Annotated in this window: 57 protein-coding genes, 1 pseudogene and 1 riboswitch; of the genes and pseudogenes, 24 read left to right on the forward strand and 34 right to left on the reverse strand. The window is 32.0% G+C overall.

Translation table 11 applies throughout. The features are described 5' to 3' along the window. The coding region (locus J2T59_RS08005; RefSeq protein WP_259135415.1) for a hypothetical protein at positions 1 to 271 on the forward strand (271 nt) is incomplete at its 5' end. Between the two features lie 53 nt (positions 272 to 324). Here the strand turns inward: J2T59_RS08005 and J2T59_RS08010 are convergent. The 5 genes from J2T59_RS08010 to J2T59_RS08030 all read right to left on the reverse strand — a co-directional run bounded on the left by J2T59_RS08010 (position 325) and on the right by J2T59_RS08030 (position 4,246). Next, positions 325 to 1,113, reverse strand: a complete 789-nt coding sequence (locus J2T59_RS08010; protein ID WP_310572669.1) for a DNA-directed RNA polymerase subunit D — start codon at positions 1,111 to 1,113, stop codon at positions 325 to 327. 39 nt (positions 1,114 to 1,152) lie between these two features. Further along, positions 1,153 to 1,536: a 30S ribosomal protein S11 gene (locus J2T59_RS08015; RefSeq protein ID WP_259135416.1), complete on the reverse strand. Its 384-nt coding sequence runs from the start codon at positions 1,534 to 1,536 to the stop codon at positions 1,153 to 1,155. 13 nt (positions 1,537 to 1,549) lie between these two features. After that, on the reverse strand, positions 1,550 to 2,104 hold the full coding sequence (locus J2T59_RS08020; protein WP_259135417.1) for a 30S ribosomal protein S4: 555 nt from the start codon (positions 2,102 to 2,104) through the stop codon (positions 1,550 to 1,552). A 12-nt stretch (positions 2,105 to 2,116) separates the two neighbouring features. Continuing rightward, complete coding sequence (locus tag J2T59_RS08025) at positions 2,117 to 2,563, reverse strand: 30S ribosomal protein S13 (RefSeq protein ID WP_374761086.1); 447 nt, start codon at positions 2,561 to 2,563, stop codon at positions 2,117 to 2,119. 315 nt (positions 2,564 to 2,878) lie between these two features. After that, complete coding sequence (locus tag J2T59_RS08030) at positions 2,879 to 4,246, reverse strand: NAD-dependent succinate-semialdehyde dehydrogenase (RefSeq protein ID WP_259135418.1); 1,368 nt, start codon at positions 4,244 to 4,246, stop codon at positions 2,879 to 2,881. An 81-nt stretch (positions 4,247 to 4,327) separates the two neighbouring features. Here J2T59_RS08030 and J2T59_RS08035 point away from each other — a divergent pair, with 81 nt between their 5' ends. Together J2T59_RS08035 and J2T59_RS08040 are read left to right on the forward strand one after the other, a co-directional pair. Beyond that, positions 4,328 to 4,564, forward strand: a complete 237-nt coding sequence (locus J2T59_RS08035) for a hypothetical protein (protein WP_259135419.1) — start codon at positions 4,328 to 4,330, stop codon at positions 4,562 to 4,564. Between the two features lie 388 nt (positions 4,565 to 4,952). After that, positions 4,953 to 5,657, forward strand: a complete 705-nt coding sequence (locus J2T59_RS08040) for a potassium channel family protein (RefSeq protein WP_259135420.1) — start codon at positions 4,953 to 4,955, stop codon at positions 5,655 to 5,657. 147 nt (positions 5,658 to 5,804) lie between these two features. Here the strand turns inward: J2T59_RS08040 and J2T59_RS08045 are convergent, their stop codons facing one another. The 5 genes from J2T59_RS08045 to J2T59_RS08065 all read right to left on the reverse strand — a co-directional run bounded on the left by J2T59_RS08045 (position 5,805) and on the right by J2T59_RS08065 (position 9,433). Continuing rightward, positions 5,805 to 6,143, reverse strand: coding sequence for a ferredoxin-thioredoxin reductase catalytic domain-containing protein (locus J2T59_RS08045; protein ID WP_259135421.1), 339 nt, complete (start codon positions 6,141 to 6,143; stop codon positions 5,805 to 5,807). Further along, the gene (locus J2T59_RS08050) at positions 6,136 to 6,399 is read right to left on the reverse strand and encodes a glutaredoxin family protein (protein WP_259135422.1); all 264 of its coding nucleotides are present in this window, start codon (positions 6,397 to 6,399) and stop codon (positions 6,136 to 6,138) included. Before J2T59_RS08050 ends, J2T59_RS08045 begins: the two co-directional genes overlap by 8 nt. Positions 6,400 to 6,403: 4 nt before the next feature. After that, on the reverse strand, positions 6,404 to 6,745 hold the full coding sequence (locus J2T59_RS08055; RefSeq protein ID WP_259135423.1) for a Rieske (2Fe-2S) protein: 342 nt from the start codon (positions 6,743 to 6,745) through the stop codon (positions 6,404 to 6,406). A 301-nt stretch (positions 6,746 to 7,046) separates the two neighbouring features. Beyond that, a complete protein-coding gene (locus J2T59_RS08060) occupies positions 7,047 to 8,975 on the reverse strand; it encodes a PAS domain S-box protein (protein ID WP_259135424.1) in 1,929 nt (642 codons plus the stop codon). A gap of 143 nt (positions 8,976 to 9,118) precedes the next feature. Beyond that, on the reverse strand, positions 9,119 to 9,433 hold the full coding sequence (locus J2T59_RS08065) for a nucleoside triphosphate pyrophosphohydrolase (protein ID WP_259135425.1): 315 nt from the start codon (positions 9,431 to 9,433) through the stop codon (positions 9,119 to 9,121). Positions 9,434 to 9,781: 348 nt separating this feature from the next. Between J2T59_RS08065 and J2T59_RS08070 the strand changes: the two genes are divergently transcribed. Then, the gene (locus J2T59_RS08070; RefSeq protein ID WP_259135426.1) at positions 9,782 to 10,555 is read left to right on the forward strand and encodes an NYN domain-containing protein; all 774 of its coding nucleotides are present in this window, start codon (positions 9,782 to 9,784) and stop codon (positions 10,553 to 10,555) included. Positions 10,556 to 10,733: 178 nt separating this feature from the next. On the opposite strand, the pseudogene J2T59_RS10230 reads toward J2T59_RS08070, so the two are convergent. Further along, positions 10,734 to 10,877 (reverse strand): annotated as a pseudogene (locus tag J2T59_RS10230) (hypothetical protein); the annotation flags it as partial. A gap of 71 nt (positions 10,878 to 10,948) precedes the next feature. Further along, entirely contained in the window at positions 10,949 to 11,080 is a 132-nt protein-coding gene (locus J2T59_RS08075; RefSeq protein WP_259135427.1) for a hypothetical protein, read from the reverse strand. A 170-nt stretch (positions 11,081 to 11,250) separates the two neighbouring features. On the opposite strand from J2T59_RS08075, the gene J2T59_RS08080 reads away from it, so the two are divergent. From J2T59_RS08080 to J2T59_RS08100, 5 genes are all read left to right on the forward strand, one after another. Then, the gene (locus J2T59_RS08080) at positions 11,251 to 11,469 is read left to right on the forward strand and encodes a hypothetical protein (protein ID WP_259135428.1); all 219 of its coding nucleotides are present in this window, start codon (positions 11,251 to 11,253) and stop codon (positions 11,467 to 11,469) included. Between the two features lie 190 nt (positions 11,470 to 11,659). After that, positions 11,660 to 11,839, forward strand: coding sequence for a hypothetical protein (locus tag J2T59_RS08085; protein ID WP_259135429.1), 180 nt, complete (start codon positions 11,660 to 11,662; stop codon positions 11,837 to 11,839). Then, positions 11,836 to 12,126 carry a type II toxin-antitoxin system RelE family toxin gene (locus tag J2T59_RS08090; protein WP_259135430.1) on the forward strand — a complete coding sequence of 97 codons (291 nt, stop codon included), beginning with the start codon at positions 11,836 to 11,838 and terminating at the stop codon, positions 12,124 to 12,126. The genes J2T59_RS08085 and J2T59_RS08090 overlap by 4 nt, the downstream gene beginning before the upstream one ends. Positions 12,127 to 12,545: 419 nt before the next feature. Next, on the forward strand, positions 12,546 to 12,962 hold the full coding sequence (locus tag J2T59_RS08095; RefSeq protein ID WP_259135431.1) for a helix-turn-helix domain-containing protein: 417 nt from the start codon (positions 12,546 to 12,548) through the stop codon (positions 12,960 to 12,962). A 462-nt stretch (positions 12,963 to 13,424) separates the two neighbouring features. Then, positions 13,425 to 14,345, forward strand: a complete 921-nt coding sequence (locus tag J2T59_RS08100; RefSeq protein ID WP_259135432.1) for a stage II sporulation protein M — start codon at positions 13,425 to 13,427, stop codon at positions 14,343 to 14,345. Between the two features lie 18 nt (positions 14,346 to 14,363). Here the strand turns inward: J2T59_RS08100 and J2T59_RS08105 are convergent, their stop codons facing one another. From J2T59_RS08105 to J2T59_RS08115, 3 genes are all read right to left on the reverse strand, one after another. Then, a complete protein-coding gene (locus J2T59_RS08105) occupies positions 14,364 to 15,440 on the reverse strand; it encodes a sensor histidine kinase (protein WP_259135433.1) in 1,077 nt (358 codons plus the stop codon). A 164-nt stretch (positions 15,441 to 15,604) separates the two neighbouring features. Then, on the reverse strand, positions 15,605 to 16,021 hold the full coding sequence (locus tag J2T59_RS08110) for a hypothetical protein (protein WP_259135434.1): 417 nt from the start codon (positions 16,019 to 16,021) through the stop codon (positions 15,605 to 15,607). 242 nt (positions 16,022 to 16,263) lie between these two features. Continuing rightward, positions 16,264 to 16,617: a hypothetical protein gene (locus J2T59_RS08115; protein ID WP_259135435.1), complete on the reverse strand. Its 354-nt coding sequence runs from the start codon at positions 16,615 to 16,617 to the stop codon at positions 16,264 to 16,266. A 340-nt stretch (positions 16,618 to 16,957) separates the two neighbouring features. Between J2T59_RS08115 and J2T59_RS08120 the strand changes: the two genes are divergently transcribed. From J2T59_RS08120 to J2T59_RS08145, 6 genes are all read left to right on the forward strand, one after another. Then, entirely contained in the window at positions 16,958 to 19,102 is a 2,145-nt protein-coding gene (locus tag J2T59_RS08120) for a methyl-accepting chemotaxis protein (RefSeq protein WP_259135436.1), read from the forward strand. 49 nt (positions 19,103 to 19,151) lie between these two features. Further along, positions 19,152 to 19,670 (forward strand): chemotaxis protein CheW, encoded by a 519-nt coding sequence (locus J2T59_RS08125; RefSeq protein ID WP_259135437.1) that lies wholly within the window; start codon positions 19,152 to 19,154, stop codon positions 19,668 to 19,670. A 32-nt stretch (positions 19,671 to 19,702) separates the two neighbouring features. After that, on the forward strand, positions 19,703 to 20,059 hold the full coding sequence (locus J2T59_RS08130) for a response regulator (protein WP_259135469.1): 357 nt from the start codon (positions 19,703 to 19,705) through the stop codon (positions 20,057 to 20,059). Between the two features lie 26 nt (positions 20,060 to 20,085). Beyond that, the gene (locus tag J2T59_RS08135) at positions 20,086 to 22,089 is read left to right on the forward strand and encodes a chemotaxis protein CheA (RefSeq protein ID WP_259135438.1); all 2,004 of its coding nucleotides are present in this window, start codon (positions 20,086 to 20,088) and stop codon (positions 22,087 to 22,089) included. 10 nt (positions 22,090 to 22,099) lie between these two features. Next, complete coding sequence (locus J2T59_RS08140; RefSeq protein ID WP_259135439.1) at positions 22,100 to 22,717, forward strand: chemotaxis protein CheC; 618 nt, start codon at positions 22,100 to 22,102, stop codon at positions 22,715 to 22,717. A 133-nt stretch (positions 22,718 to 22,850) separates the two neighbouring features. Next, on the forward strand, positions 22,851 to 23,090 hold the full coding sequence (locus tag J2T59_RS08145; RefSeq protein ID WP_259135440.1) for a hypothetical protein: 240 nt from the start codon (positions 22,851 to 22,853) through the stop codon (positions 23,088 to 23,090). Between the two features lie 28 nt (positions 23,091 to 23,118). Here J2T59_RS08145 and J2T59_RS08150 read toward each other — a convergent pair whose 3' ends face one another. From J2T59_RS08150 to J2T59_RS08160, 3 genes are all read right to left on the reverse strand, one after another. Next, entirely contained in the window at positions 23,119 to 23,598 is a 480-nt protein-coding gene (locus J2T59_RS08150; RefSeq protein ID WP_259135441.1) for a hypothetical protein, read from the reverse strand. A 44-nt stretch (positions 23,599 to 23,642) separates the two neighbouring features. Continuing rightward, a complete protein-coding gene (locus tag J2T59_RS08155) occupies positions 23,643 to 24,374 on the reverse strand; it encodes a hypothetical protein (RefSeq protein WP_259135442.1) in 732 nt (243 codons plus the stop codon). Between the two features lie 91 nt (positions 24,375 to 24,465). After that, positions 24,466 to 26,379: an archaea-specific SMC-related protein gene (locus J2T59_RS08160; RefSeq protein ID WP_259135443.1), complete on the reverse strand. Its 1,914-nt coding sequence runs from the start codon at positions 26,377 to 26,379 to the stop codon at positions 24,466 to 24,468. A gap of 256 nt (positions 26,380 to 26,635) precedes the next feature. Between J2T59_RS08160 and J2T59_RS08165 the strand changes: the two genes are divergently transcribed. Beyond that, positions 26,636 to 26,854, forward strand: coding sequence for a hypothetical protein (locus J2T59_RS08165; RefSeq protein WP_259135444.1), 219 nt, complete (start codon positions 26,636 to 26,638; stop codon positions 26,852 to 26,854). Beyond that, entirely contained in the window at positions 26,851 to 27,612 is a 762-nt protein-coding gene (locus J2T59_RS08170; RefSeq protein WP_259135445.1) for an RAD55 family ATPase, read from the forward strand. Before J2T59_RS08165 ends, J2T59_RS08170 begins: the two co-directional genes overlap by 4 nt. An 82-nt stretch (positions 27,613 to 27,694) precedes the next feature. Here J2T59_RS08170 and J2T59_RS08175 read toward each other — a convergent pair whose 3' ends face one another. The 7 genes from J2T59_RS08175 to J2T59_RS08205 all read right to left on the reverse strand — a co-directional run bounded on the left by J2T59_RS08175 (position 27,695) and on the right by J2T59_RS08205 (position 33,739). Next, positions 27,695 to 28,069, reverse strand: coding sequence for a hypothetical protein (locus J2T59_RS08175; protein WP_259135446.1), 375 nt, complete (start codon positions 28,067 to 28,069; stop codon positions 27,695 to 27,697). 155 nt (positions 28,070 to 28,224) lie between these two features. Next, a complete protein-coding gene (locus J2T59_RS08180) occupies positions 28,225 to 29,208 on the reverse strand; it encodes a hypothetical protein (RefSeq protein ID WP_259135447.1) in 984 nt (327 codons plus the stop codon). A 42-nt stretch (positions 29,209 to 29,250) separates the two neighbouring features. Next, on the reverse strand, positions 29,251 to 30,048 hold the full coding sequence (locus J2T59_RS08185) for a hypothetical protein (protein ID WP_259135448.1): 798 nt from the start codon (positions 30,046 to 30,048) through the stop codon (positions 29,251 to 29,253). 49 nt (positions 30,049 to 30,097) lie between these two features. After that, complete coding sequence (locus J2T59_RS08190; RefSeq protein ID WP_259135449.1) at positions 30,098 to 30,877, reverse strand: flagellin; 780 nt, start codon at positions 30,875 to 30,877, stop codon at positions 30,098 to 30,100. 205 nt (positions 30,878 to 31,082) lie between these two features. Next, positions 31,083 to 31,841, reverse strand: a complete 759-nt coding sequence (locus J2T59_RS08195) for a flagellin (protein WP_259135450.1) — start codon at positions 31,839 to 31,841, stop codon at positions 31,083 to 31,085. 115 nt (positions 31,842 to 31,956) lie between these two features. Continuing rightward, complete coding sequence (locus J2T59_RS08200) at positions 31,957 to 32,709, reverse strand: flagellin (protein WP_259135451.1); 753 nt, start codon at positions 32,707 to 32,709, stop codon at positions 31,957 to 31,959. 286 nt (positions 32,710 to 32,995) lie between these two features. Continuing rightward, positions 32,996 to 33,739 (reverse strand): flagellin, encoded by a 744-nt coding sequence (locus J2T59_RS08205; RefSeq protein WP_259135452.1) that lies wholly within the window; start codon positions 33,737 to 33,739, stop codon positions 32,996 to 32,998. Between the two features lie 231 nt (positions 33,740 to 33,970). Between J2T59_RS08205 and J2T59_RS08210 the strand changes: the two genes are divergently transcribed. From J2T59_RS08210 to J2T59_RS08220, 3 genes are all read left to right on the forward strand, one after another. Continuing rightward, complete coding sequence (locus J2T59_RS08210; protein WP_259135453.1) at positions 33,971 to 34,765, forward strand: hypothetical protein; 795 nt, start codon at positions 33,971 to 33,973, stop codon at positions 34,763 to 34,765. After that, positions 34,755 to 35,117: a hypothetical protein gene (locus J2T59_RS08215; protein ID WP_259135454.1), complete on the forward strand. Its 363-nt coding sequence runs from the start codon at positions 34,755 to 34,757 to the stop codon at positions 35,115 to 35,117. Before J2T59_RS08210 ends, J2T59_RS08215 begins: the two co-directional genes overlap by 11 nt. A 75-nt stretch (positions 35,118 to 35,192) precedes the next feature. Continuing rightward, positions 35,193 to 36,107: a ComEC/Rec2 family competence protein gene (locus J2T59_RS08220; RefSeq protein ID WP_259135455.1), complete on the forward strand. Its 915-nt coding sequence runs from the start codon at positions 35,193 to 35,195 to the stop codon at positions 36,105 to 36,107. Between the two features lie 176 nt (positions 36,108 to 36,283). Here the strand turns inward: J2T59_RS08220 and J2T59_RS08225 are convergent, their stop codons facing one another. The 5 genes from J2T59_RS08225 to J2T59_RS08245 all read right to left on the reverse strand — a co-directional run bounded on the left by J2T59_RS08225 (position 36,284) and on the right by J2T59_RS08245 (position 43,865). Further along, the gene (locus tag J2T59_RS08225) at positions 36,284 to 37,531 is read right to left on the reverse strand and encodes a FlaD/FlaE family flagellar protein (protein ID WP_259135456.1); all 1,248 of its coding nucleotides are present in this window, start codon (positions 37,529 to 37,531) and stop codon (positions 36,284 to 36,286) included. A gap of 152 nt (positions 37,532 to 37,683) precedes the next feature. Next, the gene (locus tag J2T59_RS08230; protein WP_259135457.1) at positions 37,684 to 38,019 is read right to left on the reverse strand and encodes a hypothetical protein; all 336 of its coding nucleotides are present in this window, start codon (positions 38,017 to 38,019) and stop codon (positions 37,684 to 37,686) included. Between the two features lie 15 nt (positions 38,020 to 38,034). Next, positions 38,035 to 39,786, reverse strand: coding sequence for a BatD family protein (locus J2T59_RS08235; protein ID WP_259135458.1), 1,752 nt, complete (start codon positions 39,784 to 39,786; stop codon positions 38,035 to 38,037). A gap of 39 nt (positions 39,787 to 39,825) precedes the next feature. After that, positions 39,826 to 42,489, reverse strand: coding sequence for a FlaD/FlaE family flagellar protein (locus J2T59_RS08240; RefSeq protein WP_259135459.1), 2,664 nt, complete (start codon positions 42,487 to 42,489; stop codon positions 39,826 to 39,828). A 113-nt stretch (positions 42,490 to 42,602) separates the two neighbouring features. Continuing rightward, the gene (locus J2T59_RS08245; RefSeq protein WP_259135460.1) at positions 42,603 to 43,865 is read right to left on the reverse strand and encodes a COG1361 family protein; all 1,263 of its coding nucleotides are present in this window, start codon (positions 43,863 to 43,865) and stop codon (positions 42,603 to 42,605) included. A gap of 156 nt (positions 43,866 to 44,021) precedes the next feature. Between J2T59_RS08245 and J2T59_RS08250 the strand changes: the two genes are divergently transcribed. Both J2T59_RS08250 and J2T59_RS08255 read left to right on the forward strand, forming a co-directional pair. Then, the gene (locus tag J2T59_RS08250) at positions 44,022 to 44,615 is read left to right on the forward strand and encodes a hypothetical protein (RefSeq protein WP_259135461.1); all 594 of its coding nucleotides are present in this window, start codon (positions 44,022 to 44,024) and stop codon (positions 44,613 to 44,615) included. A 93-nt stretch (positions 44,616 to 44,708) separates the two neighbouring features. Next, entirely contained in the window at positions 44,709 to 45,068 is a 360-nt protein-coding gene (locus tag J2T59_RS08255) for a hypothetical protein (RefSeq protein WP_259135462.1), read from the forward strand. A gap of 177 nt (positions 45,069 to 45,245) precedes the next feature. Here the strand turns inward: J2T59_RS08255 and J2T59_RS08260 are convergent, their stop codons facing one another. Then, the gene (locus J2T59_RS08260) at positions 45,246 to 46,325 is read right to left on the reverse strand and encodes a flagellin (RefSeq protein ID WP_310572670.1); all 1,080 of its coding nucleotides are present in this window, start codon (positions 46,323 to 46,325) and stop codon (positions 45,246 to 45,248) included. 1,240 nt (positions 46,326 to 47,565) lie between these two features. On the opposite strand from J2T59_RS08260, the gene J2T59_RS08270 reads away from it, so the two are divergent. Together J2T59_RS08270 and J2T59_RS08275 are read left to right on the forward strand one after the other, a co-directional pair. Beyond that, the gene (locus tag J2T59_RS08270; protein WP_259135463.1) at positions 47,566 to 47,796 is read left to right on the forward strand and encodes a hypothetical protein; all 231 of its coding nucleotides are present in this window, start codon (positions 47,566 to 47,568) and stop codon (positions 47,794 to 47,796) included. Between the two features lie 227 nt (positions 47,797 to 48,023). Then, complete coding sequence (locus J2T59_RS08275) at positions 48,024 to 48,752, forward strand: sugar phosphate isomerase/epimerase family protein (protein ID WP_259135464.1); 729 nt, start codon at positions 48,024 to 48,026, stop codon at positions 48,750 to 48,752. A 14-nt stretch (positions 48,753 to 48,766) separates the two neighbouring features. Here the strand turns inward: J2T59_RS08275 and J2T59_RS08280 are convergent, their stop codons facing one another. The 3 genes from J2T59_RS08280 to J2T59_RS08290 all read right to left on the reverse strand — a co-directional run bounded on the left by J2T59_RS08280 (position 48,767) and on the right by J2T59_RS08290 (position 51,743). Beyond that, entirely contained in the window at positions 48,767 to 49,318 is a 552-nt protein-coding gene (locus tag J2T59_RS08280; protein ID WP_259135465.1) for a TMEM165/GDT1 family protein, read from the reverse strand. A gap of 75 nt (positions 49,319 to 49,393) precedes the next feature. After that, a complete protein-coding gene (gene mgtE / locus J2T59_RS08285) occupies positions 49,394 to 50,416 on the reverse strand; it encodes a magnesium transporter (protein ID WP_259135466.1) in 1,023 nt (340 codons plus the stop codon). Positions 50,417 to 50,537: 121 nt separating this feature from the next. After that, a riboswitch (M-box (ykoK) riboswitch) is annotated at positions 50,538 to 50,711 on the reverse strand. An 84-nt stretch (positions 50,712 to 50,795) separates the two neighbouring features. Further along, positions 50,796 to 51,743, reverse strand: coding sequence for a calcium/sodium antiporter (locus J2T59_RS08290; RefSeq protein WP_259135467.1), 948 nt, complete (start codon positions 51,741 to 51,743; stop codon positions 50,796 to 50,798). Positions 51,744 to 52,189: the final 446 nt, after the last annotated feature.

A 52,189-nucleotide genomic window follows, 5' to 3' on the forward strand; every position in this document is an offset into this window, starting at 1 on the left:
CTTTGACCTGGCTGGGCAACCCTCGCACAATTTTGCTACTGACTATTTTATTTTAACATATATAACGAACACTTACGAAGAAGACCCTCAACCTATCGCCTTTGACCTGGCTGGGCAACCCTCGCACAATTTTGCTACTGACTATTTTATTTTAACATATATAACGAACACTTACGAAGAAGACCCTCAACCTAGCGCCTTTGACCTGGCTGGGCAACCCTCGCGCAAATGTGTCGCTAACTATGATATTTTGATATTTAACATTAACTAATTTTTGTTCTTTGAAAAGGTAAAAAAATCTGGTTTTACCAGATTCTTTTCCTCTTAAAAATGTTCAAGTACCTCTAACATCCCATCTGACTTCTTTTTAAGAGCCTTGCTAGCTTGCTGTATCAGTTCTTCAGCACTGTATGACCCATCAGATTCTACATTAAATATAAATGCTCTTTCATCTTGATCAACAGTTATCGCATTGATTCCACAAACATCAGCACATGATCTACAAAGTGTACATTCCAACATATCATTATCCTGTATCTCTGCTCCAGATGGTCCCATTTGGATTATATCTTTAGGACACGCTTCGATACATGAACGACATTTATCACAGTTATGAAATGTCACTACTGGATATGTCTTGTATCCACAGGCTATCCCAGCTTGCCATCTCGAATGATTTTTCCCATGTCCAACATGTGCCAAGGCTTCGAGAAAGAGTTGTTGACCATCTTTCAGCTCAACTATTGGAATGTTTTCATCTGATGGGAATATCTCTGGGTCAGAAGAAACAAAATCACCTGAATATACCATCTTTGGTCCTTCTGCACTTAATGTCATCGATACTTCACAAGCAGGACAATTATCGTCGCACATGCATTCTTCTTTTGGAACAAGTTCATCGGTGTTAGCTTTAATTGGGATTAGAGATAATCTTAGACCTAGTTGTTCATCATAAAGAACAGAAGTGTTATTATATAAATTCACTTCAGTTATCGCAAGGGTTGGAACTTCTGCCAACATTGCTCTTCTTAGTCCATTTGCAAATGCAATCGATGCATCTGAAAGCACGAACTTTGCAAATCTGTCAGACATTTCTAGAACTTCGATTTTCATATTGATAAACCCGATTGTTCATTCTTGGTATTATTTAACTTATACACGCCTTCCGCCTTTTGGCCTTGTACCATCATGTGGAACTGGAGTTACATCTTCAATCCTACCAATTTTGATACCTGCTCTTGCAAAAGACCTTATAGCTGCTTGTGCACCTGGACCTGGACTACGTTGTTTATTTCCACCCGGTGCTCTGACTCTTATATTAACTCCTTCAATACCCTTATCTTTAAGTATATCTGCTAGTTGACTTGCCATCTGCATTGCAGTATACGGTGAGCTCTCGTCTCTTGCAGCTTTCACTAGCATCCCACCTGATGCTTTTGCAATAGTTTCAGCACCAGTCAAATCGGTAACAGTTATAATTGTATTATTGAAAGAACTATTGATGTGAGCTACGCCCCATGTACCTTTTGTTGCCATATTTTAACCCTCCTTATTCGCTTGCAATGGATGATGCAACCTGTGCTGGTCTTTCTGGATGTGAATCGTTATTTAATGGTGATTGCCCATAATAACCGATAGCCATCTCCTCTTCCTTTGATACAAGCTTACTTGGGATAGTGACTCTTTTCCCGTTAATTGCTATATGGCCATGAGTGATGAATTGCCTTGCTTGTTTCATAGTCATAGCAAGTCCTAGCCTATGTACTTGGGTCTGTAGCCTTCTCTCAAGAATAGCATCAGTGTCAAGTGCAAGAATATCATCAATATTAGAATCTGGTTTTAATATAGAATATCTAATCAATCTATTAAGAATTTGATCAGCTTCATTTCTTAAATGGCCTGTTAGTTCAGCTTCAGCTGATTCTGCTAGTAATCTACGTGCATCTGCCCTATACATCCTAAGAATACTTTGTACTTTCCACAGTTCTTTTCTGTTACGTAGCCCATACCTTGTGATAAGTTCAACTTCAGTGGCCATTCTGGCAGCTTGCCATGGGTGTTTTGGTGTATCAAAACTCTTTTTCTTTTTACCTGGATATACCATCTTTGTTCACCTTTATTTCTTCTTACTCACACCAATAGTACTTCCGCCTCTACCTGTAGACTTCGTTCTCTGGCCTCTGACCTTTAGACCACGTTCATGGCGTATACCACGGTACGCTCGGATCTTTTTAAGTGTATTAAGATCCTCTCTTATAGTCAAGATGATATCTTGGCCTAGAAGATGTTTATCATCGCCTGTCAGTGGATCTTTTCTTCTGTTTAGCATCCATGCAGGAACATTCTTTTCAAAATCATTGATGTTCTCGTTCAATTTTTGAACATCTTCGTCTGACAAGTAACCTATCTTTTCAGTAGGGTCAACATCTGCTCTTTCGGTCAAAATCCTTGCAGTACGTCTTCCTATGCCACGAATTCCAGTAAGTGCATACTCTACTGGCTGATCACCTTTAAGATCAGTGTTCATTATACGCACTAAATGTCTCATTTCTTCTTCTGCCATTTATTTTCCTCCTTAAGGACAATCTTAAAGTACTCAAGTACTGATTATCCCGTAGCCCTGATACAAAAACCTCGTATCAGCACAGCCAATTAAGGCTCAAGATAAATGAATTAGTAAATTCAATCTTCTAATCTTAATTGCTCGGCAGTATATAATATAAGTGGTATATAACTTTAATTGTAGTTACAGTATCTCCGAATGAAATACAGCTTTTTGATAGTTTCAACTAAATAAAGCGATTCAAAAAAGTTTTTGTTTCTTTATCTTCCAGGGTTACTATCTTAATCCATCTAATCTAAATAAAAAATACATTAATTAAAATATTTTAAAGGCGCATGGTTGCATAAACTCCATCATACCTATGCGGTAAAGTTCTCTACCAACTCCACTTTTTTTGACACCACCAAATGGTACCCGGGGATCTGATGCTACTGGACTGTTTATTCCAAAAATACCTGCATCTATTGAACTTGCAACTGATAAAGCATTTCTTTTGTCTCTACCCCATATACTTGCACCTAACCCAAATTCTGTACTGTTAGCAATTTTCACAGCTTCATCCTGGGTTTTAAATGGTACAATAGGTGCAACTGGACCAAATACTTCTTCTTGCAACACAGGTGACTTCGAATCTAATCCATTGAGGACGGTGGGGTTGTAGTAATAACCTTCTCTTTTATCTAAACCACCTTCAATTAAAATATTAGCCCCCATCTTTATTGTGCGTTCAACTTGATCAATTAAAATGTTGAGTTGTGTTTCATTAGCCAGTGGGCCAATATCTGTTTGTTTGTCAAAAGGATGACCAACTCTAAGCTCTTTCACATAGTTCAAAAAATAAGAAATGAACTCTTCCTCAACTGTTTCATCTACTAATATCCTTTTAGCCGCAATACAGCTCTGTCCATTGTTCTGGAACCTACTTTTCACGGCAGCTTTTGCTGCATCCTCAATATCTGCATCTTTTAGTACAATGAAAGGATCACTACCACCTAATTCTAACACAAATTTCTTTATGTTCTTACCTGCCATTTGAGCTACCATTGAACCTGCATTCAAACTGCCCGTGAGTGTAACAGCGTTTATTTCAGGCCTTGATATTAAAGACGAAGCAGTTGGACCATCTATTAAGAGTGTTTGGTATATGCCTTCAGGAAAGCCAGCCTCCACAAATATACGCTCAAGTTCTATCGCACATAATGGTACATTACTAGCATGTTTTAAAAGAACTGTGTTTCCACCTGCAACTGCAGGTACACCAAACCTTAGAGCTTGCCAGAATGGAAAATTCCAAGGCATTATACTCAATACAGTTCCCATAGGACGGTACTCTATAAAAGATTCTGATGCGTCGGTATTCAACTTTTCAACCTTGAGAAAAGATTCCGTCTTCTCTGCAAAATAATCACATGCCCATGCACACTTTTCTATTTCTGCAAGAGATTCCTTTATAGGTTTACCCATTTCTTTAGTAATTAAGGTAGCAAGCTCATTTTCTCTTCTTCTAATGATCCTTGCTAATTCTTCAAGTAAAAATGTTCTCTCAACAACATTTTCATCACTCCAATCATTAAAAGCAGCCGTTGATTTAACTACTTTCTCATTTATATCCTCATCTGAATGGTATGGAATCTCTTCGTTCAACATACCAGTTGCAGGATCAATCGACCTTAATTTAGACATATAACATACCTCAGCTTCTAATCAAATTACAAAATATAGTTGTTATGTTGAATCAAATAATATAGTATTCTAAATAACGTCATGAAATCGTTTAAGCTTATTGCTCTATACATTTTTAAGCCTATTTTACATGCTCTAGAAAAAATCGGGGGTGACAAAGCCAGTTTACTTGTGATGCGTCATGTGAAAAAATCAACTGGGGAATGGGATCATGACTTTGATAAGTTCCAAGAAGTTTACAATCTGGCTTTGTCTATTATTTTATACAGCATAACACTAAATAAAACTTACCTTAGAAACTATGTTCAGAAAAAATAGTTAGATTTATTTATGTGAATTATTTTCTGAAAACAACTCTGTTTTAATCGTCAAATCTAAGTTAAATAACACATTTTGAACCTAGTTTTAAAATTTACCCGATATCTCATGTATTGTGTTCAATTCATTGACCCTTTACACATGATTTATTCTTATATCAACAACATGTTTTCCATTTAAAACATAGATTATAATTATTCATAGAATACGTAACTCTGTAATAAATATCTGTTTAAAAATGATTATACTTTTTCAAACACAATTAAAAAGCATAATAACTAATCAGAACAAAATCATAGTTGCCAGATATAAATATGAGTGAGGTATCAATATAAAAATTCCAAATGATGAACTTGCCTCCAAAATACAAAAGATCATCGAAATACCAATGATCCTACTTGCTATTGCAGTCTTACCACTTGTACTTATAGGAACAGGTTTCTTGGAGACTGCATTTATGGATACTCAAACCGCACGTTTAATCGATGACATAATTTGGATGATTTTCCTTTTAGAATACATTGTAATGATAACGTTGAGTTCTGATAAAAAACAGTATTTTAAGAACAATAAACTCTTATTTTTCATTATCATACTTACACCACCATTGATTGTTCCCGATACAGCCTCTGCTTTCAGAGTATTAAGAGTTGCAAGAGTCCTCAGATTACTTATTGTGGTTGAGAAGGGAATAAAACCTTTAATGGAATCTTTCACTCGAGATTCATTCAATTATATATTGATATATTCAATTACATTGGTAGCAATTTCAGGTATTGTATTCAGTGTAATTGAAGAAATTGATATTTTTGACGGTATCTGGTGGGCCATCACTACAGTTACAACGGTTGGATATGGAGATATGTATCCTACAAGCGATGCTGGAAGAGTCGTTGCTTTTTTAGTAATGATTGTTGGAATAGGTTTTGTATCGGTTCTCACAGCAGCAATAGCAGCTCATTTTGTAGATATTGATCAAGATGATACAAATGAAGAACTAATTGCTAAATTAGATGATCTGGATGAGCATGTGCAACACCTTTCAGGCCAAATTAAAAGCCTAGAAAATGAGTTGGATGAATACAAAAAATAGTCATTAATAGTTCATGAAGAAAAAGACAGAAGGTTCTTTGGAAAAATATTGAATAATAGGTAAATAGGTATAGAGGCATCAAAAAGATGAATTAACCATAAAAAGCAATATATCTATTTGTTATCTCAGAGAAACAAAATCTGAGATTCACTCTAATTCTGTTATGGGTATTTGTTCTAATTGGCTAGTATCGGTTATATCTTTGTGAACATAGAGTTGACACCAACATGCCTTCATAGCATCAAAATGTTTTCTGTGGTAGGGAATACAAGGGCATACGAGTTTCATTCGGTCCTCCCTCCTTTCAGGAAGAGCTTGACATGGACAAAATGGAGCTCCTGCTTCTCTTTCGAGCTTAACTTCTTGTTCCATTATAAAATCAACCAGTTCATTATCAGGATTAAACTTGTACCCTAATGGATCAATTACTCGTTGAAACATTTTCATCAACTGTTTTTTCCTTGCCTCAATTGACCTTTCACTCACTTCCATCCCCCAGGTTCAAAGCTTTAGCATACTCTTTAGGTCTATATCCAACTATAACAATATCATCTATAATAACAAAAGGTGTTGCTGTAGTACCACCAAGTTCCTTCATTTTTGTTATGATCTCTTTTTGAGATTCCTTATCCTCTAAATCATAATCAATTGATTCAAAGGTTATGTCATTCTCCTCAAAAAATGTCTTTGCTTTCTTACACCATGGACATGTACTTAACGTATACATGACAATTTTAGCCATAATATCATCCTTCCATCTTTATTAATACATCATTTTCATCTATCTTACATTCAAATACAGGTATTTTTAACTCATCAGCCATCAAGTGTTCTCCCGTCCTAATATCAAACTCCCAGTCATGACAAGGACATTTTATAGTATAGCCTTCTAACAATCCTCTGTGCATTGGGCAGTTCATATGGATACATGTGTTCTCAATCCCGTAAATTTTCCCTTGAACCTGAATCAATAAGATTCTTTGATCTCCTACAGATACAACTTTCATTGAACCATCCGAAAACTCTGAAGATACACTGACAGACACCCATTTGTTATTCTCTTTTAAGTTAACCCCTCCAGCATTCATATAAGGAATTTTTATTTTTAAGTATATAAAGATATATGTTTTATAGATAATATTGCCTCTAAACTTTAATCATAACATAGCTCCTTAAAGAAAAAGTGTCTCATAAATTGAATTCACTCAACTAAAAAACAGGAGTCACCTTCAGTAAGGGAGGGATAGTTGACTATATCTGTTCCAACCAATTTGATAATTGATGTAAAGCTTTTGTAAAAAGTTTTTCTTGGACCTTCCTTAAAATAAGCAAGCTAACATCTAAAACCAAAAAGCATCTTTACTAAATATCAATATCCTAAGTATTAGTTCAAATAGTGGAAATCTCTTCTTTGTGTCCTTCAAGATCTGTTAGGTATTTTTTATATTTTGAATAATCTATGAATAACCACAGGTAATGTGAGTCACTAACATTAACTAAACTCGTATGAATATAAAGCATATTCCCATTAATGTCCAAAAATATCAGCTTATCTTCATGTGATTTTATGGTTTCCAAGCCCTTAATAAGCTCCCTACCCTTATCAAGAGACTCAGGAGCTAGAAGATCAAGGATATTCATACCTACAAGTACATCATGCTCATAACCTAGAATCTGCACAAAAATATCATTGACTTCTATAATCTCCCCATCAACTTTAGATATGAACATACCAATTGGGGCTTTTTTCATGTAATTGACTTTTTTCTCTATAATCTCAAATTCAATTTCGAGTTTTTTCTGCTCATTGATATCTATAATATATCCAATTGTTTTCAGCTTTTTACTTTTATCATCGTAAAATGTATTAGCCACTTCTCTAACCCATATAGTTTCACCACAGTTGCGTATAATCCTATGCTCATATTCTAGTGGGTAACATTTATTGATATCTATGAGATCTCGGCTGTGTCGAATAACAGTATCTCTATCATCTGGATGCACTCGTTTTATGAAATCAGAAAAAGTTCCTTCAAATTCTTTTTCATTTAAGCCAAATATTTCTGCGCATTCTCTTGACCATACAAGTTCATCAGTTGATGGATCATATTCCCATTCCCCTAAACGTGCAGCATTTTGTGCAATGTTCAACTTAAGTTTGCTATCAAGTAATTCTCTTTCAATCCTAACACGTTTTGTGATTTCACTTGCAACACCTGTAATTGAAATAAGATTTCCGTGTTCATTAATTACACCTTTTTCCTTTATATTAAACCATTTAATGCTCCCATCAGTAGTAATAAATCTTATATCAAATTCTTTTATTTCATTACATTTCATTGAATCCAAGTCTAAATGGTCCAATAGAATACAATGGTCATCAGTATGTACAAAATCCTTTAAAGGTCTATGAATCACATTAGCTATTTCATAACCCAATAGTTTAGTCCAAGCTGGTGATGCAAATATGACAATACCACTAAGGTCAAGTGAATAAAGTAAGTCATTAGCATGAAATAGCAAGTTTCTATACTTACCTTCACTTTTCTTTAAAAGATCCTCTGATATTTTTAGTTCAGTAATATCTACTGCAGAGCATAGAACGTGTTCCACATTTCCAGAAGTATCTAAAACTGGTGTTCTTAATATTGAAAGATACACTATATCCTCAAATGCACTGATTAGCCAATTTCGAGTCTCTATTTGAGTACCGGATTCAAACACTTTCTTATTCCCTTCAACAAAAACTTCAAGCATTTCATCACAGAGAACATGATTCATTTTATGGAACTCAATATCTTTTTGGTCAAGTCCTATGAACTCTGCATGAGCTTCATTTACTGTACCATAGGTATCAACATCTATCATAACCCATAATTGTGGTTCTACATTATGAGAGAGTATCCGGCTATGTTCCCTCAATTGATCAGTTGCCCTGTAATGTTTTCCAATTTCACTAAAAAGTGTTACAAAATAATCTCCTTCCGTCGAAAAAACAGTCACTTGATACCATTCATTTAAAGGTTTAAAATGTTGTTCAATTGACCTTTCAGCACCCTGAGAAACTATCAATCCAAAATATTCAATCCAATCAAAGTCATCATCTCGAATATTTGAAAAATAATGAGAAGCTCTATTTCCAATAATAGCTTCTTTCTGTAAACCAAACATCTCTTCAAACTTAGAATTCACTTCAATGAATTCATAATCAATTGGATTGCCTAACTCATCATAAATTAATTTATTATAAGCATATCCATCTGATATTTTTGATAAAATATACGAAGTATCAAGCTTACGCGGGTGCTTTTGCGACATTTGATTAAATGGTATAACCTTTAACAATATAACTCTTATGTCTGATATACATCTACTAGAGCTGTTTTTTGTTGATAGCACCACAATATTTAATTTCACGTATATTTAAACAAAATCATTGATTAGTTCAATATATACACATTTCAATCCATTATAGACTTTAGATAAAGATTTGATTCGAATCCACCTATTTCAGTTCGTTTTTCTAACCTCATCTTTTCAAGCTTTGTTTTTGAGCAACCTTTCAGTTCAGCTATACGATAGATAATTTCAAGCATGTCTACCAATTCATCGATATTATGCTCCTCTAGGTATTCATTATACTCTTCTAAAAGTTTAGACTCAAGAACCGATAAATACTCGATATCTTCCATATTAGTTATTAATGCTTTGCTTCCAGAACTTCTGATAATTTCAGGAACATTATCTCTTATAGCTTTGTTATATTGATTAACCAAATAAATACCACCATACAAAATTAAGGACACTTTGGAAATATAAGTTATCAAACATATTCGTTTTGTAAAAATATAATGCCTGAAAAATTCCACATAAGTGCTAATATCGAAAAATTTGACATAGCACAGGAGGATTTTTTTGCTAACAGTAAATAATCTCTACAAGAGTTAGCTTTGTTCAAAACGTTCTCTTATTTGCTTACAATAAAAAAGATGAATAAATATATTTTTTAGAAACTTATTGAAGAGAAAATATTCACGTATCTAATTCAACAAATAACTTTATCAATTAGTTAATCCAAGTAGGCTTAAATTAAAAGCTATCTACGAATAAATCATGGTGAACAAGTGGTAACTAAAAACGAAAATGACAAACTTGCAGTTTTAATAGATGCTGACAATGCCCAACCTTCTATAATAGAAGGATTAATGGATGAAATAGCTATTTACGGCGTTGCTAGCGTTAAAAGAATCTATGGTGATTGGACAACAACAAAACACAGCTCATGGAAAAATGAATTACTTGAACATTCAATAAATCCAATTCAGCAATTCACTTACACTACTGGTAAAAATGCTGTTGATAGTACCTTAATAATAGATGCAATGGACCTTCTTTATACCGAAAAACTTGATGGATTTTGTATCATATCAAGTGATAGTGATTTCACACGGTTGGCACAGCGAATAAGGGAAGAGGGACTGAAAGTGTATGGATTTGGTGAAGAGAAAACACCTCTTCCTTTCATTGCAGCTTGTGATAAGTTCATATATACAGAAAACCTGCGGAAAGATGAAAAGGAAGAGGATTCAAAAAGGTATCAAAGTATATCTAAGAAACCTACATCAAGACAACTTAAAGGTAACACCAAGCTTGTAAATCTCCTCAGGACAGCTGTTGAGGACTCCGCAGACGATGACGGCTGGGCTCTGTTGTCAGCAGTTGGGGAAAATATAGTTAAAAGAAGACCCGATTTCGATCCAAGATCATATGGATGTAAAAAATTGGGGGAGCTTGTTGAAACTATTGACCTATTCGAGATAGATAAAAAAGCACAAAATGGGTCAAATAAAGGGTTCACAATATATATCAAAGACAAAAGGAATCTGAATAAAAAATAATCCGTATAAGTTTCGGTTTAATAAATTTAAGCAATACACATTTATTATTAAATTTGTCCCAATAATGTTATAGATTCATTTTCTGCGTTTGACTCTAAATATAACAAATATAAAAATACCAACTGATGCAAAAAGCTAACTAAATCCAAGAAACTTCTACCCAGATACCTTTTCGGTTCTAATGCACAGATTTTTCAACAACTATAGCGTTTATTGCTAAATGTGAAAGTCCTGTTACTTGGGCATCGAAATTCATTTTATCGTCATCTACATTTACTTTTAAAGTTTCAAGATCATTCCACCCACCCCTAAAATATCTCTTTAATACGAGATCTCCTCTATAACCAGAGGTTTTGAATGAATTTTAATAGCCTATACACCGGCTTCCTCGAATCAAATTGTTTTCTTCGTACCTGATGTTCCCATTCCCATTACACTTTCTTCTCGAATATCTATTGGAACAGTTTCGGTTGTATTAGTAACTGAATTGCCATAGTTTCTAATATTAAATAGATATTTACGCATGTTTCTCTATAATAATATATTCTAATTTGTTAAAATTTACCATATCTAGCTGCCCCGTTTGGACTTTAAATTGATCATTAAAATAACAAATGATTAGCATCATTAAAACTAGTCAAATATTGTCAACAAAAAAAGTTATAACATATATCAAGTGTATAGGAGATTGAGGTTTGACCAGAATGATACACAATTGTCCAGGATGCAAAGCGGTACTCGAGGAATACAAGAAAATACATGAAAACATAGTTTATTGTATTGCGACTAATCAATCGCCATTTTACTCAGGACTTACTACAGAATTTGGATCCTATAATTGCAAATATTGTAATGCAAATGTCGTAGAAATCATAAATGATCCAGAAAAGCAATCCTGCGAATTATCAAATTAAAAATAAGTACTACTCTTGAAATTTTACTTTTTTTGGTACTGTAAAAATTCTTCATACTTGAACAACCATTTACAGTTACAATAATCCAATATGCTAGCTATTATCTGTATGTGATGATGTCTTATTTTTCTACAGACTTCAGTAAACTATCGAAACATTATTATTCATATTCAACTATATAATTACTCTAATGACAAATAATAATACTAATGATTTTTCTCGAAAGAATAAAAAGTGTAATTTAGGTGATATTGATCAAACACCATTAAGCGAAGATACACTTAAAAGGCTTGAAGAGGCCAGAGAAGACTGTAAAAAGGGGAAGCTATGTACATTAAAACAACTTAAGTCCGAGTTTGGATTAGAATGAATTACCAAGGTCTCTTCACTAATGCATTCAAAAAAGACCTCAAGTCAATACAGAAGAAACATCAACTTGATCTGAAAAAGATTATTGATGCAATTGAGGATATAATATTGATTGACCCGTATTCAGCTGACTTGAAACAACTAGCATGTTTTAATTATTATAGATATAGAGTTGGAGATTACAGAATAGTTTTCGATATAGAGAATGAAACTGATATAATTTTTCTTGCTGTCGATATGAGATCCACAATTTACAATAAATTAAGGAATAGAATGAATAAATGTTAATTCTTTCATTCTGTATCTACACTTTTTTTAAAGTATTTTAAAGATATTTCTTTTTCCTTACAAGCTATTACTATTTAATCAATCTCTTTGCAACTAAAGACAATATACATATTTTTCAATTCTAGTTTCTTGTGCTTTGTTAATTTAAGTTTAAGGATTTTTTTGGTAAAATAACCTGCTGAGAAAGCTATAAAGCAATTCTAATATCTGAATAAATGGTTCTATACCAAAACTAAGCTGAAGCTGTTAAGGAATGGCAAAATGAAACTACTCTCAATTTCAATATATCATCACCTTTCTTTTTCTTGACCAAGGTTCTTTGTATCTAACCAGAACAAAATAATTAACACTCATTCTAGTAGACAAATTTTCTGAATTGAAACTAAACTTTTATAACTATTGAATAACAATATTAAATCATGGGAAGATCAGAAAAAATCAAAGTTGAAAAACATATTAGCAAGTCAGAACTAATTAAAAAAATAAGACAACTAGAAATACAAAAAAAAATCTTAAAAAGACTTTATTTCATAAAATTAAGATATGATGATGTTCCTGTAGAAAAAGCATGTAAACAAGTTGGTGTATCAAAGACTGTAGCTTATGAATGGCAAGAAAGATGGAATAATGAAGGATATAGAGGAATAATCCCAAAATTTGCTGGTGGAAGACCTTCAAAGCTCACAAAAGAGCAGCAAAATGAAATAAAACAAATATTGAACATGAATGAAGATATAAGCATAAAAGAGCTTAGAGATTTAATATATAAAAAGTATAATATCAAATATAGTTTAAAGCAGGTTCGAGAAAATTTGAAAAAATGGAAAGATAGATAAATCATTTAAATTTTTGGCTCTGTAAATATGGATAATAGGCTATTAGATTATACTATAATGATGCTTTTTAACCTAAAAAATACATCATATCACCTATATACAAATAAATAACAAACAAAAGTTTTTTTTGTTAGAAAGGTTTAGTTTTTTGATATCAGAGCAAAAGAGAAAGTGTCCCAAAATATATAAATATCAATGTTGTTTTCAAGATTATAGATTTTAAAAATAGACACTAATATGGATATCAACTTCATATTAGCAATTAATAATTCCTATAGAGATGTTTCATCTCATAATTAAAAGAGGGATATTTAGAATATACTTAATCAATGTATTCATATAGAATGATTAATATTACAAGATATAATGTGCCCTAAGCAAACCTTTAGAGTACTTTCCCCTGATATCTATTGGTCAATAAAAACTTTTATCCTAGTTAGTGTAGTAGCGTTCACTTTAAGCTTGCTAATTTATTTATTATCAATACTACTCTTCTCACAACCTGAAGTAATAAGTGAAACTATTGAGACTACCGCCGAAATTTCATTAGCTAAAGTTACTACAACAGCACAATATTCTTCACTTATGATTTCTATTCTTTTATATAACACAATCGCAATGGTGGTTGCATGCACAGGCTCTGCTTTTATGTTATATATTCATAAATTGATTTTATCTGAATTCAAGGTACGACATGGTAGTAGATTTTATAATCAAATTTCAAGGATATTCGAGCAAGTTCTAAAGCCACTTATTTTACTATATATATGGGCTGTCCTAAAAATAAAGCCTGAGATTAGTAATATACTACGTTCAGAGTTAGATGAAAAATCCAATGATTCTATATGGTTCTGTTCAATATACAAGAAAGAAGATTATACCTTATTCGCATACACTGTTCCATATGCTGTCCCAATATTGGTACTTATTGCAAATGGAACATTGATTGGAATACTTTTCGCATACACTAATTTTATCAATGCTCATGCAGGATTTGTTGAACTTGGGTTAGAAGGAGCTATTATAGGAATTGGTTATGCATGGACGTTTTTTATATCATCTATAATCTTACATGGACTCATTGAAATACCTGTAATTCTTTTTGCAGTAGCTATAGGTTACAGGTTTGCTAAGATACAATCCAGTGCAGTTATAGAAAACAATATGTTCAGTAGCGATTATTACAATGAACTTAAAAAAGATGTCAATAAGATAAATGAAATCACAACTAATTTCCTCATGTCACCATATTTATGGACCTTTCTTATACTTGGATACATGTTTCTTGCAATGGCAGCATTCATTGAAGTCAATTATACCCCTTTACTGGCAGAATGGGCAATTGATCAATATTATATTTTAGTTCAAATGAGATATAGCTAACAGAAGTATACTTTTTTATTAAAAATAAGGAAAGGTTATTCTCAACTCAAAACCATTTTCTGCCTTAATTTCCATAATACCTTGAAGTTGTTGTACTAACATATTTATGATTTTTAGTCCCAATGATTCAACGTTTTGAATATCTATTGTCTCCTTCGCTCCAGGACCATTATCAATCAAAAGTAGCATAATCTTTGACCCCTCTTTAGTCAAAGTTAATGTGAACTTATTATTATCAGAATCTCTTTTAAATGCATGTTTTATTGAGTTCGTAAGAGCTTCGTTCACTATCAGACCTATGGGAGAAGCAGTCTCAAGATCGAAATCAATATTATCAATCTCAAGTTGAAGGTCTACATGAGACATTTCATGAGATTCAAGTATATGAGTTGTAAGGTCACTAATATAATGATTTATATTAACTTTGTTCAACTTATTTGAACAATATAATTTTTCATGTGTGATTGATATTGTTTTCAATATGTTTCTACAATTATTAATGAGTGTAATTGAATCTTCGTCTTTGAAATATTTGATTTTTAAGCTTAAAAGGCTATCAATTGATTGAAAGTTATTCTTGATTCTGTGATGAAGTTCTTTAAGCTGGATAGATGCTATCTCATAATTTTGTTCCTTATTAAGGATTGTTTCATCAGTTATACTTTTTTTTTCTGACTCGATATAGTCTAATAAAAATACCATTTGTGCTGGTTTATTATCCACATAAATTGTTGTCATCCCAACAAAAGATGTGATTGGTTGATCTAACATGGTCTTGAAATTAGCTTTAGAATAGCCATTAATGTTTTCAATTGACTTAATTTCTAAATAACCAAATTTATCTAAAAATTGTTCGTGTATAGGATAAGATGGATTAAAGTTTAATGAAAAAATATTGCCAAATTTTTTATTTGCAAATATAATATTATTGTTTTGAAGTACAATTAATGGAATTGGGAAATCATTATATTCTCCTAGGACACTATGGAATTCACATGAATCTTTTTTTCCACCTGAGCGATATAGTTGTTCAGAGGGAAAAACTCCAATCGAATTCCAAATACCTTCTTTTGTTAAAGAGTTATCTCCTTTCATTAGCTAGTCTCCATTCAATTACTATAATAACAAAATTTTTCTAGTGTTTTTTATATTCCTTATGTATCCATTTTATTTAACTGTTGGGTAAAAATATAACTACAGTATATCAAAATGAACTGTGCTATCTTAAAAATAGTTAACTAAATAACTCCAGTCTTAAATCACTGATATTGTACTGTTATATTGTAAATATACTCTAATTGGTAGTCAACTATACGTATATTATTTACCAAGTTATCGCGAATAAGTGATTTTAATTGTGATTTAGTATCATCATTACCATGTTTATAGAATCCTAGAATTGACATATCAGTCACATTCTCCTCAAGAAACCTTGTTACTGGAATATGTATTGAATCAGCCGCACAATAAGCTGAAGTAAGTAAATTAATTTCAGCTTTATATATATCATTTTTTGAATATGTAGATAAAACATATTTTGGGATTATTACATAATAAGTATCATTTGAATCATGGACAGCATACTGTAATATTATTGAATTAATTAACTCATTTTCATTTAGACTAAGAATCAGTTTATCGACTTGTGTTTCTTTTTCAATGATTCCCCTTTCCATGATACCTGTTCCATTTTCTTACAGTTTTAAATGAATTTTGCAAGTATAAAATGGTTTTGACTTTCATATAAATACTAATTTTTAAAAATCAATTCATTACAAATTAATATAAATTTAAGGAGTTTATTTGTATCATTTTAAGAAGAATTACTTTCATTGATGATAGATGTAAATAAATAAAATAGACGAAAGAAATAAATTTAATGCACATAAAATTAGTACAACATAGCATTTGAGAACAATTAATATGTTTGTATCCAAGAAAGTTCTTCATTGCTCATAATATCATGTGGTTTAAAGATTTTATTTGGCTCTTTTTTTAAATAAGCATCAGATATAATGTTTTGATATTCCAATATATTTGGATGTTGTGAATCATCATTAACTGATAATACTTTTAGTTTGATCTTATTATTTTCCTGTAGCTTTAGAGTGAAAAAAACCTTATCATCGTTGAAAAAAATACCTCGAAACTTAAATTCTGCAGCTCCATTTTCACAGATATATTGCTGAATTTCTTTTTTCATATCTACTCGGTTCTCACTACAGAGTTTATTTTGTGCGTTCATTTTTTCAACTTCCGTTCCACTTATCATATATTAATCCCGCTATATATAATATACGGGATTTTTGATCCGAATTACATAATTAAAAAGACATTTCGCTCGGATATAGTAAACACAATTTCATTCTCCTGAGTATACTCTATTTATCGAATTTGATTGCTATTTACCATAAGATCTCTAAAAAGACTTAATTTCTTAAGTTCAAAGTTGCAACTTATTTAATTGTTGATTTTAAATTTAATTTCTACTGTTTTAACATACCATCACAAAATATAAAACATTATATGCTAGTTATTACTTTAGTACTAATGCAGTTTAACTAGGGAACATAGTATTTATAATAATTATTTGAAAATTTGAGTGTGTTATTATGAAATTTAATTCTGAAAAGTTAAAAGAAAAAACTAATATTGATTTAAGTTCTGTAAAGATTAAAACTACTGTATATGTAGTTGTAGCTTTGATTGCAATATTTGCTGTTTCTGGTGTTTTGATTATAAATTCTGTTAATGAAATGCAAACTGAAATGGCATATGATGCTGTAATGGATGAAGCTGAGATATATGCTAATGATATTGATTCTGATTTGAGAGAGTATATGACTGCAGCTAATACCTTGTCAGCAACTCTTTCTCAATATGAGTCTAATGATAGAGATGAAGTTAATAGAATAGTAAGACAAATACTGCTCAATAACGAAAATTTTGACGGTGTTTATGTTGCTTATGAGCCCAATGCTTTCGATGGGAATGATGAGGCTTTTGTCGATGAAGTGGGCCACGATTCTACAGGTAGATTCATTCCATACTGGTATCGTGATGGAAATACAATTGAATTAGAGCCTTTGGTTGATTATGAAATTGAAGATTATTATCAATTGCCTAAACAGTTAGAAAGAGATGTAGTGACTGAACCTTATATGTATCAAGGTCAACTCCTATCAAGCTTTGTATCTCCGATAATTGTAAATGGGGAATTTATTGGTATAGCAGGTACTGATGTAAGTTTATTTTACCTTGACGAAATGATGGATGATGTAGTACTGTTCGATACGGGTTATGCGTTACTTCTTAGTAATGAAGGGATGATAATAACTCATCCAGAAGATAAGAGCCTCATGGGAACTCAAAATATAGCTGATTTTGATGACCCAATATTCGATGAAATACAGAGAGATGTAGCAAATGGTATATCTGGACAAGTATCAGGTATCAGCCCAGTAACAGGTGAAAATGTGGTTTATTCATACAGTACTATAGATACTGGTGAATATGCCGTACTAGCAGTAGTTCCTGAAAATGAAATGTTAGCTGGTGTCAGTGCATTACAAACACAGATAATAACTATATTCATCATTGCAGTCGGTCTAATGGCGCTATTAAGTTATTTCATAATAGGTTCAATTGCAAATCCTATGCGTGCAGCTGCCACACGAGCCGAGAACATAGCAAACGGCAACCTTACTGGACAAATTGACAAAAAATTCATTGGTAGAAAAGATGAGGTTGGAATACTCGCTACTTCATTTGGAACAATGCTAGAGAATCTCAATCAGTTAGTTTCAGGAATTAAACAAAGTGCAGATGATACTTCTGCAAGGGCACAGGAAATGTCAGCCACTTCTGAAGAAACCACAGCTTCTGCAAATCAAATCGCAGATACAGTGTCAGAAATTTCAAGGGGAGCACAAACTCAATCAGCTAAAGTAGAAGAAGTCGCAAGGGCAATGAACGATATGAATGATAGTGTACAATCAGTTGCCGAAAATTCACAAAAAGCTTCTGAAGATGCAGATGATATCAGTTCTAAAATACAAGTGATTGGTAACGCTTCACAAGACCTGTTACAGAAAATGAATGGTATAAGAAAGACTTCAGAAAAAAATGCAGCTGTTATAAGTCAATTGGATCAAAAATCGACTGAGATTGGAAAGATCGTTAATTTGATCACAAACATTGCTGACCAAACCAATCTTTTAGCACTAAATGCAGCGATTGAGGCTGCTAGGGCAGGAGAACATGGAAGGGGATTTGCAGTTGTTGCAGATGAAGTTAAAAAGCTTGCAGACGAATCTGGTTCAGCAGCAAAACAAATTGAAGAACTCATTACCGAAATACAGGATAGTACACATAATGCTGTAGAATCCATGAACGAAAGTAAGTCTGAGATTGAAACTGGTGCCAAATCACTTGACGAAACGGTAGAATCTATACAGGCAATCGTTTCAGATGTTAATGAGATATCTAAAATGGTTCAAGAAATCGCAGCTGCTGCACAAGAACAATCTGCATCAATAGAAGAAGTAACAGCTTCTGTTGAAGAAGTTTCTTCAATTTCAGAGGAATCTGCAGCAAGTACTCAAGAAGCATCTGCTGCAGTAGAGCAACAAACTGCATCTATGCAGGAAATTTCAAACGCTGCTCAAGAACTCGCTGAAATGGCTGATAAGTTGCAAAGAGATGTATCTTATTTCAAATTGAACTCTGAAGACGGAGAGAATGACAACAATAAATGAGGTTATTTTAAACATAAAATAACCTTATAACCATTTTTTGGTGAAGATTATGGAAGAAAAGACACTCAAAATCGATAGGAAAATGGATGAAGACGATGATAATGAAAATGTGTTACAATTAGTCATCTTTCAGTTAGGTGGTGAGGAATTCGCTGTTGATATAATGCAAGTGCAAGAGATAATAAGGATGCCAGAGACCACCAGAATACCGCAAGCACCCGAATATGTGAAAGGTGTAATCAACCTGCGTGGAAAAATAATAGTTGTAGTTAGCTTAGATGTAAAGTTCAACATCGAGGCTAAAGAAGTAGATGAAAATTCAAGGGTGATAGTGGTAGAGGTCGACGATACTATATTAGGTATGGTCGTTGATTCGGTAAGTGAGGTTATCAGATTACCTCATTCAAATGTAGAAAATGCACCTGATATCATTACCTCTAAAATTAAGGCCGAATATATTGAAGGTGTTGGTAAATTAGATGAAAGGTTATTAATATTACTAGATTTAAAGAAAGTTTTGCAGGAAAGTGAAATGGATCAGATTTCCAATATTAAGAAAAATACATGAAAAACGATCAGATTCAAGGGACTGATAAAAATATGGCAGATATAATGATTGTAGACGACGCGGCATTCATGAGGATGGTTATTAAGGACATTCTTACCAAGAATGGACATAATGTTGTAGCCGAAGCAGGTGATGGGCTTGATGCAATTGAAAAATACAAAGAAAGTAAACCTGACCTAGTTTTCTTGGACATAGTTATGCCTAACATGGAAGGTACTGATGCATTGAAAAGTATCATGGAAATCGATGAGAACGCTAAAGTGGTAATGTGTTCATCTATTGGTCAACAATCTGTTGTCACCGAGGCTATCAATAATGGTGCTCAAGATTTTATTGTGAAACCTTTTGATGCAACTAAAGTATTAGAGGTCATGAACAATGTTTTATGATTATCTACAGGAATGGAGAGTTAAAAATGAGTATGTCTGAATATTGTGACATGTTCAAAGCAGAAGCTAACGAACATCTCCAACAACTAAACCACACATTACTTGAATTAGAACAAGATAATTCAAACCTTGAAAATATAAACATAATGTTTCGTGCGGCACATACTTTGAAAGGAATGGCTGCAACAATGGGTTACAACAAAATAGCTGAAGTGACCCATGAAATGGAAAATTTAATGGATAGTATAAGAAACCAAGAGATTGACATTAATAGTACCATAATAAATGTATTATTTGAATGTTTAGATCAGTTAGAATTTGGTATTGAAAACATTGAAACTGAATGTGATATGGACATTTCAGCTATCTTATTAAGATTAAATGAAGTAAGTTCAAGTGCTGAAAAGCATGAACATGTTGCTGAGAATGTGACATGTGTATCTGAATCAATTGATTTGAAAGAAGATGATATTAAAAAATGCCAGTCCCTCTGTGAAGATAAAGATAGTTCAATATTCAATGTTCAGGTAACCCTTGACGAAACCTGTCTTTTAAAGACGGCACGTACAGGCTTAGTGCTACGAGAATTAGATAAAATGGGAACTGTTGTGAAAACAGTACCTTCTCAGGAAGATATTGATTCTGGAAACATAGATAATGAAATCAATATTGTTTTTGTAACTGCAAACAATGAAAATGTGGTAATTGAAAAGATAAGTAAAGTCTCGGAAATCAGTAATGTTAAGATAGATCCACTTGACCTTGATAATATTTTAGCTGCTGAAAAAACTGAATCCATGCCAAGTATTCCTTCAACACCCACTTCTACATCCAAATCGATGAAGAACAGTATGAATGAAGATAATGTTAAGTCTGTTCAAAGTGTTAGAGTTAGTATTGAACGACTTGATAACCTGATGAATATGGTTGGAGAACTTCTTATCAATAAGAGCAGATTAAACCAATTAGCCATTGAGCTTGAAACCAAAAAATTAGATGAAACCCTTGCAAGTCTTGACAGATTAACAAATGATATTCAAGTAGAAGTCATGGATGCACGAATGGTACAAATTGATCAAGTTTTTAATCGATTTCCACGTATGGTTCGTGACCTTTCAATTGAACAAAAGAAAAAGATCAGTTTTTTAACCGAAGGTAATGAAATCGAACTTGACAGAACTGTTTTAGATGAGATTGGTGATCCTTTAGTTCATCTATTAAGAAATGCGGTGGATCATGGTATAGAAACTCCTGAAGAAAGAATAGCTAAAAATAAAACAGAAACTGGATCTCTTAACTTAAAAGCTTCAAGGTTAAGAAACAATGTCTTGATCGAGCTGCAAGATGATGGTAGAGGAATTGATCCGGTTAAAATGCGAGATGTAGCTATCAAAAAAGGACTATTTGAACGAGCTCAGGCAAATGATCTTTCAGATAGAGAAGCAATGTATCTTATTTTCGAACCCGGGTTCAGTGCTGCTGAAGAAGTGACTGATATATCCGGCCGAGGCGTAGGTATGGATGCTGTGAAAAACAAGATAGAAGATCTTGGAGGATCTGTTGAACTTGAATCTGTAGTAGAACAGGGTACAACGATCAGGTTAAAATTACCATTAACTGTTGCAATCATACAGTCATTGCTTGTGAATGTAGGTGAAGAAACTTATGCAGTCCCAATAAACAATATTGTACGAGACGAAGTTATAGAGCAAGACGATATCAGATCAATTAAAGGTGAGAAAGTAGTAAATCTTCGTGGTGAGGTATTGCCTCTTGTGGACCTTCATGACGTACTTAGCGTCCCACATAACAAAGAAAACTATAGAGATAATAACAATCTATTAGTCGTAGTAGTAGAAAAAGCAGGTCAACATATAGGTTTAATAGTCGATAAACTTTTAGGACAACAAGAAGTTATTATAAAAACACTTGATAACAAGTTATTAAAAAACGTAAAAGGATTTTCAGGTGCAACTATTTTAGGTAATGGGAATGTAGCCCTTATCTTAGATGTTCCTACGTTGGTATGAGGTTTAAAATATGGCAGAAATGGATGAAATGACAAAAGGTGCGTTACAAGAAGCAGGGAATATAGGTATGGGACACCTTGCAACCTCGTTATCAAAAATAGTTAAAAGAGAGGTCAAAATCGATATCCCTGTAGTAGAGATAGTATCATTAGATGATATTTTGAATGAAAGTGAAGGAGACTCGAGAAATAAAATCGTTGCAGGTATACACGTTGATATTAAAGGTGATGTTAATGGCGGCATGTTGCTCCTGTTCCCAAAATTCTCTGCACTCTCATTCTCAGATATTTTGACTAAGAAACCAGTTGGTACAACTAGCATTTTGGAAGAAATACATATCACAAAATTAGAGAATATGGGTTTCCAACTATGTAGCTCTTATATGAAAGCAATCAATGAATTTATTGGTCTAGAACTTAAACTTCAAGAGACTTTAATTAAAGTGGATATGGATGGAATTACCGATTTCATTTCAGATGAAATGAAAGGACTGGCAGACGAATTCATAGTTATCCGGAACGAATGTTTTGTTCCATCCACCAACTCGAGACATAAATTCAATATGTTGTTTGAACCTGATGCTTCCGATACAATACTAACAGCTGTAATGCAAAAAATGATGGGGTAACCTGCATTACGTCAAACAGCTTCTAATTTTTAATTCTAATGTTAACTCTGTTAAAATATAACGGCAATGTTATATACTACTAATTATATACCTTTATTGTTAAAAAAGTCAAACGGAAAAGCGGAGAAACAAAATGGCCCCAAAATCGCAAATTGGTGAAGTACGAATCTTACATCGTCAAGGTAAATGTACAATTATCCAAATTGAAACTGATGAAGAGATAAAGTTATTCACATCATGCGAGATGGGAGATCCTGAGATTGGGTCAAAAGTTTTTATCGATAAAGAGTTTGTTGATGGTTTTGAAACTATCCTTGATATGATCCATGGAAATTGTTTAGGATATTCAATTGAGCCAATTAATAAAGATTAAACAAAAGCAAAGCTTAAATTATACGAAGTTAACCTAGCAAATCATCTAAGTTTCTCTCTTCCTTAACATAGAATTTTATAGTATCAATAAAAAAGTCTTTTTTTATGGCTTCTCTATAATATAGTAAATAGACAAATAATTCGAGTTCTCTTTGGCGTAGGCTCACTTCCTTTTTAATCTCATTGAAAGATGTAGGTTTTTCTCGAACTATATTATATATTGATTCGTACTTTTCTTTTATATAGTCGGGATAATCCGTTATTCTTAGCTTGAAAGTATCATAATCTTTACGAGCTAAGTCTAAGTATAATTTCAAACCAAATTCGGTGAGTTCCCATTCTGAATGCTTTGAAGACAATACAGATTCACGTACAATATCGAGATTATTAAGTGTCTCAACTACAGATTTTGTATTATTCAATGAAATACCAGTTATAATCGATAGTTTTGTGGTTGGTAAATTGTTAAATATGAATAAAGCATCTATAACCTTAAGTCCTTCAATCATTGTACGTACATCTCCTGATAAATTTACTTTATTTAGAATTAATATCAATCAGAATTTTCAGAATTGTTATTCTGGTTTAATTCTCCCTGACAATCATGCCTTGTTTCAAAAAGGTCATCTTGAGTGATTTTTTTATGACATTTTTCACATCTGAAAATAAGCTCTGCATTTATATATGAGGGTACAGCTTTTCGTTTGGCTGCACGCTGTAGTGCTTTATTGGACACTTTCAACGCAAAATCTAATCCATCCTTTAAATTAACAAGATATTTATTTTTATCATTATTGGTTTCATGTTTTATTTGCATGCAGTTTTCAAGATGTTTTTTAACAAAATAAGTTGTGATCAAGTAATTGGACCAATGAAATACATTAATACCATATTGTTGTTCTATAGCTGCACCTTTAGAATATATCTCATATGTTAGCTTTTCATTTATTTTAAAACCATTAACTAAAACATATTTACGAAAGAGATCTACGTCAAAAACCATTGTTTGTTCTGGATACTCTTGTTTGAACAAGTTTGATAGAATATTATTATTCAAGTAATCAACAATATTAGAATAAGACATTGATATCCCGGATTCGGTATTCTCAAAACTTTGCCTTAATATATATTCCGTATTCTTCTGATCAAGTAAACCGTTATTGATCAAGTTGCATAGAATACATTCAGTTAAATTATACCTTCTCTCTTTAGGACTTGGTATTACCTCATACTTATCAAAGTCAGAGGTTTGTGTCCTGTATCCAAGCTGTTCGAATATGTCCATATTATCTTACTACAAAGAAATATATAATGAATTAAATGTTTTATGATACTGTTATTCTAACAATAGGTAAGAATAACAATTACTAATGATATTATACATCACTATCTAATACTTGAAAGTGGGCAGATACATTAAGGTTACCTTCTGGAAGTTTAGTAAGGATAATCGATTCTACCTTTTGTTGGAGATAATCCATGAGTTTTGTAAGTCTATCAACATCAAGATACGTAAGTTCATCGAGGATTAGTACAGGGAACTTTTCATTTACCTTATATGCAAGATATCCACTTAACATTACTATTAAACCAACAACTTCTAGTTCTGAAGTACTGAGTGTCTGTAAAGAATACCTATCAGGTTTTTTCTCTTCCTCGCGTACCACTACTAAGTTATATTTGTCATTCAACACTTCTAATCTCACATTCTTGATATTCTCAAAACCAATTATATCTTTGATATGATTTATATTCTCATTAAAAGTGGTACGAACTGCTGACTGGAGATACTCTTTTTCTTTAACAACTTCTTTCTTTTTATCTTGTAAAGAGTTAAGCTTTGATTTTATGTTGTTTAGTTGATCTTGTTTGGTAGCAAGAGCCTCTAACATAGATTCGGTTTCATCCATTTTTTCTTTTAATATTCCATGCTTTGCTTTTAGTTCAATATAATTATTATTTAACCCTGTTTTTTTATCATTATGTTTTTTACTAACAGAGTCAAGTTTGTCTTTGAGTATAGTTAGATCCTGTTGATATTGTTCAAGTTTCTCTTTTTCAGTAACTAGATCAGATTCAAGTTCATTCACTTGTAAATATGTGCGATTTAGCTCAGACCTGTATTTATTATACTTTGATTGCTGTGATTCAACATCATCCAATTCTTGTTGAACCTGGTAAATTTGGTTTTTTATTTTATTATTCGTTTCAATAAGGTCACTTGATATTGAATGCAAGTGTTGAAGATGTTTTTTTAAATTCTCATCATCGGTTCTCGAACCACATGTAGGACATGTCTTTTTAGATTTACCTAGAAGTCCAGTTTCCAATAATTTCTCATTCATTTGTTCATTATACTGATCAATAATAGTATGGTCTGAATGTAGTGTTTTCTCAAGGTTGTCAATATATACGTTTACAGTATCTATTTTTTCCGTATTCTCACTTAATTTAGATTTGAGCATGGAATGTTGAGATTTTAGTTCCATGACCTTTTCAGGATTAAACTCTTTTAAGTTCTCTAATTCGTTTTCCTTATTCCTTACCTCTTGATTAAGGTTCTTTAACTGGAACTCTTTATTCTCAATACTAGATTTTAATTTTGCTATTGATTGTACTAGATTAGTATAAGATGATTTTAAGTCCATATATTGTTGATGAGACTCATTATCTTGAACATCATCGTCCTTTGAACTCATTTCAATCAGATGTATCTCTTTCTCCACTTGTTTTATTTGAGAATTTAATTCTCCTTTTTGATTGATCAATTCGTCTTTCCTTTTTAGCTCCGATTGTAATGTTTTCATTTCTTGTCGATATTTTTGGAGTGATACATTATATTCATGTTCCCTAGCCTCAAGTTCATCCAAATTAGTATGTTCAATTATTGCGTTTCTTATATCTCCACCATTCCTTATAGTAGTTAAAAGTGTGTTTGTATTGTTTCCAATAGCAAACCGGGTGATTAAGTGACCCATATTTTCATCAAATAAGTTGTCTCCTTTAAAATTAAGAGTGCGATTATCAATATATTCAAGTGATTTTACATACTCTATCCCATCACCATCAATTATCTTTACATAGCCTTTCTTATTGCCACTCTTTAAGAAATAGTTCTTATCCTTCACTAAACCATTTCTAATCATAAGTACCTGGAATGCACGCAGAAATGATGTTTTCCCAGTAGCATTAGGAGCCTCTATTACATTTAGACCTTTCTTAAAGTCAAGTTCATGTGACTCAATTCCCCCAATATTCTTGACTTGGATTTTAAAATTTTTTAGATCCATTTATCTTCAGTTTCTCCTAATAATTTGAAACAATATACTATATCATTTGATTATTATTAATATAAAAGATTAATGAATTAATAATACTAACAGTTTAAGTTACCTGTTTTCTAAAATTAAGTTTTAACTAGCTTCAGCTAATTTAGAATGTTGAAAGTAATTTTTTACTTTTTTAAATGCGTGCAATGATTTAAATATAATACGTGCATGTTCAACACAATATTTGTTTATATTTCAAATCCTGGAGCAAAGTGTTATGGGTTCAAGAGTAGTAAAAATGTCAGATTCCCAAGATCAAGGTAATGGCGTTAAGTGTATTGATGAAAATGTCACTGAATTTGAACCTACTTTGGTAAAACAAGTACGTAAATCTGGTGATATCTATGTTGGCAGAAAACATTCTGGTAAAACTGCATATATCTATTTCAAGAGAACTGAAGTCAATGATAACTTAAAAGGAGATGAGAGTGAATGAGAATTCCTTCAGGTATTGATGGACTGGATGAACTAATCGAAGGGGGACTCTTATCCAATCGAGTCTATCTCATCTCAGGATCACCTGGGGCTGGAAAGACCACTTTTGGATTACAGTTCTTGGTACAGGGTGCAAAGATGAATGAAATAGGTTTATACATAACTTTACTTGACAGCCCACATAACATTATTGAAGATTTTTCAAGTTATTCATTTGACCTTAATGCATACCTTCAACAAAACAAGATCCTATTCGCGGATGTCGGACCGAGATTAGATTATGGGTATATGGATGAATTAAATAGTATTTTTAGTGTTGGCAATGGTAGTAATAATTTCGAAACTGAAAGCGATGCACCTTCACCAGCATCTGTCTTTAAAGAAATTGAAACTTACGTGACGCAATATAATGTTACAAGGTTGGTCATAGATTCACTTTCTGCTATGAGATTCACTAAAAGCGATCGGATTGTAGAAGAAAAAGAAATTAGTAGATTTATTAGACAACTGAAACGGTTGGGTTGCACGACTGTGCTTTTATCTGAATTAAGTGGCCAAGATAGTTATAAAACTGAACAATATGCTGCTCATGGTGTCATTATATTGCACAGCTTTCTTAGAGATGATGAGCTTGTACGTGCATTTCAAATAGTCAAGATGAGAGGTACTAGACATCCTTGTACATTAATGGAACTCAAATTCAGTGATAATGGTCTGAAAATACATCATAATAAAATCTCTAGTAGAAAAACTAATTAGTATTCAAAAACGTTATAGTCGTATTTACAATAAATACTGTACTTTTTTAAAAAGGTAATTCTTGGAAATATAATGTATCTTATTAACAGTTAGATAATATTAATGCAAAAAATGATTTGTACGGTGAGTATACTCTAACTTTCATCTCAGTTTCAAACAAATAACATTTTCGATCAAAAACAAAACTACGATTGTCATTCAATGCTACTGTTCCAAAAAAATCAATCCAATCAAATTCTATATCTCTAAAAAAACAATTTAGTTTCGAGAATGATATGCTTCTCAAAAAATTATTATCAATACCTAACAGTTCTGAAAATTGGGAGTTAGCATAAATTAGTTCGGCATCTATGGGTTCACCTAAATCATTGACAACAAGTCTATTAAATGACGTTGCGATATTGATATTATCAAGAATAGATTTATAGATAAAACTTTCATTCAATTCAGTTTGCATACTACCACATAAATACTGTATAATATATTATGAAGATAATAGTTAAAAATCTTTTCTATTTAAATGAAAGTTCTTACTTATACAATAGCCAGTATTGTTATTTTTAGTATATTTAAAATAAAAATAAGGAAGCTTGGATGATTTAGCTATTAATATTATTTTGCTCCAATGTTGATTGGATCATCGATCACACTAAGATACTTATTATTAGAATATTCAAAGAGCACACGAGTTTCTTCAATCGAATTCCAGCCTTTATTCAGTGGTATAACTGTTAGTGTTCGTGTAACAGTTTCTCCTGGTTTAATTGTCCCAAAATCCAAGATAGGATCTTTGATACTTATGGTGGGACTATACTTAACAGCAATCTGGAAATTATTATATGGTTGTTTTGAAAAATTCTTTACCCAAAAATCAATATATGCTTTTTTGTTCACTTCATTTTCTTTAGATGGAATGATTCTGATGAAACGTTTTACCATACCTTTTTGAATCGGTTTTGCATTCCTTGTATCAAAACTAGCTTTTTTGGAGTTATTTTTCTTCTCTTTACTATTCACATACAAACCTAATAACAATAAAGCTACAGATAATCCAAACAATGGTACAGCATTATCTATCAGTGAATCTACTGGTGTTTGTTCAATTACAACTGAATCTATTTCTTCCTGTGTTATCATCATAGGACCATCAAAAGAAATCCTATTGATTATCCAGCCAGTACCACTCCGTTGAAGTTTGAAAAATAATTCTTTTTCAACTTCTCCCGAAAGCCTACCAGCAGCATTAAATTGGAGTATTGTGCAGTTAGTTGATACAACTGCAATAGTTTCCTGAACCTCTATTTCAGTGATTTCTACATTATCAATACTGTTCCTGACAAAACCATTATTCCGCATCTCAACTTCAATGCTCGCGGGTGCTAGAAGTCTAGTAGTACCTATAGTTGCCTCGGGTGAAAAACCTCTGCCACCTGCAAGCTGGAACGCATCATCAAAATCTCCTTCATTCACATGTTCCATGAAATCCAACACAACTTCTTGAACATCTTCCTCGTGATTAGGTTCAAGATCAATACAACCAGTACCCGTGAAAGATAAAATAACTAGTAGAGTGATTAGTATTAACCGATTTTTCATACAGGCACCTATTAAATTGATATAGTAAACAATGTTTTTATTTTAATTTTTCTTTTCTCTTCTATCTTTTTTTAGAGAAAGAATTGCTAATCCCATTAAGATGATGAAGATCAATCCTAATATAGGTAAAAAGTATGGATGTTCATAAAATGCTTTTTTGTTGACATTCACTTGTGTAGCGAATTCGAACGTAGTCTTGCCATCGATTACTGTAGAACTAATACCACTTCCACCAGTTAGCAAAACCCTTTCATTCTCAGTAGAGGTTTCAGAATCGTCTAATCCATGATAACTTATGAGTTCAAAACCTTCTGGTAGAATTATCTGTTTTTCTTCTATTGAAGGATGGCCTTGAATCCAAATGTGGTTCTCACCTGTCGAAATTGAGTCCACAAATTCAAACTGTATATCTGTAGTAACTAGGACATTATCATCAGTTTCATTGATATTACCTTCAATTTCACCAAGGTTCATTTCAATTGAAGTTAGATTTAGTTCAGTTTCACCATCATTTATAATAATATATTCCTTAAATTCATCTTCTTTGATATTGATATATGTTTCAATAAACTGATTAATCTCAGAACTATTAATAATACCATCATTGTTCATATCAATCAAATTTTTGAGCTCAATAGCATAAGTTCCAGAGTATTCTTCAATTATCTTAAATTTGATATGATATTCTTGGATATCTATATAGTTAGAATAAGTTGCCATTGAAGTTTCGAGTTCCATTTCATCCATATCGACATGGTTTACATCTGCAGTTACCGGTACTATTAATAACGTGACTAATAAAATGGTAATACTTATCAATAAAATCTTTTTCTGAATCATGACTAACACAAATTACAGTTTTTTTTGTTTATTAAATTTATGGAGATATTTAAGGGTATAATCCAACAATCATATTAACCCCATAAGCAGAAGGTGTATAAAATCTTGCAGAGACATCTGGCCCATATTCTGAAGAGATAACAATACTCATACGCGTCCTTGGGTTTAATTTAAGATCCGAACTTTTCAATTCAAGATCATCATAAGAATACAATGATGTATATCCAGAAGCATCCCTAGATACGGTTGCTACATATAATGAGATTAAGTCACCTTTGCTCATTAAAGGATCTGATTGCGAGAATGAACCATCTTCATCTCTGTGTGGATTTGCAGTGAAGAATAATTTTGAATTAGGTCCATCATTAGTAGTTCCATTGAGTAATAGTTCTAAGTTAGTTGAATGGTCAGTATCAAATCCTTCCATTGTGGTACCAAAAATTCTTTCATTACCAGCATAGACTAAAGTATTTGTTCGACTACCATCAGAAACTGTGATTATTGTCTGGCTTATATCAATTTCACTGGTACCTACATGTAAGCCCGCGTTTATCTTTATCATATCAATTGTATCTGATGGCCCACCTTGACCCCCAGTATCATTTGCACGGTACCCTTCAATGTTGCGAATCAAAATATTTGAAGATACTTCTTGGGTAGCTTGTCTGCCTGTTTGAGCTGCTTGTTCCTGCAAAATACCGGATGTTTGAATCATTACAGCTGCAGCTATGGAAGCAATTAAAATCATTGCTATAAAAATTATTAATGTCCCAATACCTATTTGAGCATCAGTATTTTTCTTAAACCCTAAGCTACATTTTCTGGTCAAACCATCCATCCTAGTAAAAATATATGATTTATATTGGGTTGGATAACATATAAAGTTTATGAATAGCCTATAGCTATGAAGTCTTATAGACTGAGAATAAAAGAAAATATTCAATTTAAAAATAAATGAAACAAAAATAGAATTTTTACTTTAAGTAAATAGAACAAAATAAAAATAGAGAGAAGTTCTCAATGAATGAGAACTCTTATGGATATAGCTTGACTATATCAGTTACACCATAAGTAGATGGGGTAACAAATGTTGCTTGTGAGATAGCTCCGGCTTCAGGTGTCATTACAATACCAACTTCTGTACGTGGATCGATTGTCAATCCGGTGTTAGTTAAAGTACCATCACTTGAGTCTGCTCCATCAATTTCAATTGAATAGCCTTCTCCTGATCCTTCTTCTGATGCACTTGCAATATAAAGATTGACAAGATCACCAGTATTCATAACAGGATTTTCCTGATTAAAGGATTCATCTTCATCACGAATATCATTAGCAGCAAATTCTGTTGTGGCTGCATCATCATCTGTCATTATTCTTTCTAGATTATCTGTCCAACTGTCATCATCTTTAACATGTTCTTCATCAATATAAGTCAATGTATTTGTTACACTACCATCAGTAATGGTTACAACCAATTGATTGAGATCGACTGGTGAACTACCTGCTTGAAGACCTAGTTGTAATCTAAGTAGATCAACAGTATCGGATAAACCATCATCAGTATGTGATGCTCTTACACCTTCGATACTTTTAATATCAATATTCGATGATACTTCTTGTGTTGCTTCTGAACCTGTCTGTTGTGCTCTCTGTTGTAACACTCCTGAAGTCTGGATAAGTACTGATGCAGCGACTGCTGCTACTAAGACCATAGCGATAAATATAATCAGAGTACCAATACCCACCTGACCTTTATTGTTCTTTCTAAAATTCAATTTTCTGTTTGCTTTCATAAAAAAACTCCATATTCTATTTGATATAAAGAAAATTATCAGGTTTGAATTATATATTTTTGGTATATGGGATAAAAAAAGATTCATATTATTAAAATATGAATCAAAACTTTGTTTATGGATATAGACTTACTATATCAGTTACACCATATGTAGATGGTGTAATAAAAGATGCTTGTGAAATAGCTCCTGCTTCAGGTGTCATTACAATACCAACTTCTGTACGTGGGTCTAATGTTAAACCAGATTCACTGTTTTCAGTAGGGAAATCCTCTCCATCAATATTTATTTGATGGTTTTCAGTATTTGCTTCTTCGGATGCTGTTGATATGTACATATTAACGAGATCACCAGTGTTCATAACAGGATTTTCCTGACTGAAAGATTCATCTTCATCACGTATTTCTCTTACTGCAAAAAGGTCTGTAGCACCATCTGTGGTTTGTAGTCTTTCTAAATTTCCATTTTCTCCACCAAATTCACTTGCTGGATCATTACCATCAGTATATGTCAGTGTGTTTGTACTACTTCCATCAGTAATTGTTACAACTAGTTGATTAAGATCTACTGGTGAACTGCCTGATTGGAGACCAAGTTGTAATCTTAACATATCTACAGTGTTGGTTAATTCATCACCGTTTGCTGCTCTGATACCTTCAATATTTTTAATATCAATATTTGATGATACTTCCTGGGTTGCTTCCGAACCTGTCTGTTGTGCTCTTTGTTGTAGAACACCAGAGGTTTGAATCAATACAGCTGCAGCAACCGCTGCTACAAGAACCATTGCAATGAAGATAATAAGTGTCCCAATACCTACCTGGGCACTAGTATCTTCACTGAACCGTACATTCTTATTTGCTTTCATAGTACAATCTTCCTATAATTTTATACAATAATAAATCTTATGATACATACACTTATTCTTTAATCATATATATATACTTTGGTTTGATTTATTTAACGAGTTTCTTATGGAAATGCAATGATCATGTTTAACTAAAGTATTTATTCCATAAGTCGATGGTGTAAAAAGTGGAGCCTCCTTAGAACATAAAGCTTCTGGGGGCTTAGGGACATTCTCTTCAATGAATCTTACCTTCTTACTTGTTCTCATAGAATCTTACCGTACAGTATAAAAATAATAGAACTTTTCAAGGATAGAGTCTTGTTACAGGATCCACTTCATAACGTGAAGGTGTAATAAAGCTTATGGTTGAAGGTGTACCTGTTTCATATGCAAATATGATATCCACCGGTGTTCTTGTATCCAGCTGCAAGTTAGAATTTTTAACCGTTGATAAGGCATCATCATAATTAGTTAAATTAATACCGGAATCAGAGCTTGAGGTGCCAATATAGATATATATTATATCACCTGAACTTATAACTGGATCTTTCAACTGAAATGAACCATCATCATCACGGATAGGATTAGCAACAAAATATGTTGTGATATTTTCCCTGTTTTTTAACAGATACTCCAAGTTTTTAGTAAAATTATCTTCATGTGAGTCATTGATATATTCTAAAGTGTTTGTAGTACTACCATCTGAAACTGTTAGAATTACCTGCCCCAAATCAAGTGAAGAACTACCAGGTCTAAGACTAGCTTGAATCTTTAACAAATCATATGTTTTGGAATAACCATCTTCATTTTCTACATCTAAATTGCCTCGTATACCATCAATGTGCATTATATTCAAATTAGAAGATACTTCTTGGGTAACTTCGGAACCCGTTTGTTGTGCTCTTTGTTGTAATACACCGGATGTTTGAATTAGGACAGCTGCAGCAACCGCTGCAACTAGAACCATAGCAATAAATACGATAAGTGTCCCAATACCAATCTGGGCACTAGTATCTTCATTGAAACGCAGTTTATTATTTGCTTTCATAGAATAAAATCTCCATCTACAGGTGATATTGTTTATAGATGAAATGTATTTTCCACTTACTATATAAGAACTATGGTTTGATTAATTTAACAGCCCAAGAAAGAATTACTAAAGTTTATAAGACATAAAGTTGCTTTATTCAGATATAAGTGCATTGTGAATAGATTGTGATTAGTTTCTTAGAAGTTGTTATCGTATATCATATATATTTGTAATCATAAGAGGGTAAAAATGACATCAGGTCTATTATTAAACGCAGTGATTTGTTTTGCAATATCGATTTCTGCTTTGACATTAACATGGCTACTAGTCAAGAATTCGGCTGATTATGATGCTAAAGCAAAACCTGCCTTATGGGCACTCATTTCTTTCTGGGTACTTGTAGGGTTCATATATATCCCAACTACTTTAAGAATGATTGCAGCATATCAAGGAAATACATTATTTGATTTAATTTTCTATCATTTAGCTTCAATTTTTTTCGCTTTTGTAAGTGTACCTATAATATTTTTTATCGTGTATATCGTAACAGGGAACAAAAAGGTTACATTCATAGTTTCCTTTTTTTTCACTATTGTTGGTATAATATATCTGTATATTTTGAGCACCTATGGTGTAGTAGGACCTGTAGTGCTGGATTGGAGTTCTTTAATAACAGTGAACAGTGATTTTGCAATTCATCTATACTTAGCTCTGCTTTTCGTAATTCCCACTGCAATGATATTAGGCTTATTTTTCCTAATGTTAATACAAAGAATTAAACTGGGTATATTATACAAAAAAGCTTTACCACTAGTAGCCATCTCGTTTGTTCTCGATTTTATCTTAATTGACTTTATTGTCATGATAGATCCGATGCAGCTCTTTGCACGCACGTTTATACTTATAGGTATTATTTTAGCATTTCTTGCATATTTCCCACCAGAAGTATTGAAAGAGGAAAAGTTTGATTATGAAGATATAGATCTCGAAATTGAGTTAGAGAGTGAAGTTAATGGGTCATTGGGGGACATTAATGAAAAATGAGATAGATCCTGAGTTTGAGAATGATGTTGCTAATTTCTATCAATCCCTTGGAGTTAATCAAGGACCGGGAGATATACAATATAGATTAATTCTAAAAGTATTAGAGAAAAATAAAGATAAATCAACTGAATTCTCTGATATAAGATATTATACTGACGAGTTTGCTGAGAGAGGGAGTATCGGAAGTAAAATGAAAACTGTTTTTTTACGAAATGAGTTAGCAGTGAAGATCAAACATGGTGGATATAAAATTACTGATAAGGGTCTAGTAGCTTCAAATATGTTGAAATTATCCACCATATTTTATAAGGAAGTAACTAAGTTGAGTAATATAATCGAAAGAATGCCTTAATATCCACATTTTTTGCCACAATAAAAGCTACAACTAAATTAGAATACCTTATTAACTCAAATATTCGGTGATGCTTTGAACAATAACATGTTGCTTGTTTTCACATCTACTTTTGTAATTGCAATATTAGTTGTATCTGTTGCCGGGTATATATACGAACCATATGATATGAAATCAATACCTCCCGAAGAAATTGTAGATTATGATGATACTGAACTAAAAGTCCATTTTATTGATGTAGGAATTGGAAATGCAGTATTGATATCATATCAGAACAAAAATATGTTGATTGATGCGGGGGTTGATGAGCTTGGTACTAATATCATCCCATATATGTACACCTATGATATAACAAGGCTGGACTATATGATACCGTCTTCACATGATCAAGAAAACATTAATGGAATGATAGGTATTCTTACAACTATGTTAGTGCAAAAATATATGGATAACGGACATGTTCTGGATACACAAAGTTATGAGTCACTTTATCATATGATAGATGTCACTAGTACTAATAACACAATTTTGACTAGAGATGATACTATAGATTTTCATCCAGATATTGAAATTACAGTATTGAACCCTGAGGAATTAACTGGAAACTTTGCTAAAGATAGCATCGTTATTAAATTGACTTATGAAGATATTTCATTTTTATTTATGGGTGAGGCAGGCTTTGAGGTTGAGAATGAATTAATTAAAAATGATTATGACCTTGATGTTACTTTTCTGAAAATAGGTCAGTATGGATCTAAGTATTCCAGTAGCGATACATTTTTGGAATATGTGAATCCTAGTTACTGCATAATACAAGAAGGACCACATGAAGATTATGTTAGCCCCCATACTGAAACAATGAATAGATTAAAACAAGCTGATACCGGTATTCTGGATAATAAGTTTCATGGCAATATTGTAGTCACCACGGATGGTACAAATTATAACATTTACACACAGAACGTTTTGGATCATCGTATATTCCATTGACCGGGTATAAAAAACGAATCTAGATTAAAAAAAATATTCAAACAGAGTCAAATTGAGAAAAGATAAATAATTATATCAGTTTTCCTACATAATCATGAAATCAATTTCAACTACATCTAGATAATTACTATATTGAAGCAAAAAAATATCAAAATATATCACATTTAAAAAAATGTTCAAAGTCCATACATTTCGCCTAGTCCATGTTTTACTTTAGTCATTTCACGATCGAGTGTACCTAAAACGTTCTTATCAATCTTTCTTCCACTTAATCTTTCAATAAATAACAATGATTTAGTGTGATCCTCAGGCAATAGCTTCCACGTGGGTTTCTCAATATTATAGTCAATACCCCTTGCATATGCCAGTATCTCTAACCTTACATCTTCACTAATCCATCCAATATCTATATAGTAATCTAGTGCATCCATTAGATTATTTCTACCAACTTTCTCTATCAAAAACTCAATCCAATTAAGTAAGACAATTACGCGTGTAGGATCGGCCTTTATTGTTTCGAGTTTAACAAGAGGTGTTTCTATAGAGGTGATGTCTTGCTCGCTGCTCATATCAATATCATTTAAGGGTTTTTCGGAAGACAATATTGTTTCTATCCTATCCAATCTTTCTATTATACTTGAATTGAGTTCATTGATATCTGATAGATTATCTTTATTCTCCTCAATTTGTTTTGTGTTAGTTTCAAGTTGAGTATTGATATCATTTACATTATCATTGAGCAGAGATAAGGCTTGTGAAAATGCATCCAATTTCTCTTCAATCTCAGAAACCTTACTTTCAGTATCCTCAGACATTCCCATATGATCAAGCTGATACCTTAAAGATTTAATTTCATTCTTCATTTCGGATGTAGTATTCCCAATATCATTAATTCTTTTTTCAGCTTTATCAAATCTTTCAATTGTGTCCCGGCCTGATTCATTATCACCAACAAAAGGATTTACTTGATTTGATACTACTTCATAAAGTGATAAGAGCTCAATTACACTTTGATCTATCTTATCCACTGATTCCTTGATATCCTTGTTCTCCCTTTCCATCGTTTTAAAGCTCATTTCGAACTTGGATATCTTTTTTTCAAGAGTATTGATCTTGGTCTTATTCTCTTCTATTTCCTTTGTGTTAGGTGCAGAAGTTTGGGGCGAGTCGGGATTGAAACCATCCCCCATACTTTCAGAGAATTGATTGAAATCAGGTAAATTGTTAGATTGATTTTCATTCAAATTAGGTTCTGATAAATCAGGAACTGATCCAAAATCTGGAACATCAGTATCAAATGGTACTGAATCTGATCCAAAGGGATCTTCACCATTTCCAAATGGGTCATTGGGTGTGGATGAATCTCCTTTATCTTTATTAACTACTGATTTCAATGATTCTAATTTAGATTTTAGATTGACCATAATCCCACTACAGCTTTTTTAACCTTAAATAATAAACATATGTTGACTTTTCTGTATAATGTATGTTCATATTAGTTAAATATATTTTTGTTTAATTTATAGTGAATGAATCAATTGTATTTTTCTTCGTATATCTTCTTAATCCAATTAATTTAGTTTTCGGGTGGCTTATATTCGTTCTTGGAAGAGGAAACCATCTGTTGCTTAAGATACCATGTAATGAATTCAGTATACACTATAACAGATATTAATGCTGCCCATGCAAAGAACAATATATGAAAGTTTGTTATCTGAACCAGCCCTTCAAATAATAAAAGATGTTCGTATGAATAAAATTGTAATGATGTTGCTGGCAATATTAAGACTGACATTAAAGGAACCAATATCAATACAAGAGCTGCAACTATTGTGGAAACTCTCACAAGTATAAATAATGTAATCCCAATAAAAAGCATATATATGAATATTGATAATAATGTTATTTCCATATTAAATACTCCAATCTATTTTAGTGTTCTCATGATAGTTAGATACGCCATAAGTGGTACAGTTGAAATGAGTACGAACATTGAAATAAATATACTTATTAAAAATCCGAAGCTGTTCCATCGACTTACTGAAATGTTCTCATCATCTATTTGTTCAATAGAAGCTGCAGTATCTTCATTTACATTAAATTCTATTTCCTCTAAATGTACAGTTCTATATTTGTCATTAAGCTCATCATAATATTGTACCTCTAGTTCAGGAATTGTATGGGTTCCAGGTTCAAGTGGATTAATGATATATGTGAATCCATGAACTTCACCTGAACTTAAAGAACCTTTCCAGCTTAAATCACCATAAAGTAGTTCCATACCTTCTCCTATTTCATCTTCAAACTCTATATGACCAACTGATGTTCCTCTATTTTCAAGATGAATAGTAATAGTTATATGTTCATTTATTTGGAATTCATCGTGTGTGAGATAACGATCAGCCTTTAGCTTAACTCCATGTAAAGTAAAGCTAGCACTTGAACTTTTGATCCTATACATGTTACCATTATGTTTGAGTTCTAATGTAGCAGGTTCAAGTTCATATTTACCTGGTAAATCAGTTTTTATTTTATATGAAAGTGTTAGATTTTCATTAGGTTCAAGATTCAATTCCCAGTCCAGATCAGAACCCTCAACTAAACTAATATAATCTGGAACTGTATCACTAATTATTATTTCTTTTGCAGTTGGTGCAAGATTGTCTATATTTATAAAAACTTCAAATTCGGAGTCATTTAAGGTTGATTCTCTTGGCCTAACATCTTTCTCAATACTAATATAGCCAGGTATTTTTGTAGTACTTGAATTCGATTTACTTACCCTTTTATTACTGTAAGTATAAGCTATCAAATTCCCCTCGATATCTAGCAATGTTTCTTTTGGGTCAAGTACACCATCAATTTCTATTAGTTCTTTGTACATCTCTGAAGGTTCGAGGTTGGAAATCGTTATATCATCTCCAAACTTAACATTATTCATTTCAAGATTAAAATCAATGTTTCTTAAAGGAACATCACCAGTATTCTGGATAATTAAATAATAACTTATATCCTCTCCAGGCTTATAGCTCTCATTCAAACCTTCAAAATATATATCTATTTCAGGTACTGGTCTATCATATAATTTGACTCTAGTACTGTTATCGCTGTCACCTATTTCAACTACTTCCAAAAAATAGTGGCCGAATATAATCTTTGAATCGTTCTCATTCAGTTCAACTGATTTTGATTCTGATTCGTAATTAATTAAAATTCGAACTTTTCCTTGATTCAATTCAATCAATTCAAATTGAAGTTCATTTATTTCTTTCAGTACACCTTTTTCAAGTTTCACGGATTCCAAATATAGCCATTTTGGTTCTTCAGTTAACAAATAAAAATCAACTACTAATTCATCTTCTGTTAAACTTTTTACTTCTACTTTTATCCTGTTAGAAACAATAAAATCACTATGTATATCCGTATCTACTTGATATGCTCGTTGAAATCTATCATTATCATATAATATAAGTGTAGCTTTACCTTCATCAAAAATAATTTCATGTAACTTGAAAGTATAGCTTTCAACCTCAACTTTATCATTGTTTTCAAGTTCAAAAGTTCCATAGAATTTCCAAGTCTCTTCGTAATGAATTGTATCATTTGCCGTAACTGGGACAGATACCAATAAAGCATAGAGGATAATTAAAATGGAAATAAAGAAATATTTACCACTCATTGTTGGATAAATGTTTACATTACTATTAAATTGTTACTATTAAATAGAGTTATACAACCGTACACCTTTCTTAATATTAGCAACTTCACGGTCTATTAGAGTTAAAACATTCTTATCAACTTTGACACCAGCTAACCTTTCAATGAACCAAATGGATCTAATATGATCATCTGGAGTTAATTTCCAAGTAGCACCGTCTGCAAAGTAATCAATACCATCAGAATACCTTAATAACTCTAATCTTACTTCATCACTTATCCAACCCATCTCCACATAATAAGACAAAATATCTGTCATGTTATTCCTACCAACAAGACATAGTAAAAACTCAAGCCATTCCATACATAATTTCATGTTATAAGAATTTTTATCTATATGGTCAAGGTATACATTTTGCTCAAACGACGGTCTATTATTCCTTTTATTCTCAGAGTTCTTTAACTCATTATTAACATGTTCAATAAAGTTGTTCATTTCTTCCTGTAATTTATTAATATCTTCCTTAAAGCCTAACTTCATTTCATTGTTACTATTATGCACTTCAGATAAATCGTCGAGAATCATAGAAATACTATCACCTATCATTTCCAAAGATTGTTTTGTATTTTCTTGACTCTTTTTTAAATTATAAGTGGTATCATGAAGTTCATCTATATGATCAATTTTAGATACCTGCTCCGTTAATTCATTAATGATAACGTTATTTTGTTCACTAGTTTCTTGTAAACGTTCTTCAAATAAAGAAAAAGATTTTGCGCTTTGTTTTATTTCAGTTTTGAGAATATCCACAGATTCTTTTGTATCCTTACTTTCCTTATTGAACTCATCTAAAGTATTTAATAATGCGATCAAATGACTTTCGAGACCTTCTGTTTTTGTATTAACAACATTTATTTCAGATCCAATCGTAGATTCAAGCTCTTCTTGTAATTGTTCAAACTCATGAGGAATACTTTCAAGTGATGAAACCGTGTTTGCTAGAGAATCTAATTCTTGTTTTAATAATAGCAATTCATGCTTTGTTGAACTTTCATCGATATTTTCCTTAACAGTTTTTTCAGTATCAATGTCATCCAGTTCTTGTTTCACATCTTCGATTTCAACTGACCTATTATTCAAATCCTTATTTGATTTTCCCACGTGAGTACTTTCTTCCCCATATTGGTATTCAGGAACTAGTTCTTTAGCCTGTCTTAGAAAAGTTTCTTCTGCATTTTTTGTTACTGAATCTTTAGACACACCATGAATACTCCTGAATTCATCGATTTTTTCTGGATATGATGCATCTAAATCGTTCTCATTTTCCTGTTTAGGTGGAAATGATAAGATATCGCCAAGTTGTTCATTTGGAGTGTGGTTCAAATCTTCAGATTGTTTACTAATAGGAGTATTAAATGAAATAGAGTCAGAGCTTTCTTTCTTTTCTTTCTTAAATGGATATAATTTATCCGTATCAACAGTTTCATCTTGATTGTAAATATCGTCAAATAAGCTAGGTTCCTTTTCAAATAACGGATTTCCTATCTCCGAACTAGTACTTTGTTTTTTATACAAATCTTTACTAATATCTTCCATCCTATCTAAAAAGTTTCTACTCCCTTTTAAATTACTTACAGCCATTTTGAAAAAATTCTTGAATTTGCCAGCAACTTCATCTAAAGTTAGATCACTATCAGTGTCATTCAAATCAGGCTCTTCCGTTGTTGTTGAAATATTTTTATTTTCTTTTCTAGTGTCTGACATGAAATGATTTCCAGGAAAATGTTTGGAACCATCTGAAATTTTAGACTCAGTATCATTTCTGACACTTTGTTGATCTACCATATTTTGTGGTGATTGACTTAACTGACCTAAATCCATTGAGGGGGTGCTACTAAGTTGCCTTCCAATATCATTTGTACCTAACTTTTTTAAATATGCCTCAATTTCATCTAAACTTATATCGTAATCTTGTTTTTTAGATAGAGTATCAGTAGCTTTTTCTAAAGGTTCGGTTCTAGAGACAGCTTCTTCATCTTTTGAAGGTTCATCTGATACTAGGTTGTCATTATCAAATGAAGTGTGTTTGACTTCATTCTCTTCCAGCCGATCATATGCATAATTGCAACCTATATCACCTTTTGTCTCATAGTTTTCATTCAACTGTTCATTTTTTCGTGATAAATTGGTAATTGGAATTGAATGGCCGATATCATTCTCTGTTATTGCAGCACTGCTCTTTTGGTTAAATTCGGTTTTATCTGCTTGAACCTTGTAATTACCTATCTCCTTATCTGACCTTATATTTGGATTCTCACTAGTTAACATATCTTTAGCAACCTGCTGAACACCCTCATTCTTATCAATCATATCATTACCTATTTCATTATTTCCAGATATTCCAGCGTGTTCTGATTTCAAACTTGAAAGGCTCTTTTCAAGGTTTTCATTATCTGACCCAAGTAAGCTTTTTCCTATTATACCACTATCATTTCGATTTTCAATAGAATCAATTTCATCCAAATCATCAAGGAATGTAGGAGTCGATGAGATATTCTTATTATTCTCTTCAGTTAAATTTTGATTGTTATTACTCTCACTTAATTCATTACCCGAAGCTATTTTATTTATACCTTCAATATCCCCACTTTCCCATGAAAGTTGATTGATACCAATCTTTTTATCATCAATCTTCCTATTTTTACCATTTGACGATTCTACCATGATATTAATCCTCTGGGGTTTAATTAAATCAAAATAAGTACATCTGGACCTTAATTATTGATGACAATATTTTAATTAAATTCATATAAATGTTCTGTTATCTAGATAAATATTTAAAAACTCAGCCAACCTCTGATATTTTCAATTAAATTTGCAAAAAAACCATTTTCATTATTTTCTTTTTCATCATAATGTGCTTTCTCTTGGCTAATATCATCAATATCATCATCTGAGTTTTGGTTCTTTGATGATGCTTCATAATAATTAAGTTTACCAGATTCCAGCCTCAATCTTTCAGAATAAAAGTTATACTGATTCCCACGTGTATCTGTAGCTATAGCCTTTGTGGCAGGGATGACTAGATTACCTGATTCTGTAATTTTAACAGAGTATTGTAATGTATCTGTTTCTTCAGGTTGAATTACACGATTTAATTCTGTTTCACCATTTACAAGCTCAAAGAATTCAGGGATTTGCTCTTCTATATTAACATTTGCTGCTCGATTACCGCTATTCATGACCTCTAATTTTATGTCTATTATATCCCCAACATCTACATTAGTTTCTGAAACTATCTTCTTAATATCAATCTGGGGCCCATAGATAGTAATTTCAATATCTTCTGTTACCTTTTTATAAGTCACACCAAGATGAGTTAAATATAGTTCAAAACTTGGTAAAATGAAGTCCCCAGGTTCAAGTGACCTTAATGAATAGCTTATAGAATATTTTTGATTCGGCCTTAGTTCAATATCCCATGATATATCTTTATCAGGATCATAAACAAAGTTTGATGGATGAGAGGCAACAACTTCGACATCCTTGAAATGAATATCTTTTAAATTTTTAATGTCTATATCTATATATAGTCGTTCATCCAAGTGTACTGAACTACCTGATGCTACACTAAAATCAACTGTTGAATTAATCCAGCTATCCTTTCTAATTTCAAGATCTTCTTTTTCTTCTTCTTCTAGTTCAAAAAACTCAAATTCGGCATAAGGAGATGTTATGTTAAGTCCTGTAACTATTTTAGTCACATTCAGTTCAAATCTATCTTTGAAGGTTATATTATTTTTTTTTTCAGGGTTGTTTTTAGAAAGTATACCGTTCCAGCTATTGCCCTGGTCGTCCTCAACCAAAACAATAACATAATCTTCATTCGAATACTTCTTTATAGGTTCGGAGAATTCTAGTGCCCTAATTGAAAAATTATATATTTCATTCACTTCACCCCAATATAACTTAAACTCATCTATCTTGACCCATTCAGGTTCAACATTATCTTCGTCTTCAGCATGCACTGGACTTGTTAGAACTATAAATAAGAAGCAGAAAATCAAAACACTTGACCTTAACAAAGATTTATTGTCCATTAGACGACCTTCCATGAAATAATTTAGTTGTACCAAACATTTAAAGTATTTTATACAATAAATAAGTTTATGTTTATATTAAACATATTAAATGATAAACTATTTAAATCACTAACATGCACTATATTTAAAATAAAATGATCTCGAGGTAATCTTATGACACAAGAGCAAGGTATTGCTAAGGTCGAATTGAATTATATCACAAAAGCTGTAATGATGGGAAACAGTTTATACTCAAATGATTGGCAGAAAGGGGTTATGTATCTTACTAATATGAATCTGTGGTTTTCTATGGGTGAAAAAGGATGGTCCACTATTCCATTAAAAAACATTACCATGATTGGACGAGAGGTTCCAGATGCTTTAAAAATGAAAGCACAAAAGGCTACTGGAACAAATAATGTTCTGATTGTTGACTATATTCATCCATCAAGTGTAAGCCAACAATCTAGTGCAGCTTCTATAGCCCTACTTGCAGGAAGTGAACCTGTGATAAATTCACTCAAAGCATACTTAATGCCACTATGTGGTCAAGTATCCAAGAAACGGACTATTTCGGAAGTTGATAAGAAATTAATGTATATGTTTTATACCGGTGTAACAGAATTTGATAAGATCAATTTCTTAGTAGGTGTAGATATCAGTACTCTAGAAGAAAGTTTTGAAAACCTTAAAGAAAATGGTTTATGTGATGGTTCTAAGAGCCTTACAACTAAGGGTATGTCACAACTCAAAAAAATGATGGCATAAATGTTTGCATTAAAGTATAAAAGTACATAGTAAAGCAATTATCCAAGTTAAGACATAAAATACTAACATAAGTAAACTACGAGGAATTACTATATGAAAGAAGAGCTATCAAGTATTTTTTTGGAATCTTTATTAGAACTAGAAGGAGAATATATCCGTGTCCTTACCATTAGATCAGAATATCGTGGCATGTGCAAGCAAATTAACCCTGTGGACCATAGTTTATTGCTAAAAGAAGTTGTTGAAAAAAGAGATGATGGGTGGGTGGAAATAAGTAATCTTATGTTCATCCCTGGTAAATCAATCATAACAGCATATATAGACACCACATATCCATTTGATACACATGAATCACTTATTTTATCTGTAAAAGATGGAGAATTAAATGATTATGGAGTACATGGTGAAAAAGAAGAAGATAAACATAATACTGATGAAAATATTATGAATTAAAGTTAACTTTTAAGGCTTTAAAATATTTACACTTATTTTTTTTTAAACTTACCATCTGAAGTATTGCCATTTCATTAGCTCCCATATTCTAATTTTAGTTTATATAATAATACTACTAGATAAAATAAGAAGGAGATGAGGTATTAAGTTCATATGAATGAACTTAATAAAGCAAACTTAGGACATTAGTAGAATATACCTATTATCAAAATATGCACCCGGTGTATTTATTTCAAATGGTACAATAGAACCTGCTTCTGGTCTTATCTGAAATGATAACTGTGATCTTGGTTCAATGCCTTCATATCCAGATTCTTGTGTTTGGAATACACGTCTCATATCAATCGTGATTTCCATTATATCACCAGTCCTTAATACAGGTTGGTTTGCAACAAAGTTACTACTATCTCGAATCCTAATAGGGCTTACTGAAAAATAATTGCCATTAGGTACATGAATCGTTTCACCGGCTTCCAAGTGATTATATCTAACATTAGTCATCCTTGAGCCATCTGACAAATAGATAATTAATTGTGAGAGATCAATATCCTGACTACCAGGTCCAAGTGAAACTGATACACGCAGTGTTGTTATATGACCGTGTTGTGTAGAACCTCGAGGATTTATTTCACCTGATTTAAAATTTTCATTTCCATTATCCTCAAGTTTATCTCTATCATATGCAATTCTGAAATTAGATTCTTTTAAAATTCTAGCCGAAAATTGTTCACCCGGTTTTATTCTATAGCCAATTTCACCATCCGAATCTTCATAATAAATTGTTTTATCCTCAAAATATTCAAAGTAATCTTCAAACCAATTGTCAAGGTTATCTGAAATTGCTGAGTTCTTATCAAACGCAATAAAAACATCGTTTTCTCTGGGGTCTTGATCCTGATCAGGTACTTCACGTTTGGAAATCCATTCAACCTTTGAGCTTGCTGGAATACTAATATTATCTAAAGTATCTCCATCTTTATTTACTAATTTAATGTAATCATTATCTTCTTTAATGTATATAGTTGTATATGAAGCTCTTTCGCCCTCTACTCTATCAACTCTCAGATTTGATGCTACTTCTCTAGTAGTCTCTTGACCCGTTTGAGCTGCAGTTTGCTGTAAGACTCCTGACGTTTTTATCAATAAAGCTGATGCAACTGCTGCTACCAGCACCATTGATATGAAAATGATAAGCGTCCCAATCCCAATCTGTGCACGCTCATCTTTTTTAAATTGGTGTCTCTGATTTGCTTTCATGATAAATAATCTCCTTCAAAATACAAGCTTAATTAGTATTAATTAAGCATAATTTCGTTATAAACCTATTTATAAGTATGGTTTGAAATAATTAACAATATTATACTAAAGTAACTTTACATATAAACGTATCTTTTTATGATTCTCTAGAATTCAATTAACTTATTGTTAGAGATATATATAAGAAAAATCTTTGATAGACCAAATTTCTAAAAATGAGCATTTTACATCATGTATTATTTTGCATGCTTTTATTAAACGTTGATTACATTTTACTTATTAAGACTAAAGTTTAGTATATACTAAATTCAATGTTGTTTTTTTTGTGCTAGAGTCTTTGATTATGGTACTAACTGTAGTTTCACATCCTTTAATTCAGGGTTGCCATATACATTTAAATTTAATTTCAATCACTTTACAACATAGATTAAAATGTAAATTAACATAACTTTTAAAACTAAAAATTAAAACTATCTTTTAATTAGAAATATTAATTAATAGATATAAAAATGTATAAAATTAAAATAAACATTAAATAGCAATTATATTAGTTTTAAAAGTAATTATTAATTTTTATTTAGTTAAAAAAGTTAAATTATGAAATATATTAACTAATAAAGTTACATTAAGTTTTATAATTAAAATTAATGTCATATTTAAGTTGAATACATTTCTTTACATGTAAACATATACATGAGAATAATAAGTATAGATCTAAAAACTGCTTTCATTACAGAAATTTGATATAAATAAGCTAATTAATTAGATTATAACACATTCAACTCTTTATACTAAAAGTTAAGTTCCAAATAGAGTAATTAATATATAGAAATCAGGCTTCAGTGAAATATTAATCTTTAAGTCATTGGATCTTTTGATATTGAGTCCACTTTGCCTCATATAAAAATTTGTATTATCTATCCACCTATATTTTGACAATGTGTTGTAATTAAGTTGCTTTAATTTATTTAGATTTTAATTAAGAAGCTTGAATGAAATTAATATATCTATTTTATCCAATTATAAAAATATATTTTACTTATAAGATTTTTAAACTGAATATTATTCTTTTTAAAGACTAATATAACTTTTATCCTATTATTAAGTCATAAAAATAGATTTCTCAAAATTATAAATTCATATAGTTGTTAAAAATAAAGAAATGTTTATTTAAACAGATTAACAGTTACTTATAAATATAAGATAATATTATAAGAGAAATTAAGGAGGTATCATGACTATGAAGTATATAGAATATTATTTATCAATTCTAACATTTTTTCTAGTCTTGGCTATAGCTTATTTAATTGGTAATGCATTAAACATAACTTGGTTGATGTTCTACTCATTTGCATCTACATCTACCAGCGGATTTGTGTTTGAAGCTGGTATTTCATGGATACCAATTATATTTGCGCTTATTATAAGCTATATAGCTTGGAAATATGAGTTTACACGTTTATATTATTGAATAGCACCTGTAAACTCATTTTAACTTTTTTTATTTGTTTATTAAAATATTTAGCTAAAAATATGTAAGATATAACTTTACTGCATCTTTTTTTTTTAATAAAAACCTTTATTGTACCTAAAAATTGAATTAAAAGAGACTTGACTATGTCCTATAGTATTTAGTTAACTTTATGTAATGCATAATAACATCAAATGTTCATATCTATAATATTTGGAGAAAGAACAATGTTAGGCATATCATCATTTTCCTATAGTAACAAGACACTTTCTGAAGCACTTGAAGTAATTGAGAATAAAGTTGCTTGTGCTGAAATATTTTGTGAAGGAATGCATGATCTTTTTAAGTATACAGAAATACCTTTATCTTATAATTTGAAATATGCAGTGCATGCACCATGTAGTGATCTAAACATAGCAAGTATCAGAGAGCGAATTCGTAAAGCTAGCATCGGTCTCGTAGAAGATGTCGCTTATCTCTGCCAACAAATTGGTGCAGAAGTGATGGTATTGCATCCAGGTTATTTCAGTTATTCTTGCGACCTTCCAGCTGTCATGAAAGCACTTGAAACATCACTCGATGAAATGGAATATATTAGAGAAGAGACTGGTGTGCTGATATGTTTAGAAAATATGCCAGCTGATTGGAATTGTTTTGTGTTCCAGAATCCAGGTATGGACTTAAAGAATCATGGTTTCACATTAGATATTGGACATGCTAATACTACAAATGCTTTAAATGATTTTTTAAAACAAACAATATCACATTTACATATCCATGATAATAATGGTACCTCTGATGAACATTTACCCGTTGGAGATGGAAATATCGACTTTAATTGCATGAGACATAAACTAAAGTCAAATGGGTGTATGAAAATTTTGGAGCATCGGACTGGGTTTGATGTTGATAAAAGTCTGGAGACTATAAACACTAAATACAAGTACTTAAAGTGAAATATGAACTAACTTTAAACAAAAAATGATACACCTATCAATATAAAGAGTATCCCAGCTACTTTGGAGACTAGATCCTTTGGAATCCTATCCATGATAAATTGACCCACAAAGATGGCTATCAAGCTCATTATGAAAAGAGCTAATATCACTCCAATAAAAACAAGATAAGGGTCATATTGTGTTGCAAATACAGCAGTAGCTAATTGAGTCTTATCACCCATTTCTGCAACTAAAATCAGTCCAAATGCTGTAAGAAATGGACTTTTCATTTCTGGGTTCACATTAGCTTCTTCGTCCTCTCTACTAACTAACATAAACAAACCGAAAAGAATAAACAAGAGTCCTGCACCAAAACTCACATATTCCATTGGAACTACCGTTGAAATATAATTACCTAAGAGAATAGCTAACCCCGTAGTAATTATAAAGGCTAACATAACCCCCACTAAAAGAGGTAAATATTTTTTTGTTTTAGTTGAAAGTACTAGGATAGCTAACTGGGTTTTATCACCTAGTTCTGCAAGTCCAACCACTACAAAAGGCACAATGATATCTAATAACACGGTTTTAGTCCTTTGACTCTTATTTATATAGATATTCTTTCCTGAATAAAAAAAATAAAGGATTGTAGTATATTTTTATACCAAGCCTGGCAAGAGTATGGCAGCAAGTCCAAAGTATATCAAAAGTGCTGTTACATCCTTTATTGTAGTTATCATTGGATCCGAGACTGCAGCAGGATCGTATCCAGCCTTATGTGCAATCCATGGTACACCAAAACCAATAGTTGAAGCAATGATAGAGACTAAAACTAAGGTTATAAATACAAGTAATGCCAGTTCAATCATACCCTGCCAGACATATGCAATTGCAGCTGCAATCGAGCCAATAATAATTCCAATCGCTAAACCCATCCTTCCTTCTTCTAGGAAATGTCGAATAGCATTTTTATCACCTATATGACCCACTGCAAGCCCTCGTACAAATATTGTGGATGCCTGTGTTCCAACATTTCCACCCATATCCATTATAACGGGAAGGAAAAATGCAAGTGCTATAACCGCTTGAAGAGATTCTTCATAACCTTCAATGACAAGACCTGCTATTAGACCACCAGCAAGTGCAACAAGCAACCATGGTAAACGTATCCTAAGTATATTGAAAGCTGAAGATGTTAATATTGTATGACTCCTTGATACTTCTTCATCTGAGAATACCATACCTGCACTTTTGAAAATGTCCTCTGAGGCTTCTTCTTCCACAACATCCAACATATCTTCTGATCTCATCACACCTACAAGTTTCATATCAGCACTAGTTACAGGCACTGCTCTAAAAGGTATATCTGACATCTTTCTTGCAGCAATCTCTACATCTTCATTTTCTTCTAATGTTGTCAGATCAGTTTTCATGATCTTAGATATTGGTTTATCTCCTTTTGCATTCAAGAGATCGCGTAAGGATACTACACCAACTAATTGTCCAAATTCATTTAGTACATATACATAATAAATACTGGTCTCATCCGATTCTGGCTGATATCTTCTGAACTGGTTAATAGTATCTTCTACTAAAGTTTCTTTTGTAACTGAAAAATATACTTCATCCATTACATCTCTTACAATATTTGCGTGGATGTGTTCGTCACCATTCTCATACATACAAATTCCTCCTTTCCTCACATTTTTTTAGAAACAGAAACCTTGGTGGAAGAGGAAAGTGTATTTTTTGGCAAACAAACCAAAGTTTGCTTGAACTTAGAAAAACTTAAAGTGAATCTACTAAACACTCTCCTCGTTTAGTTTTAGCACTATCGAACGTAGAATAGATCTTTTATCTATTCAGCTGGTTGATAAAGCCTTAATCCGACAATACCTGTTTTACTCATTGGCATCTCTCGATGTTTTTGAGCACCAGCTTATGTTTCGATAGGAGCCTCACCCAACAAGGTGTCTTGTCCCTTTCTGAATAGGTGTAGTGAAATAATATTATTTAAAGGTTCTGCAGATGTTCAAAATTAATGCCTCACAATTATTCAAATCAAACATACCACATAATTAAACCTAGTATATATCCGATGTATAGTATGATCAATAGTATCCCCATCCAGCGCTCCAATCTTTTCAGCACAAGAGCAGGTATTACGGCCACACATATCAGGACAAGCATGGCAGGTATGTCATAATAGAGAGATTGAGCCAATATTGGTATATCTCTAAAAAAAGGTGCTACTCCGAATATTAGAGTAAGACCCATCAAATTTGCGCCAATTATGTTTCCAATTGAAAGATCGTGATGTTTCTTAACAACAGCAGCAAGTGCAGTAACTAACTCAGGAGCAGACGTACCAAATGCTACAAGAGTTAAAGCAATTATCATTTCAGGAACGCCTATGATCTCAGCTAGTTCCACACCGCTATATACCAGCAGTCTACTACCAATTATAACAAAAATAGCACCTAAAACAAAATATATCAATTCTTTTCGAATATGCACCAGTTTATTTCTATGAGTTGATGGATTTTCATCATTCCAAATATTTGTCTGATACTTGTAATTATAATAAATGAAACCTATAAACAAAAATAATAAAAACAATCCATTGAAAACAGTAATTACACCATTATATGAAAACAGAATTAGCATTAATACAGCAATAACCATGAAAAGCGATTTCATGTAAAATTTATTCTCGATAGGAGATCTAGATCGTACTGCAATAACAAAACCCAATATTAGGCCGGTATTGCATATTACAGACCCCAGTGCATTACCTACTGTCATTTCAGTATGACCTAAGTATGCAGCTATTGTAGATACAAAAAATTCTGGTGCAACTGTTGCAAAACTTACTATAGTAGCCCCAATTATTATTTTAGGTATCCCAAGCTTGTTAGATATGGATATTGCTGATTCAATGAACCAATCTGCACCTTTCAAAACAATTAAAATACTCAATAAAAATAGTAATACAATGATAGCATCCATATTGCAACCTTTATACCTTTTTGTCTAACAATATCATATAAGCAAACTATTTAGTTTAACTGATTAAGTCAACTACCAGTCCCTTACAGAAGGTGACTCCTGTTTTTTTAATTGAATATGTCTAAAAAGTTTCAAAGTCCTAAGGTAGTATTTAAAGATGAGTGACACTACTAAAAAAAATGAAATAATATTAAGTTATATTTTGAACTTCTTTTACTGCAGCTCTCCTTTCTCTGATTCTAGCTTGAAGCCTATTGGATATTCACACAGAAACTAGTATGTATAACTTATAAATTATTGGTATTTCGGCTCTGTAGAAATCCTATTTTCCATTACCACTTCAACCTAATATTATAAAAAGGATAAGTCCCCTGTTTTTTTTGTTTGTTTACCAAAAAAACACAGGGGATGAATGTTTTTGTCAGGAAAATACTTAAACTTTATTG

The organism is Methanosalsum natronophilum (genome assembly GCF_024808815.1).
Taxonomy (GTDB): domain Archaea; phylum Halobacteriota; class Methanosarcinia; order Methanosarcinales; family Methanosarcinaceae; genus Methanosalsum; species Methanosalsum natronophilum.

Coding starts and splice junctions, on each gene's coding strand:
- J2T59_RS08185 (WP_259135448.1), bottom strand. CDS start 30,048: ATGATTCAGAAAAAGATTTTATTGATAAGTATTACCATTTTATTAGTC.
- J2T59_RS08135 (WP_259135438.1), top strand. CDS start 20,086: ATGAGTATGTCTGAATATTGTGACATGTTCAAAGCAGAAGCTAACGAA.
- J2T59_RS08205 (WP_259135452.1), bottom strand. CDS start 33,739: ATGAAAGCAAATAATAAACTGCGTTTCAATGAAGATACTAGTGCCCAG.
- J2T59_RS08020 (WP_259135417.1), bottom strand. CDS start 2,104: ATGGTATATCCAGGTAAAAAGAAAAAGAGTTTTGATACACCAAAACAC.
- J2T59_RS08040 (WP_259135420.1), top strand. CDS start 4,953: ATGATCCTACTTGCTATTGCAGTCTTACCACTTGTACTTATAGGAACA.
- J2T59_RS08025 (WP_374761086.1), bottom strand. CDS start 2,563: ATGGCAGAAGAAGAAATGAGACATTTAGTGCGTATAATGAACACTGAT.
- J2T59_RS08210 (WP_259135453.1), top strand. CDS start 33,971: ATGACATCAGGTCTATTATTAAACGCAGTGATTTGTTTTGCAATATCG.
- J2T59_RS08275 (WP_259135464.1), top strand. CDS start 48,024: ATGTTAGGCATATCATCATTTTCCTATAGTAACAAGACACTTTCTGAA.
- J2T59_RS08250 (WP_259135461.1), top strand. CDS start 44,022: ATGACACAAGAGCAAGGTATTGCTAAGGTCGAATTGAATTATATCACA.
- J2T59_RS08090 (WP_259135430.1), top strand. CDS start 11,836: ATGAATTACCAAGGTCTCTTCACTAATGCATTCAAAAAAGACCTCAAG.
- J2T59_RS08085 (WP_259135429.1), top strand. CDS start 11,660: ATGACAAATAATAATACTAATGATTTTTCTCGAAAGAATAAAAAGTGT.
- J2T59_RS08290 (WP_259135467.1), bottom strand. CDS start 51,743: ATGGATGCTATCATTGTATTACTATTTTTATTGAGTATTTTAATTGTT.
- J2T59_RS08230 (WP_259135457.1), bottom strand. CDS start 38,019: ATGGAAATAACATTATTATCAATATTCATATATATGCTTTTTATTGGG.
- J2T59_RS08160 (WP_259135443.1), bottom strand. CDS start 26,379: ATGGATCTAAAAAATTTTAAAATCCAAGTCAAGAATATTGGGGGAATT.
- J2T59_RS08245 (WP_259135460.1), bottom strand. CDS start 43,865: ATGGACAATAAATCTTTGTTAAGGTCAAGTGTTTTGATTTTCTGCTTC.
- J2T59_RS08075 (WP_259135427.1), bottom strand. CDS start 11,080: ATGCGTAAATATCTATTTAATATTAGAAACTATGGCAATTCAGTTACT.
- J2T59_RS08145 (WP_259135440.1), top strand. CDS start 22,851: ATGGCCCCAAAATCGCAAATTGGTGAAGTACGAATCTTACATCGTCAA.
- J2T59_RS08095 (WP_259135431.1), top strand. CDS start 12,546: ATGGGAAGATCAGAAAAAATCAAAGTTGAAAAACATATTAGCAAGTCA.
- J2T59_RS08195 (WP_259135450.1), bottom strand. CDS start 31,841: ATGAAAGCAAACAGAAAATTGAATTTTAGAAAGAACAATAAAGGTCAG.
- J2T59_RS08240 (WP_259135459.1), bottom strand. CDS start 42,489: ATGGTAGAATCGTCAAATGGTAAAAATAGGAAGATTGATGATAAAAAG.
- J2T59_RS08130 (WP_259135469.1), top strand. CDS start 19,703: ATGGCAGATATAATGATTGTAGACGACGCGGCATTCATGAGGATGGTT.
- J2T59_RS08010 (WP_310572669.1), bottom strand. CDS start 1,113: ATGAAAATCGAAGTTCTAGAAATGTCTGACAGATTTGCAAAGTTCGTG.
- J2T59_RS08105 (WP_259135433.1), bottom strand. CDS start 15,440: ATGAAAGGAGATAACTCTTTAACAAAAGAAGGTATTTGGAATTCGATT.
- J2T59_RS08150 (WP_259135441.1), bottom strand. CDS start 23,598: ATGATTGAAGGACTTAAGGTTATAGATGCTTTATTCATATTTAACAAT.
- J2T59_RS08110 (WP_259135434.1), bottom strand. CDS start 16,021: ATGGAAAGGGGAATCATTGAAAAAGAAACACAAGTCGATAAACTGATT.
- J2T59_RS08155 (WP_259135442.1), bottom strand. CDS start 24,374: ATGGACATATTCGAACAGCTTGGATACAGGACACAAACCTCTGACTTT.
- J2T59_RS08215 (WP_259135454.1), top strand. CDS start 34,755: ATGAAAAATGAGATAGATCCTGAGTTTGAGAATGATGTTGCTAATTTC.
- J2T59_RS08035 (WP_259135419.1), top strand. CDS start 4,328: ATGAAATCGTTTAAGCTTATTGCTCTATACATTTTTAAGCCTATTTTA.
- J2T59_RS08170 (WP_259135445.1), top strand. CDS start 26,851: ATGAGAATTCCTTCAGGTATTGATGGACTGGATGAACTAATCGAAGGG.
- J2T59_RS08115 (WP_259135435.1), bottom strand. CDS start 16,617: ATGATAAGTGGAACGGAAGTTGAAAAAATGAACGCACAAAATAAACTC.
- J2T59_RS08050 (WP_259135422.1), bottom strand. CDS start 6,399: ATGGCTAAAATTGTCATGTATACGTTAAGTACATGTCCATGGTGTAAG.
- J2T59_RS08200 (WP_259135451.1), bottom strand. CDS start 32,709: ATGAAAGCAAATAAGAATGTACGGTTCAGTGAAGATACTAGTGCCCAG.
- J2T59_RS08175 (WP_259135446.1), bottom strand. CDS start 28,069: ATGCAAACTGAATTGAATGAAAGTTTTATCTATAAATCTATTCTTGAT.
- mgtE (WP_259135466.1), bottom strand. CDS start 50,416: ATGTATGAGAATGGTGACGAACACATCCACGCAAATATTGTAAGAGAT.
- J2T59_RS08260 (WP_310572670.1), bottom strand. CDS start 46,325: ATGAAAGCAAATCAGAGACACCAATTTAAAAAAGATGAGCGTGCACAG.
- J2T59_RS08055 (WP_259135423.1), bottom strand. CDS start 6,745: ATGAATGCTGGAGGGGTTAACTTAAAAGAGAATAACAAATGGGTGTCT.
- J2T59_RS08180 (WP_259135447.1), bottom strand. CDS start 29,208: ATGAAAAATCGGTTAATACTAATCACTCTACTAGTTATTTTATCTTTC.
- J2T59_RS08120 (WP_259135436.1), top strand. CDS start 16,958: ATGAAATTTAATTCTGAAAAGTTAAAAGAAAAAACTAATATTGATTTA.
- J2T59_RS08030 (WP_259135418.1), bottom strand. CDS start 4,246: ATGTCTAAATTAAGGTCGATTGATCCTGCAACTGGTATGTTGAACGAA.
- J2T59_RS08015 (WP_259135416.1), bottom strand. CDS start 1,536: ATGGCAACAAAAGGTACATGGGGCGTAGCTCACATCAATAGTTCTTTC.
- J2T59_RS08270 (WP_259135463.1), top strand. CDS start 47,566: ATGAAGTATATAGAATATTATTTATCAATTCTAACATTTTTTCTAGTC.
- J2T59_RS08255 (WP_259135462.1), top strand. CDS start 44,709: ATGAAAGAAGAGCTATCAAGTATTTTTTTGGAATCTTTATTAGAACTA.
- J2T59_RS08140 (WP_259135439.1), top strand. CDS start 22,100: ATGGCAGAAATGGATGAAATGACAAAAGGTGCGTTACAAGAAGCAGGG.
- J2T59_RS08225 (WP_259135456.1), bottom strand. CDS start 37,531: ATGGTCAATCTAAAATCTAAATTAGAATCATTGAAATCAGTAGTTAAT.
- J2T59_RS08125 (WP_259135437.1), top strand. CDS start 19,152: ATGGAAGAAAAGACACTCAAAATCGATAGGAAAATGGATGAAGACGAT.
- J2T59_RS08165 (WP_259135444.1), top strand. CDS start 26,636: ATGGGTTCAAGAGTAGTAAAAATGTCAGATTCCCAAGATCAAGGTAAT.
- J2T59_RS08235 (WP_259135458.1), bottom strand. CDS start 39,786: ATGAGTGGTAAATATTTCTTTATTTCCATTTTAATTATCCTCTATGCT.
- J2T59_RS08060 (WP_259135424.1), bottom strand. CDS start 8,975: ATGTCGCAAAAGCACCCGCGTAAGCTTGATACTTCGTATATTTTATCA.